General features: G+C 36.4%; 47 protein-coding genes, 1 tRNA gene and 4 pseudogenes (1 of these 52 only partly in view). 24 read left to right on the forward strand and 28 right to left on the reverse strand.

The genetic code is table 11. The features are described from left to right. The 5 genes from ACFILD_RS02685 to ACFILD_RS02705 all read left to right on the forward strand — a co-directional run. Nucleotides 1-188 carry the final stretch of a hypothetical protein gene (locus ACFILD_RS02685; RefSeq protein ID WP_375654554.1) on the forward strand. 661 nt of this gene lie to the left of the window's left edge, so the window shows 188 of its 849 coding nt (coding positions 662-849); its start codon lies off the left edge, out of view; it ends in the stop codon at nucleotides 186-188. Continuing rightward, nucleotides 185-727, forward strand: a complete 543-nt coding sequence (locus ACFILD_RS02690; protein WP_375631399.1) for a hypothetical protein — start codon at nucleotides 185-187, stop codon at nucleotides 725-727. Before ACFILD_RS02685 ends, ACFILD_RS02690 begins: the two co-directional genes overlap by 4 nt. Next, nucleotides 724-1,179 carry a hypothetical protein gene (locus ACFILD_RS02695; protein ID WP_375631398.1) on the forward strand — a complete coding sequence of 152 codons (456 nt, stop codon included), beginning with the start codon at nucleotides 724-726 and terminating at the stop codon, nucleotides 1,177-1,179. The genes ACFILD_RS02690 and ACFILD_RS02695 overlap by 4 nt, the downstream gene beginning before the upstream one ends. Nucleotides 1,180-1,254: 75 nt before the next feature. Next, nucleotides 1,255-1,503 carry a hypothetical protein gene (locus ACFILD_RS02700; protein ID WP_375631397.1) on the forward strand — a complete coding sequence of 83 codons (249 nt, stop codon included), beginning with the start codon at nucleotides 1,255-1,257 and terminating at the stop codon, nucleotides 1,501-1,503. A 2-nt stretch (nucleotides 1,504-1,505) separates the two neighbouring features. Continuing rightward, a complete protein-coding gene (locus ACFILD_RS02705) occupies nucleotides 1,506-2,546 on the forward strand; it encodes a tyrosine-type recombinase/integrase (RefSeq protein WP_375664725.1) in 1,041 nt (346 codons plus the stop codon). Nucleotides 2,547-2,628: 82 nt separating this feature from the next. Here the strand turns inward: ACFILD_RS02705 and ACFILD_RS02710 are convergent. Then, nucleotides 2,629-2,703 (reverse strand) — tRNA-Gln (locus ACFILD_RS02710). Nucleotides 2,704-3,578: 875 nt separating this feature from the next. Here ACFILD_RS02710 and ACFILD_RS02715 point away from each other — a divergent pair. After that, a complete protein-coding gene (locus ACFILD_RS02715) occupies nucleotides 3,579-4,181 on the forward strand; it encodes a superoxide dismutase (protein ID WP_273791618.1) in 603 nt (200 codons plus the stop codon). An 82-nt stretch (nucleotides 4,182-4,263) separates the two neighbouring features. On the opposite strand, the gene ACFILD_RS02720 is transcribed toward ACFILD_RS02715, so the two are convergent. Beyond that, on the reverse strand, nucleotides 4,264-6,357 hold the full coding sequence (locus ACFILD_RS02720; protein ID WP_375664726.1) for a S9 family peptidase: 2,094 nt from the start codon (nucleotides 6,355-6,357) through the stop codon (nucleotides 4,264-4,266). Nucleotides 6,358-7,210: 853 nt separating this feature from the next. Between ACFILD_RS02720 and ACFILD_RS02725 the strand changes: the two genes are divergently transcribed. After that, on the forward strand, nucleotides 7,211-7,648 hold the full coding sequence (locus ACFILD_RS02725; protein WP_375664166.1) for a MucR family transcriptional regulator: 438 nt from the start codon (nucleotides 7,211-7,213) through the stop codon (nucleotides 7,646-7,648). Nucleotides 7,649-7,746: 98 nt separating this feature from the next. Here ACFILD_RS02725 and ACFILD_RS02730 read toward each other — a convergent pair whose 3' ends face one another. Together ACFILD_RS02730 and ACFILD_RS02735 are read right to left on the reverse strand one after the other, a co-directional pair. Next, entirely contained in the window at nucleotides 7,747-8,157 is a 411-nt protein-coding gene (locus tag ACFILD_RS02730) for a SufE family protein (protein WP_375637421.1), read from the reverse strand. 108 nt (nucleotides 8,158-8,265) lie between these two features. Continuing rightward, nucleotides 8,266-8,641: pseudogene (locus ACFILD_RS02735) on the reverse strand (DUF5330 domain-containing protein). Nucleotides 8,642-9,680: 1,039 nt separating this feature from the next. Here ACFILD_RS02735 and ACFILD_RS02740 point away from each other — a divergent pair. After that, nucleotides 9,681-10,514, forward strand: coding sequence for a peptidoglycan-binding domain-containing protein (locus ACFILD_RS02740; protein ID WP_375631393.1), 834 nt, complete (start codon nucleotides 9,681-9,683; stop codon nucleotides 10,512-10,514). A 1,740-nt stretch (nucleotides 10,515-12,254) separates the two neighbouring features. Here ACFILD_RS02740 and ppdK read toward each other — a convergent pair. The 3 genes from ppdK to ACFILD_RS02755 all read right to left on the reverse strand — a co-directional run bounded on the left by ppdK (nucleotide 12,255) and on the right by ACFILD_RS02755 (nucleotide 16,341). Then, complete coding sequence (gene ppdK, locus ACFILD_RS02745; protein ID WP_375631392.1) at nucleotides 12,255-14,921, reverse strand: pyruvate, phosphate dikinase; 2,667 nt, start codon at nucleotides 14,919-14,921, stop codon at nucleotides 12,255-12,257. A gap of 177 nt (nucleotides 14,922-15,098) precedes the next feature. Next, nucleotides 15,099-15,758, reverse strand: coding sequence for a DsbA family protein (locus tag ACFILD_RS02750; protein WP_273791562.1), 660 nt, complete (start codon nucleotides 15,756-15,758; stop codon nucleotides 15,099-15,101). An 82-nt stretch (nucleotides 15,759-15,840) separates the two neighbouring features. Continuing rightward, entirely contained in the window at nucleotides 15,841-16,341 is a 501-nt protein-coding gene (locus tag ACFILD_RS02755; protein ID WP_273791561.1) for a DUF721 domain-containing protein, read from the reverse strand. A gap of 202 nt (nucleotides 16,342-16,543) precedes the next feature. On the opposite strand from ACFILD_RS02755, the gene mutY reads away from it, so the two are divergent. Continuing rightward, nucleotides 16,544-17,602 (forward strand): A/G-specific adenine glycosylase, encoded by a 1,059-nt coding sequence (mutY, locus tag ACFILD_RS02760; protein WP_273791560.1) that lies wholly within the window; start codon nucleotides 16,544-16,546, stop codon nucleotides 17,600-17,602. A gap of 756 nt (nucleotides 17,603-18,358) precedes the next feature. Here mutY and ACFILD_RS02765 read toward each other — a convergent pair. Continuing rightward, nucleotides 18,359-19,447, reverse strand: a complete 1,089-nt coding sequence (locus tag ACFILD_RS02765) for a site-specific DNA-methyltransferase (RefSeq protein ID WP_375613050.1) — start codon at nucleotides 19,445-19,447, stop codon at nucleotides 18,359-18,361. Between the two features lie 371 nt (nucleotides 19,448-19,818). On the opposite strand from ACFILD_RS02765, the gene ACFILD_RS02770 reads away from it, so the two are divergent. From ACFILD_RS02770 to ACFILD_RS02805, 8 genes are all read left to right on the forward strand, one after another. After that, on the forward strand, nucleotides 19,819-20,514 hold the full coding sequence (locus tag ACFILD_RS02770; RefSeq protein WP_375654551.1) for an HAD family hydrolase: 696 nt from the start codon (nucleotides 19,819-19,821) through the stop codon (nucleotides 20,512-20,514). A gap of 877 nt (nucleotides 20,515-21,391) precedes the next feature. Next, the gene (locus tag ACFILD_RS02775; RefSeq protein WP_273791557.1) at nucleotides 21,392-21,625 is read left to right on the forward strand and encodes a hypothetical protein; all 234 of its coding nucleotides are present in this window, start codon (nucleotides 21,392-21,394) and stop codon (nucleotides 21,623-21,625) included. Between the two features lie 896 nt (nucleotides 21,626-22,521). Further along, complete coding sequence (locus tag ACFILD_RS02780) at nucleotides 22,522-22,878, forward strand: hypothetical protein (RefSeq protein ID WP_273791363.1); 357 nt, start codon at nucleotides 22,522-22,524, stop codon at nucleotides 22,876-22,878. Between the two features lie 174 nt (nucleotides 22,879-23,052). Further along, a complete protein-coding gene (locus ACFILD_RS02785; protein ID WP_273791362.1) occupies nucleotides 23,053-23,415 on the forward strand; it encodes a hypothetical protein in 363 nt (120 codons plus the stop codon). A 216-nt stretch (nucleotides 23,416-23,631) separates the two neighbouring features. Continuing rightward, on the forward strand, nucleotides 23,632-23,994 hold the full coding sequence (locus tag ACFILD_RS02790) for a hypothetical protein (protein WP_273791361.1): 363 nt from the start codon (nucleotides 23,632-23,634) through the stop codon (nucleotides 23,992-23,994). Nucleotides 23,995-24,631: 637 nt separating this feature from the next. Continuing rightward, nucleotides 24,632-26,029: a threonine synthase gene (thrC, locus tag ACFILD_RS02795; RefSeq protein ID WP_375643150.1), complete on the forward strand. Its 1,398-nt coding sequence runs from the start codon at nucleotides 24,632-24,634 to the stop codon at nucleotides 26,027-26,029. 82 nt (nucleotides 26,030-26,111) lie between these two features. Next, the gene (locus ACFILD_RS02800) at nucleotides 26,112-27,386 is read left to right on the forward strand and encodes a M16 family metallopeptidase (RefSeq protein WP_375631389.1); all 1,275 of its coding nucleotides are present in this window, start codon (nucleotides 26,112-26,114) and stop codon (nucleotides 27,384-27,386) included. A gap of 398 nt (nucleotides 27,387-27,784) precedes the next feature. Beyond that, the gene (locus tag ACFILD_RS02805; protein ID WP_375631388.1) at nucleotides 27,785-30,670 is read left to right on the forward strand and encodes an EAL domain-containing protein; all 2,886 of its coding nucleotides are present in this window, start codon (nucleotides 27,785-27,787) and stop codon (nucleotides 30,668-30,670) included. Nucleotides 30,671-30,712: 42 nt separating this feature from the next. On the opposite strand, the gene ACFILD_RS02810 is transcribed toward ACFILD_RS02805, so the two are convergent. Next, nucleotides 30,713-31,297: a YqgE/AlgH family protein gene (locus ACFILD_RS02810; protein ID WP_375631387.1), complete on the reverse strand. Its 585-nt coding sequence runs from the start codon at nucleotides 31,295-31,297 to the stop codon at nucleotides 30,713-30,715. A 71-nt stretch (nucleotides 31,298-31,368) separates the two neighbouring features. Here ACFILD_RS02810 and ACFILD_RS02815 point away from each other — a divergent pair, with 71 nt between their 5' ends. Next, nucleotides 31,369-32,247 carry a protein-disulfide reductase DsbD domain-containing protein gene (locus ACFILD_RS02815; RefSeq protein ID WP_375664727.1) on the forward strand — a complete coding sequence of 293 codons (879 nt, stop codon included), beginning with the start codon at nucleotides 31,369-31,371 and terminating at the stop codon, nucleotides 32,245-32,247. 26 nt (nucleotides 32,248-32,273) lie between these two features. Here ACFILD_RS02815 and rnhA read toward each other — a convergent pair whose 3' ends face one another. The 4 genes from rnhA to cyoE form a co-directional block, all read right to left on the reverse strand. Further along, nucleotides 32,274-32,741: a ribonuclease HI gene (gene rnhA / locus ACFILD_RS02820; protein WP_375637427.1), complete on the reverse strand. Its 468-nt coding sequence runs from the start codon at nucleotides 32,739-32,741 to the stop codon at nucleotides 32,274-32,276. A gap of 5 nt (nucleotides 32,742-32,746) precedes the next feature. Continuing rightward, the gene (locus tag ACFILD_RS02825) at nucleotides 32,747-33,706 is read right to left on the reverse strand and encodes a homoserine kinase (RefSeq protein WP_375664728.1); all 960 of its coding nucleotides are present in this window, start codon (nucleotides 33,704-33,706) and stop codon (nucleotides 32,747-32,749) included. Continuing rightward, complete coding sequence (gene ispH / locus ACFILD_RS02830; protein WP_375631385.1) at nucleotides 33,706-34,761, reverse strand: 4-hydroxy-3-methylbut-2-enyl diphosphate reductase; 1,056 nt, start codon at nucleotides 34,759-34,761, stop codon at nucleotides 33,706-33,708. Before ispH ends, ACFILD_RS02825 begins: the two co-directional genes overlap by 1 nt. A gap of 182 nt (nucleotides 34,762-34,943) precedes the next feature. After that, nucleotides 34,944-35,879: a heme o synthase gene (gene cyoE, locus ACFILD_RS02835; protein WP_273791365.1), complete on the reverse strand. Its 936-nt coding sequence runs from the start codon at nucleotides 35,877-35,879 to the stop codon at nucleotides 34,944-34,946. 344 nt (nucleotides 35,880-36,223) lie between these two features. On the opposite strand from cyoE, the gene ACFILD_RS02840 reads away from it, so the two are divergent. After that, nucleotides 36,224-36,763 (forward strand): invasion associated locus B family protein, encoded by a 540-nt coding sequence (locus tag ACFILD_RS02840; RefSeq protein WP_273791352.1) that lies wholly within the window; start codon nucleotides 36,224-36,226, stop codon nucleotides 36,761-36,763. Between the two features lie 110 nt (nucleotides 36,764-36,873). Next, nucleotides 36,874-38,298: a metalloprotease TldD gene (tldD, locus tag ACFILD_RS02845; RefSeq protein WP_273791351.1), complete on the forward strand. Its 1,425-nt coding sequence runs from the start codon at nucleotides 36,874-36,876 to the stop codon at nucleotides 38,296-38,298. 518 nt (nucleotides 38,299-38,816) lie between these two features. On the opposite strand, the gene ACFILD_RS02850 is transcribed toward tldD, so the two are convergent. The 8 genes from ACFILD_RS02850 to ACFILD_RS02885 form a co-directional block, all read right to left on the reverse strand. Then, on the reverse strand, nucleotides 38,817-40,070 hold the full coding sequence (locus tag ACFILD_RS02850) for a class I SAM-dependent RNA methyltransferase (RefSeq protein WP_375664729.1): 1,254 nt from the start codon (nucleotides 40,068-40,070) through the stop codon (nucleotides 38,817-38,819). Next, nucleotides 40,067-40,810 (reverse strand): TlyA family RNA methyltransferase, encoded by a 744-nt coding sequence (locus tag ACFILD_RS02855; protein WP_375637430.1) that lies wholly within the window; start codon nucleotides 40,808-40,810, stop codon nucleotides 40,067-40,069. Before ACFILD_RS02855 ends, ACFILD_RS02850 begins: the two co-directional genes overlap by 4 nt. A 16-nt stretch (nucleotides 40,811-40,826) precedes the next feature. Continuing rightward, nucleotides 40,827-42,734 (reverse strand): 1-deoxy-D-xylulose-5-phosphate synthase, encoded by a 1,908-nt coding sequence (dxs, locus tag ACFILD_RS02860; RefSeq protein ID WP_375664730.1) that lies wholly within the window; start codon nucleotides 42,732-42,734, stop codon nucleotides 40,827-40,829. Between the two features lie 236 nt (nucleotides 42,735-42,970). Beyond that, nucleotides 42,971-43,225, reverse strand: a complete 255-nt coding sequence (locus tag ACFILD_RS02865; protein ID WP_273791347.1) for an exodeoxyribonuclease VII small subunit — start codon at nucleotides 43,223-43,225, stop codon at nucleotides 42,971-42,973. Between the two features lie 7 nt (nucleotides 43,226-43,232). Next, nucleotides 43,233-44,336 carry a 3,4-dihydroxy-2-butanone-4-phosphate synthase gene (gene ribB / locus ACFILD_RS02870; protein ID WP_375654549.1) on the reverse strand — a complete coding sequence of 368 codons (1,104 nt, stop codon included), beginning with the start codon at nucleotides 44,334-44,336 and terminating at the stop codon, nucleotides 43,233-43,235. A gap of 15 nt (nucleotides 44,337-44,351) precedes the next feature. Further along, a complete protein-coding gene (gene aroC / locus ACFILD_RS02875) occupies nucleotides 44,352-45,440 on the reverse strand; it encodes a chorismate synthase (protein ID WP_375663231.1) in 1,089 nt (362 codons plus the stop codon). A gap of 146 nt (nucleotides 45,441-45,586) precedes the next feature. Continuing rightward, on the reverse strand, nucleotides 45,587-46,405 hold the full coding sequence (fabI, locus tag ACFILD_RS02880; protein WP_273791344.1) for an enoyl-ACP reductase FabI: 819 nt from the start codon (nucleotides 46,403-46,405) through the stop codon (nucleotides 45,587-45,589). 127 nt (nucleotides 46,406-46,532) lie between these two features. Next, nucleotides 46,533-47,435: a J domain-containing protein gene (locus ACFILD_RS02885; protein WP_273791343.1), complete on the reverse strand. Its 903-nt coding sequence runs from the start codon at nucleotides 47,433-47,435 to the stop codon at nucleotides 46,533-46,535. A gap of 323 nt (nucleotides 47,436-47,758) precedes the next feature. On the opposite strand from ACFILD_RS02885, the gene pdxH reads away from it, so the two are divergent. Then, nucleotides 47,759-48,382 (forward strand): pyridoxamine 5'-phosphate oxidase, encoded by a 624-nt coding sequence (pdxH, locus tag ACFILD_RS02890; protein WP_375628318.1) that lies wholly within the window; start codon nucleotides 47,759-47,761, stop codon nucleotides 48,380-48,382. Nucleotides 48,383-48,619: 237 nt separating this feature from the next. On the opposite strand, the gene ubiA is transcribed toward pdxH, so the two are convergent. Beyond that, on the reverse strand, nucleotides 48,620-49,624 hold the full coding sequence (gene ubiA, locus ACFILD_RS02895) for a 4-hydroxybenzoate octaprenyltransferase (RefSeq protein ID WP_375631380.1): 1,005 nt from the start codon (nucleotides 49,622-49,624) through the stop codon (nucleotides 48,620-48,622). 90 nt (nucleotides 49,625-49,714) lie between these two features. Between ubiA and purD the strand changes: the two genes are divergently transcribed. Next, nucleotides 49,715-50,998 carry a phosphoribosylamine--glycine ligase gene (purD, locus tag ACFILD_RS02900; RefSeq protein ID WP_375631379.1) on the forward strand — a complete coding sequence of 428 codons (1,284 nt, stop codon included), beginning with the start codon at nucleotides 49,715-49,717 and terminating at the stop codon, nucleotides 50,996-50,998. A gap of 1,067 nt (nucleotides 50,999-52,065) precedes the next feature. Here purD and ACFILD_RS02905 read toward each other — a convergent pair. From ACFILD_RS02905 to ACFILD_RS02915, 3 genes are all read right to left on the reverse strand, one after another. Next, a complete protein-coding gene (locus ACFILD_RS02905; RefSeq protein ID WP_012754813.1) occupies nucleotides 52,066-52,593 on the reverse strand; it encodes a DUF6101 family protein in 528 nt (175 codons plus the stop codon). Between the two features lie 144 nt (nucleotides 52,594-52,737). Continuing rightward, nucleotides 52,738-54,147, reverse strand: a complete 1,410-nt coding sequence (locus tag ACFILD_RS02910) for an FAD-binding oxidoreductase (protein WP_375664170.1) — start codon at nucleotides 54,145-54,147, stop codon at nucleotides 52,738-52,740. Between the two features lie 2 nt (nucleotides 54,148-54,149). Beyond that, nucleotides 54,150-55,112: an L-threonylcarbamoyladenylate synthase gene (locus ACFILD_RS02915; protein WP_375664732.1), complete on the reverse strand. Its 963-nt coding sequence runs from the start codon at nucleotides 55,110-55,112 to the stop codon at nucleotides 54,150-54,152. A 282-nt stretch (nucleotides 55,113-55,394) separates the two neighbouring features. Between ACFILD_RS02915 and ACFILD_RS02920 the strand changes: the two genes are divergently transcribed. Further along, entirely contained in the window at nucleotides 55,395-55,676 is a 282-nt protein-coding gene (locus tag ACFILD_RS02920) for a type II toxin-antitoxin system RelB/DinJ family antitoxin (RefSeq protein ID WP_273791337.1), read from the forward strand. A 7-nt stretch (nucleotides 55,677-55,683) separates the two neighbouring features. Further along, on the forward strand, nucleotides 55,684-55,965 hold the full coding sequence (locus tag ACFILD_RS02925) for a type II toxin-antitoxin system YafQ family toxin (RefSeq protein ID WP_273791336.1): 282 nt from the start codon (nucleotides 55,684-55,686) through the stop codon (nucleotides 55,963-55,965). 60 nt (nucleotides 55,966-56,025) lie between these two features. Here the strand turns inward: ACFILD_RS02925 and ACFILD_RS02930 are convergent. The 3 pseudogenes from ACFILD_RS02930 to ACFILD_RS02940 form a co-directional block, all read right to left on the reverse strand. Continuing rightward, a pseudogene (locus tag ACFILD_RS02930) lies at nucleotides 56,026-56,243 on the reverse strand (hypothetical protein). A gap of 146 nt (nucleotides 56,244-56,389) precedes the next feature. Next, nucleotides 56,390-56,591 (reverse strand): annotated as a pseudogene (locus ACFILD_RS02935) (hypothetical protein). Between the two features lie 66 nt (nucleotides 56,592-56,657). Beyond that, nucleotides 56,658-56,945: pseudogene (locus ACFILD_RS02940) on the reverse strand (glycoside hydrolase family protein); the annotation flags it as partial. Between the last annotated feature and the right edge of the window lie 75 nt (nucleotides 56,946-57,020).

Consider the following 57,020-nt stretch of genomic DNA (forward strand, 5'->3'; position numbering starts at 1 on the left):
TTTTTGGCAATGCACATGTTCATGGGCGTGCAAAAGTTTACGATGATGCACGCATTTACGATGAAGCACGTGTTTACGATAAGGCAGAAATTTACGGAGAAGCAAAAGTTTACGGTGATGCAGAAGTTTACCGTAGCGCACACGTTGATGACTATAACGCCATATCAACTGGAGAAAAGACCAGATGAAAAAATATGAACTGACTGATGAAACAATCGAAGTTGGGCGCAAAACGCTCCGCCGCATTCGTGCATTGAGAGATTTTGGGGACGTCAAGCAAGGTGATCTTGGCGGCTATATCGAGAAAGAAGACAATCTAAGTCATGATGGCAATTGCTGGATTGGGGGTTATGCTTGTGTTTATGATGATGCTAAGGTTTACGAAAATGCACATGTTTACGGTTATGCACATGTTCACGACAATTCTCGTATTTATGGTAAAGCAGAAGTTTTCGATGAACCATGCATTTACGGTCATGCAGAAGTTTACGGTGATGCATATATTTGCGGTGAATCTAGCGTTTTTGATAATGCAGAAGTTTATGGCAATGCACAAGTTTACGAAGAGCCACACATTTACGATAGGGCGCGTGTTTACGGCAATGCGCAAGTTTACGGTGATGCGCATATTTATGGTCATGCAAAAATTTACGGTGAAGCATGTGTATGTTGGGACGACTGGATTGATGACGATAGAAGAATCTCAACTAGAGAAAAAACCAGATGAGAAAATACGAACTTACTGATGAAACAATTGAGTTTGAGGGATACATTACGCTTTACCGCATCCGTGCATTGAAAGACTTTGGAGATGTAAAGGCAGGTGATCTTGGCGGCTTTATAGAGCATGAAGACAATTTAAGTCATGAAAACGATTGTTGGATTTATAATGATGCCAAGGCGTATTTGTTTGCCAATATTTACGATAGCGCTAAGGTTTTTGATAACGCACAAGTTGCTTATAGTGCAGAGATTTTTGGAAATGCAAAAATTTATAATAACGTCAAAATATATAGAGGTCATATTTTTGGAAGCGTAGAAATTTATGGAAATGTGGTTATCGATAGTGATTCAAGAATTTATGGCGATACAAAAATTTATGATAATTCAGAAGCTTGTAAACGAACTATGACCGCCCAGAACGGCGACTCTTCAGCAAAAGACGACATTCCTTTCTAGCAACACAAACAAAATTTTAACACCAGCGTGATTCACGCCACGAGTGAATTACATCTAAAATGAAGGGGAATAAACATGCCACACCGCCCACCTACTATCACGCAACCAGCTATTGCTCGTGCTTTAAGAGAAGCTAAAAAACAAGGATGTGAACTCATAGAAATCAAACCTACAGGGGAATTATTAATTCATATCAATAAAACCATAACACCAACAACGACAGATAATACTTATAGCATTGACGATTTTCCACCACTTGAAAATGAACAAGAAGACTACGAGACCAGCAAAACTTGTCGTTCTGTCGACGGTATAAAGTTTTAGCCATGCCAAAACGCCGTCCGCCGCATCTTGTTCGTGAACGTACACGCCATGGTAAAGTTATATGGTATGTACGTATTGGTCATGGACCACGGTTTCGGATTGAAGGAACCTATGGAACGCAAGAGTTTGTTGACAATTATACGCTGGCTATTAAACAAGCGCAAAATGGCTCCTCCAAGAAAATAAAACAAACCAGACTCACAGAAGGGTCTTTCGATTGGTTGTTGCATCAGTATTTACAAAGCATGCAATGGCATAATCAATCAGAATCTACTAAAAAAGTTAAATATCGAATTCTGAATAATGTTTCTAAACATATCGGTGATCGTGCATATAAAAGCATAAACAAACAACACATTCTTGACGCAGTAGAAAGAAGACGAGAGACTCCCGCAGCGGCAAGACATTTTTTAACGGCTTTAAATGGTCTTTTTAATTGGGCGGTTGATAATGATCTTTTGAATAGAAATCCTGCTTTTAATATAAAGCCGCCAAAATCCTTTAACGCAGAAGGGTTCATACCATGGTTAGAAGAAGATATTGACAAATATTATCACCGTTGGTCACATGGTACACATGAACGCATCTGGATTGATGTTCTTCTTTATACAGGCTTGCGTCGTGGTGATGCCGTTCGTATCGGCTGGAAAGATATCACAACAGATAATATTATTCATTTAAAAACAGAAAAGAGCCAATTTAAAACAGATGTTTTTCTCCCGATTTTGCCAGAACTCGCAGAAACACTTAAAATTGGACCTATTGGAGATGAAACATTTATTTGCGGTAAAGAAGGTAAAAAACTGACCAAAGAAAGTTTTGGTAATCTGTTTCGTAAAGCTTGTAATGCAGCAGGTATTAAAAAATCAGCGCATGGATTGCGAAAATTAGCAGCAACACGTGCAGCCAATGCTGGTGCGACAGTTTCGCAAATGAAAGCGCTTTTTGGCTGGACAGAAGATAACATGGCATCCCTTTATACCAAAACAGCCGATAGAAAACGACTTGCAATAGAAGCAATCAAAAAACTTCAAAAAAGTTAGGGATAGGTAGAAAATAAGTTAAAAGAATCAACGGAATCAAAATTCCCGAACTTTTATATAACCTATTGATTTAATTAAATATTGGCTGGGGTACCTGGATTCGAACCAGGGAATGCCGGTACCAAAAACCGGTGCCTTACCGCTTGGCTATACCCCAAAAAAACACGCTTTATAGCGACTCCTGCACCTTATAGCGATTCCTGTGATTGGACGCAATATCTGAAAATCAAAGACTTTACTTTTTTATCATAAAATTTCTGAGTCTTGTATGGCATTGCCATCGATACAAATTCGTAGCAGAAACTGATATACAGTTGTGATTTTAACATAAGAAGGAACCATTTATCCATCAATTATTTTGCTCTTTGTATTGATTTTCTAGGAACAGAAAATGAAAATCTTGCAGTTTACTCATGTATCTAATAAATTTGCATATGATTTACTTTTCTTGATATATTAAAATCCCATCTTGCTCAATTTAAGAAAAAAGCTGTCACCACATTGGCAACCGGTAAGTGTATGATAGTGCTGCAGTGCTCTTGCATTAAGCATAAAGATGGTAATGTCCACTAATTTTTACATTATATTATTCATGGGTAGCACCATAAAATAAAATCAAGCACATTGAAAAATATTTCCTAAAAAATAACACTTAATATTCTGTTGAAAACATTATGATACACCCATAAACTGGAAGAGTTTTGCAAAAATTAAAAACATTTTATATGGTATTTGAAAAAATAGAGATACAAAAACAAGGAATAATAGCTATTTCCATTTACTTTTTATTCAAAAGATAATGATATTTATTACCCACTCATAGATGTAAAAAATCTTCAGAAGCAATCTTTATGTAGACCAATACCCTTTTTGATTGATGAATATACATTTCCTAAAAGCTTCTTTTACAAAAAGAGAGACATTAAAACTATTTCATACAAACTAGGTATTCAACATTTGCTTTTAAATGCGGTAAATGGCAAATTAGGCTTATGAAATAAGCTTAACAATTAGAATCGAGGAGATTTTTAAATGGCTTTTGAATTGCCCCCATTGCCTTATGATTACGATGCCCTTTCGCCTTATATGTCACGCGAAACGCTTGAATATCATCATGATAAGCATCACCTCGCTTATCTTACCAACACCAATAATTTTGTGAAAGAGTTAGGCTTAGAAAATGAAAGCCTTGAAGATATTGTTAAAAAAAGTTTTGGAAAAAATATTGGTTTGTTTAATAATGCAGCGCAGTATTACAATCATAACCACTTTTGGCTTTGGATGAAAAAAAATGGTGGTGGCCAAAAACTTCCTGAAAAGTTAGCAAAAGCTATTGACGCTGATCTAGGTGGTTACGACAAATTCCGCGCTGATTTTATTGCTGCTGCTAGTGCCCAATTTGGTTCTGGATGGGCGTGGGTTGCTGTTAAAAATGGCAAGCTTGAAATTATGAAAACGCCTAATGGTGAAAATCCCTTAGTGCACAATGCTCGACCTATTTTGGGTGTCGATGTGTGGGAACATTCCTATTACATTGATTATCGCAATACTCGACCGAAGTACCTCGAAGCCTTTGTAGACCATTTAATTAATTGGGACTATGTTTTGAAACTTTATGAAGAATGTGAATTTTAAACTGTCTCAATAATTTTTTAGTGTATGAAAGTCCCTATAATCCAATAAATTATCGGAGACTTTCATACAGAGGTATTATGGATTAGCAAAAGTCTTTTCCTGCTATCTTTAGAATATATGCATAGATATAGGCAACTTCTTCTAGCTTTGAAAAACGTCCAGCTGCACCAGCGTGCCCTGAATCCATATTAATACGTAATAAAATTGCATTATCGTCTGTTTTTAGGTCTCGTAATTTTGCCACCCATTTTGCAGGCTCCCAGTAAGTTACACGAGGATCTGTTAATCCTGCCATCACAAGTATAGGGGGATAGTTTTGAGCTTTGACATTATCGTAAGGAGAATAGGAAGCAATAAGCTTATAATCTTCTTCTGATTCAAGAGGATTCCCCCATTCGGCCCATTCTGGAGGAGTGAGTGGCAATGAAGCATCTAACATTGTCGCTAAGACATCAACAAAAGGCACATTTGCTACGATCCCAGCAAAATCCTGTGGAGCTATATTGGCAATGGCTCCCATCAACATCCCCCCTGCTGAACCACCATGAGCAATCAGCCGGTCGTGAGAAGTGAATTTATTGTTTACAAGGTAACGCCCACAAGCAATAAAATCTGTAAATGTATTGTACTTAAAGAGATGTTTTCCTTTCTCATACCATTCTACTCCCTTTTCTTTTCCTCCGCGAATATGAGCAATAGCGTAAATAAAACCTCTGTTTACTAGAGAAAGTACATTACTATTGAAACTGGCAGGTATAGAGATCCCATAAGCACCATAACCGTAAAGCAGACAAGGCGCACCACCATCAAGGGGAGTATTTTTGTGATAAAAAAGTGAAATAGGAATCTTCTCACCATCGTCTGCTATTGCTGTAATACGTCGTGTTACATATGCATCTTTATTATGCCCAGAGGGAATTATTTGCGTTTTTAAAAGCATTCGTTTACAATTTTTCATCTCATAATCAAACACTTGATCAGGTGTTGTCATAGACGAATAGGAAAAACGAATAGTTGGACTGTTATATTCTGCAACTCCTTGCAGACCTAAAGAATAAGCCTCTTCAGTAAAAGCAATGGAATTAACTTGTTTAGTGGTACGTTCCATTACTTTTATACGTGGAAGCCCCTCAAAACGTTCGATCCAGACAAGAAAATCTTGATAAGCATCATGGGATAATATTAGGCACCCAAGCTGATGTGGGACAAACTCAGACCAATTTTCTGATTGTGGAGATGTATATGGCGCTACCATAATTTTGAAATCTTTTGCATTATCTAAATTGGTCAGAATATAAAAGACATCACCACCTTCTGTAAGTGAATATTCAATACCTTTTTGTCGTTTCCGTACACATTGGGGAATAGTAAAAGGCGCCTCAGCAGGAATTAACCAGATCTCGGATGTTTCATGATCATGAATATTAATATAAATAACATCATTAAGCTTAGAACCGCTTACATCTAAGAAAAAACCTGGATTGTCTTCACGAAAAATAAGCTTATCTTGTGATTGATCTGTGTTTAATTGGTGATAATAGAGCTCTGAAGGTCGGTGGTTTTTATCCATCTTAGTATAGAAAAAACCTTCAGATCTAGCATCCCATACAATTTGACCAGATGTATCAGTAATTGTGTCCATACAGTCAGACAATGTCTCAAAATTACGAATTTTAGCTGTATAGAATTCTGATCCTTTGTCATCATAGGTCCATACCACATGTGTATGGTCAGGAGATTCTTGAACTGAACCAAATTTGAAATATTCTTTGCCTTCTGCCAAGACGTCACCATTAAGGTACACGTTTTTTTCTCCGCCATTCCTTGGTGTCCGAAAATAATGTGGTTGTTGGCCTCCGGTAACATAAGAGAATCCGTAAGCAAAAGGACCATGTTTTATAGGAACAGAACTATCATTCTCTTGGATCCTGTTTTTCATTTCGGTAAAAAGCAAATCTCGTAGTGGTTTTGTATCAGCCATTTGAGCTGATTGATAAGCATTTTCTTTTTCAAGATAATGTCGAATATTGAGATCAAGACAGTTAGGATTTTTAAAAACATCTTGCCAGTTAGACGCACGTAGCCAATGATAGGGATCATCACGAAAAATACCATGATATATTTCCTTATGAGTGATTCTAGATGCTTTGGGAGGAATTGCAAAAGTGCGAGTCATACACAATCCTATATTAAAATATGTTAACAGCTTCATTTATATGTTAGAATCACAATTATTGATGCAAGTGTACAAATCTATAAGTTCTATTCACTTGCAAAAATAGTGCCATGATAATTTTTAAACTAATACCTTTCTGTTCATTACATATCACAGCTATTGTTTTCTAGGGATATAATACCACTTTTATAATGAAAGTGACTGGTAAAACAATTAAACTATGAGAAAAAGAATTGATTTTTTTTGAAACAGTATAATCGCATAATTTTATAGAAATGAATAAATATATCATAAATATTATTATTACTTTATAAAAAATAAAAATATTCTATGTCGTTTTAATGAATAGTTTTATATTATAAACAATGCTATTGTGTCATGTTTGTAATATATATTGTTTTTTATTATTAAATTTAATAAATATAAATAATAAAAATAAATTTGAAATTTATTAAAAATAAACTTACTAAATTATAAGTATTCAAAACATAAAATAATAATTTATATATTATATTTTTATAATTAGTAATTTTATTTTTACGTTCTCAAAAAAATAAATAAATTTCATCCTATATCTTTTTATATTTGTGATGTATTATATATTATGTATGATATGTTATAGGCTAAAAATATATTTTAGCATGTAATAATTTCGTTTTTCTTATTGTATATTATGACAAAAAATGGGTATTTATTTGATTTTTTTGTGTTTTGGCAATTTTATAGAATAATTGAATTGACAAAAAAGATTTTTGTACAATATGAAACTCATGTGCATGAGATCTTTATATCATGAGTATATGCACTATATCTCGATTTTGAATTACTCAATTTTAAATTAAAGGAAACAAGAATGGAACATCGTGCAGTCTTAGAGACTGAAAGCAATTTAGTTATTACATTGGTTGCTGATATTGTTGCTGCCTACGTGAGTAATAATTCTATTCGACCGACTGAAGTGCCAAGTTTAATTGCTGATGTCCATGCTGCTTTTCGTAAAGCAGGGAATCTAGAGTTAACAGAAGTCGAAGTTGAAAAACAAAGGCCTGCCGTTAATCCAAAACGTTCAGTATTTCCTGATTATCTCATTTGCCTTGAAGATGGAAAGAAGTTTAAATCTCTAAAGCGTCATCTCATGACACATTATGGAATGTTGCCAGAGGAATATCGTGAAAAATGGCAGTTAGATAGTTCTTATCCTATGGTGGCGCCTAATTATGCAAAAACACGATCGGCTTTGGCCAAAGAAATGGGTCTTGGACGCAAAAGCAAACGGAAAAAAATTAAATAATCTTATTTTGCGAAAAAATGGTTTCGTGTATAAAGTTGATTTTAGTATACATGTTTTGTGTGAAGCTTTTGTATATATAGCAATTTCTATCAAGGGGATTACATATAGCTTTCGTTACGAATCCGTTTAATCATTGATTTCAAACCATTTGATCGTTGTGGTGTAAGATTTTCATTTAAACCAAGTTTTTCAAAGAGCTCTTGAGCATCAGAATTGCGAATTTCAGAAGCTTTTTTGCCTGAATAAAAAGCAAGAAGTATATAAATGAGTCCACGCACAATATGAGCATCGGAATCACCTTGAAACGTCAATATTGGATCTTCTGAGTTATTACGTGAAGATAAAAGCCACACTTGGCTAACACAACCAGGAACTTTGTGAGCATCATTTCGAGCGCTTTCCGGAAAAGGTGGCAATTCATAGCCAAGCTCGATGACATAACGATAACGATCTTCCCAATTATCCAAAAGCGAAAAGTTCTCTATAATAGTACCGATTTTTTCCGCCATTATTTTAGTCCTGTTTCGTTTGAATAATCATTCTTAAATACACTTATAAAAAATAAATATTTATTCTTCCTAATATAAATAACACGAAGAACGTTAAAAATCCTTATTTCAAGATAACATTTCATGGTTTTGTAAGAACTCTTGTATTTCTATTTTGTAAGAAACATTAGGGGAAGTCTCTGATATTATTTTTGTTCCCTAATATGTTCCCTAAATATTCATAAGCAGCTCTTGCACCGTAATATGCGCGTTCGCCAAGTGAACTTAAAAAAGATTTTCCTACTTTACAGGTTTTTATATTACGGTCACAAAATGCGCCTAAATCATTTAAGGCTTCCTTAAAAGCAATAATCACATCGCTCGTTGTTGTCTCATTATTTTTGGGGCTAGAAGAATGATTACTGCTTGGATCTGCTACAAAAAATGAAATAATGACAAAAATAAAAAATAATAATAATAATAATTTGATTAAAAAACGTATCATGGATAATCAATGTAGCGCAGTGGTAAATACAATAAAAGAAGCATTTTATATACTGTTGCTTTATAAACAATTTATAAAATGTGCTTTTTATAAAATTGAGTATTCATGTATTGGGTCTATATCATTGGCTTTTTTATAAATATGGCACAATTCCGCCGTATAAAATAGGATACATTGTCTATTCAGTAAAAAATTAACATCAAAATTATACACTTACAGGCTGATCATGTTAATGAACATACTATGGTAAAAAAATGAGAGATATAATTATGTCGTGTACATACTTATTTTAGATAATAGCTCACCATCTTAGCTTAGTTGAAAAAGCTAAAAAGAGTAAAATTCTGTTATTCTGACTCTAGTGTCGATAAAACATTTATATTATCTATAAAATTTTTACTAGCACATCATAAACATGATCAACATGTCGATCAAAATATTAAACAATAGATGCATCTCTTACAACTCCATCTAAAGATCTCAAGACCAGTTTTTCTATAACATTGTAAATCAATTTAATTGATACGAAGTTATTTACACTAAAATATAATTATATTAAGAGATAATTATATTTTACCAAACCGTTTATGGATAAGTAACCATCTATATGTAAATTATAAAGAATAGATAATGATTGTCATCTGTTTAGTGTTATATGCAAATATTTTCAATTTTATTTTAAATAATAGGCAAACATATGCCCCAAAATGAAGAATAACGTGGCATTATTGTTTAGATAATTATATGTGATAATGCAGTTTGCAAACACCAAAATGATCTTGAATGCTAATCATTTGGTGCTCTCTTTATACACATTAAAGACTTGTCAAAATGAAATGAATAAAAGTTGCCAAGAACTCTTGTTGATTTATCAACTTATAAATTGATATAATGAAGCTGCTCATTTTAGGAGTTTGAAAGGAAAAATCAATAATGTCAATGCACTTCTCTCTGGCTGGAAGTAAGAACTGATTCATATTCGTTTCCTAATTTATATTTGTTTCTTTGTAAAAAATAAACGCAACTGAAAATAAAAGTAATGGCAACAAAACGAAAGACATACCGAAAAAAAACTGTAAAACACCGTAAATACTATAGTAGTATTGTTATAACACTTCTTCTTATAATTTTTCATTTTATTTTTTGGAGTGCAAAAACTCTTTATTTCTATACGCGAAAAAATACTTTATTTTTTGTTGGATCTCTTCTTTTTAGCATTAGTTTTTTATTTATTTCATTTAATGCTTTATTTTCGCAAATGACAACGCATCAAAATATTTTAACTCAAATGAAATTTTCCTCTGTTCAAAGTATAGGTAAGAGCTCTACTTTATCGGAAAAAGAAGAAAAATCACAAGAACTCTCCCGTGTAACTTCTGTACATTCTCAAAATCATAACCACACAAATTTATCTTTATCCTCTCAATCAGCAAGCATGCTGGAAAAGCAAAAAGAACTAGCAAAATTAGGCCTTTATGATGGACCCTTAGATGGATTGGAAGGACCTAAAACACGCCGAGCCATCACTTTATGGAAACAGCAAACTGCTCAGAGAATGCAGAAGAATGTTCTATCTAATCCCGCAACAGATGAAATCGCGATATTAATTAAGCAAAGCGAAATAGAAACAAACAATACAAAAAATATGACACACTTAAAAGAAGCTATTTTAGAGCCTTCTGTTGAAGATATTATACAAGTGCAAAAAGCTTTACATATTTTTGGGAATGAAGAGGTTATTGTCACAGGAATAGAAGATCAAAAGACGATAGAAGCTTTAAAACAGTTTCAAAAAATATTTGATCTTCCTGTAACAGGTAAAATTAATCACACAATTTTAATGAAAATGCGTGAAATTGGTTTATTTAATTGAAGCTAATCATCTACATTATAAAAATAATCTCTTAATTTATAATGATAATTCATCTTTCGTTTGTTTAATGCTCCCCTCAAACATTCCTTCATCTCAAGCCCTCTTATATTCAATCAATCAGAATGGTTTTCTTACACATTACATATTGAGCCGTATAATTTGCTGCAAGAAAACCACAACCGATTGCAGAAAAAAGAAATATTGCAAAATAGAAAACGCGCTTGTTCTAGCATTTTTATTGCTTCTGATGATAAAAGGACACAAAATTTTTGTAGTATCACGTAAACCTTTCATATTATCGAACCACGAATTGTCCATATATTATCGTCAATTTGATCTTTATAAATATGATGCAAAGAATTTATGCAAACACCTGTAAGGATAAGTAGACGTAAAGCTAGTTGTGTTATGGTTGTTGTTTTGCAAAGTATCTGAAAAAAACAGCACTTCTCTCCAATCTATTGCTGGAAAATTATGTGTTTTATGACATTGTTTTCCTAAGATAGCGTGTGTGTTTAATATTGCCTATAAATCAACATCTAAATTTAACGCAGCAGTATATTTGAAACAAATGTTAAGACAGTTTAGTACTTTTCTCAGCTGTTATAGCTTTTGTATGCCAAATGGAGGCAAGAATATTGCGCATCTCTGTTTGTATAATCTCTTAAAACAGGGAGACAGCCTAATTTGGGAAGAATATGAAATTTTAAGGTAAAAACCAGTTTTCATCTTTGCCATTTCCTTTTAATTCAGCTTTACGCCTTTCAAAGACATCTAAAGCAATATCTTTAAAATAATGGAGATTACCTATTGCCTCATGCTTTTATTTATCACATGTCTTTTTGAACTCACTCCCCCCTCACGCAAAACAAAATGTCCCAAACGAAATACACTTGGATTGCCATTCACGGGCTTTCTTAAAAAAACATCTCTTAAAGCACCCAAGACCATTTCACAACAACGCCCGTGAATAATAGCAGCCCCTACTGCGCGCGCGCTATTATTTTTACACTTGTGAAAAAGCAAGCCAGCACCATTACACACTGTACCTACCTTCAATTTGTGACAACTCTTGACACTTGAGACGATTCATAAGAGGCATATCCTTGCTTTATTTTTTTATCCACAGACGCTCATCCCGCCTATAACATGCAAAAAACATGGTTTTGATTGATTCATTATAAAAGAAGTTGAAATGAGAAGATCTTATGATATTTACAGCTTTTGTTCAATATAAGAAATAAAAAAATATCATTATAAATCAACATATTGTATAACTTTGATATTCCTTCATAAAGGTAAAGATGGTAGCGTATAGTGGAGTTTATAAACTTACGGGGAGTTTACATAATCCCCATTCCACGAATGTCAATGTGAAATGGACATCCACTGAGAGATGTCTATCTCAAACAGCATGATGTGCAAAAAAATACATTTGTTTGGAGCATTCTATTTTGCGTGAGGAGCTCATTCCCCCATAAAAAAGCAAACGCGTAAATTGACTGCACAATAACACGTTTCTCTCTATCAAGAGGTTCTTCAATAGAAAGTGTATTAATAATACATCTTTGTCTATCCTGCTTTATATTTTTTCTTATAAACTTCTAAAAAAAGCACTTTCTCGCGTAACATAACTTATCGTGCATTTTAGAAGCATTTTTATTCCCTTTATTAAAGAAAATAAAAGAATATATAAAAATTTATTTCAGTAATAACGATACAACAAAAAATATTAACCCATTACATCCTTTTTGCTATTGCGGCCTGAGCTGCTGCTAAACGAGCAATTGGTACTCGAAAAGGAGAACACGAAACATAATCTAGGTTATTTTCTTCGCATAAAGTAATAGAAGCAGGATCGCCTCCATGTTCACCGCAAATTCCCAATTTTATTTTTGCACGCTTTGAACGTCCACGCTGTGCAGCAATGGTAATAAGTTCCCCTACTCCATCACGGTCAATAGACACGAAAGGATCTTGCTCTAAAAGACCTTTTTGAAAATAGGTTGCTAAAAAAGGAGCAGCATCATCACGGGAAATCCCAAAAGTAGTTTGTGTCAAATCGTTTGTTCCAAATGAAAAAAATTCAGCAGTTTCAGCAATTTCATCTGCTCGAAGCGCCGCCCTTGGAAGTTCAATCATCGTCCCAACCATATATTGAATAGTGCTTCCCTTTTCTTTCATCACTTCTTCAGCAACCTGATCAATACGCGCTTTTACAAAATCGAGTTCAGATTTAAGCGCAACCAGTGGCACCATAATTTCAAGCATAACAGGAGATCCAGATTTTTGGGCAGCTTCTGCTGCTGCTTCAAAAATCGCCCGCGCTTGCATTTCTGCAATTTCAGGATAAGTAATAGCTAAACGGCATCCTCGTAATCCAAGCATAGGATTAAATTCGTGCAACTGCTGAGCGCGTTCAGCAAGAACTTCAGCAGAAACCCCCATAGCTGTTGCAACATCAAGAATTTCTGCTTTCGTTTTAGGCAAAAATTCATGTAATGGTGGATCTAGCAAGCGGATAGTAACAGGTAAACCACACATAATTTCAAATAATTCACTAAAATCTGAACGCTGCATTGGCAAAAGCTTATCTAGTGCTTTACGACGACCACTTTCATCATGACTTAAAATCATTTCACGCATAGCAACGATACGTTCATCAGAAAAAAACATGTGCTCCGTACGGCAAAGACCTATACCTTCAGCCCCAAAAGATCGCCCCATACGGGCATCAGATGGTGTATCAGCATTAGCGCGAACTCTTATACGTCGCATCCCATCAGCCCATTCCATTAATTTTGCAAAGTCTCCGCAAAGCTGAGGCTGCAACATTGCAACTTTCCCTTTGAAAATTTCTCCACTTCCACCATCAATTGTGATAACATCACCCTTTTTTAAGCTTTCTCCTGAGGCAAACAACGTATTTGTGTTATAATCAATCCGCACACTGCCAGCACCAGAAATACATGGTTTTCCCATCCCCCGCGCAACAACAGCAGCGTGACTTGTCATACCGCCACGCGTTGTTAAAATTCCTTCTGCAGCATGCATACCATGAATATCTTCTGGGCTTGTTTCTACACGGACCAAAATAACTTTGCGACCTTCCGCCGACACAGTTTCTGCCTCTTCTGAAGTAAAAACAATTTCACCAGTTGCGGCTCCAGGAGAAGCAGGTAAACCACGTCCTATAACAAAACGTTCTGCTTTAGGATCAAGTGTTGGATGCAAAAGTTGGTCCAGCGACTTTGCATCAATACGCATCACAGCCTCTTCACGGTTTATTAACCCCTCCTCAACCATTTCAATTGCCATCTTGAGAGCCGCACGAGCCGTGCGTTTTCCTGAACGAGTCTGAAGCATCCATAATTTACCTTTTTCAATGGTAAATTCGAGATCTTGCATATCCCGATAATGCTGCTCAAGCTTCTGCGCAATCTGACATAATTTCAAAAAAGCCTCAGGCATAATTTTTTCTAACGACGGTCTATTTGAACCAGCAACAATACGCGCACTTTCTGTAATATTTTGAGGCGTTCGAATGCCCGCCACAACATCTTCCCCTTGCGCATTAACTAAAAATTCACCATAAAGTTCTTTTTTCCCTGTCGATGGATTGCGTGTAAAAGCAACACCTGTTGCCGAATCTTCTCCCATGTTACCAAAAACCATAGCTTGCACATTAACTGCCGTTCCCCAACTTTCAGGAATGCTATGTAAACGGCGATAAGTAACTGCGCGTGCCGTCATCCAACTTGAAAAAACGGCTCCAATTGCCCCCCATAACTGTTGTTCAGGATCTTGTGGAAAAGGAGTTCCTAATTTTTCTTCAACATAGGCTTTATAAGAAATAATAACATTCTTCCAATCATCTGCTGTCATTTCTGTATCAATAGTGTAACCATTGCATGCCTTTGCTTCATCAAGAATCTCTTCAAAATACGAATGGTCTAGCCCCAAAACAACGTTAGAATACATTTGGATAAAACGCCGATAACTATCATAAGCAAAACGTTCATTATTGGCTTGTAAAGCAATGGCTTTTACAGTCTCATCATTCATGCCAAGGTTAAGCACTGTATCCATCATCCCTGGCATAGAAGCCCTAGCCCCTGAACGAACAGACAGCAAAAGTGGCTTTTGCTCACTCCCAAATTCACGTCCTGTTTGTTCACCAACACGTCTTAGTGCTTGCTTAACAGATTCCTGTAGCTCTTCTGGATATGATTTGTCATGGGCGTAATAAAAATTACAAACTTCTGTTGTCAGCGTAAATCCTGGCGGTACGGGCAAACCAAGATTACTCATTTCTGCCAAATTAGCCCCTTTACCTCCGAGAAGGTTACGCTCACTTGCACTTCCTTCTGCCTTTCCATCTCCAAAACTATAAACCCATTTTTTCACTGTACAAATCCTCCCATATCAGCATCAAAACATCATTCAACCGAGGCTCATTTAAAAGCAATAATTTGATTCAAAATTGGCTCAAAAACAATATCGCTTCATAAATGCATAATATTAATCCTTCCAAAGGAGATAATGGCCAAAAGTATCACTATCCATCTTCTGGAAGATTAAGATTCAGTTTTTAAGAAAACTATCAATCACCGAAAAAAATTCTTCTACTTTCATGGCACCTTCATATTTACTACCATTAATAAAGAAAGTAGGTGTTGCTGTGACACCAAGCTCTTTACCGCGTTCAAAAGATGCATTTACTTCATCTAAAATGGACTGATTTTTCAAACAAGCAGTAAAACTTTCATCTGTAAAACCAGCCATTAAGCCAATTTTTTTCAATGGTGTTAGAGCATTTTTTCCGAAAGCCCATTCATTTTGTTTTTGAAATAAAACTTCTATCAAAGGAAAATAGCGATCTTCTGGTGCACACCGTGCCAACATAAAACCTGCTGTTGCCCGAGGATCAAAAGCATATTCTCGGAAAATAAGTTTTACTTTTCCTGTTTTGATATATTTTTTACGAATTTGGGGAAGTATATCATTATAAAAATGCGCACAATGGGTACATGTCAACGAAGCATACTCAACAATGACGACTGGTGCATCCGCCTCTCCCTCAAAGCGATCCTTTACTTTACCCGATTGGAGAAGCTCTGCCATATCAACAGTTGTTGCCACTGGTTTGGGATCACGCGCTAAAGCAACTGTTACACTGTTTTGTACAATCGTTATGAAGAGAAAAATTATCCCGAAAGATAAAAAAGAACGATATTTTACCATAAATAATACTTTTCTGTTGTTATTAACAAATAGGAATCCAATGCTTTCTCATATATTAAAGAAAAATATATAAAATATCTTTCTATTTATTATTTTTTTCCAAGAAAATGCAACAGCCAAGTTTATAAAGTGCTTGGTGCAAGCTTTTATCTTCAATTCCTTCAAGCATTTTTTCCACGCATTTTTTGTCTTGTTCACTCAAAGGCGGTTTTAGAGGCAAGTGATTCATAAAAACCGACATACTCCTTTGCTCAATCTTGATGCGATCAATAGCAATGTAGCCAAAAAATCCGTTAATTCTATGAAGTAATTCCTCTGTTTCATGCATCAATTTTAACGCAGCAAATCCTTCACATGCGACAACAAGTGTTGCTGGCTGAAAAACTTCATCTTGATCTGCACGACGTTTCCAAATAATTTTAAGCGGCATTGTATGTTCACTGATATCATAGCCCGCAATCTGTGGCCAATGTTCTATAAGCGCTACATTAAGCCCTGTCCGTTTGCGTAAAACTGGATCAAGTATTTTGTATACCGTCTCAGAAAGAGAATAAAAGATACGTTTTTTAAGTTGTTTTCTCATTTTTAGATCATTGTTCAACCGCTTACTAAATTAAAATCATTTGTTTCATCTAAAAATTGTTGCCTCCTCAATTTATGAAATATCAACAAAATAAAAAGCCTTTTCTCACCAGAGCCTTGACAATAAAGAGCAAAAAACATGAATTACAAAATAAATAATTTTTTCTTTTGCATTTTATATCTCCCTATGCTTGAAAGCAATCATGTATGAAATTTCTTCGCACCTCCTTGCTTGGTACGATCAAAATCACAGACATCTTCCATGGCGGATTACCCCTGAAAAGCAAAAACAAGGTATCCGTCCTGATCCTTATCAAGTTTGGCTTTCTGAAATCATGCTTCAACAAACAACCGTTGAAACAGTTAAGCCTTATTTTAAAAAATTTCTAAAACTATGGCCTGATCTTTTCTCTTTAGCAAAAGCCTCACAAGATGATATCATGAAAGCATGGGCTGGACTTGGTTATTATTCACGCGCACGTAATCTTAAAAAATGTGCGCGACAGCTTGTTGAAAACTACGCGGGACAATTTCCACAATCTGTAAAAGAATTGCGAACTCTAGCCGGTATTGGAGATTATACTGCCGCAGCCATTGCTGCGATTGCTTTTAACCACCCTGTAGCAGTGGTTGATGGTAATGTCGAACGTGTGGTAGCGCGACTTTTTGCTATCACTTCAATATTGCAAAAAGCAAAAGTTGAAATTAAAGAAAAAACACAAAAAATTACTGCTTTAAATCGTCCTGGTGACTTTGCTCAAGCAATGATGGATTTGGGAGCAACAATTTGTACTCCACGCAAACCATCTTGTTATACCTGCCCTCTTCAATGTTTATGCAAAGCAGAAAAGATGCAACAACCGGAGTCTTTTCCAGTTAAAGCCCCTAAAAAAGAACGCCCTTCAAAAACAGGTATTGCTTTTGTGGTCCTTAATAAAAAGAGACAAATTTATTTGGAAAAACGACAGACGCAAAAGCTCCTTGGTGGAATGACCCAAATTCCTAACAATATTGGCATAAACAACGAAAATGGGCTCCAAAACGCACCCTTTACTGCCAATTGGCAATTCAAGGGACAAATTACACATGTTTTTACTCACTTTTCTCTAAAACTCGATGTTTACTATACCGAAGATGTTCATGAAATGAATTGTGAAAATGGTTGGTGGTGTAACATTCAACATCTTACCGAAGAAGCATTACCTACTGTTATGAAAAAAGCCATTTCCGTAGCACTTCCCAATTCTTTCAGATTTAAATAACCTTCCCTATTCATAAAAATGTTTTCTAACAGAGACTTTTGTATCTCTAGCGATTATTTATTAATCTGCAAAAGAAAAATTAAAAAAATGAAATAACCAATTTTTTCTACAGATAAGAATTAAGGAGGAATAGAAAAGCTTAGAAATCTTAAATTTAAATTTCAGGTTCTATCCTTTTTTCGCTTATGAAGGAGTAAGTCGGCTCCATCGTTATATTTACCAGCCCCCTCAACATCCCTTGGTACGTGAAACGGTTCATAAGAGGTACTTTTAGTTCTTTCGTTAACAATTTTTATTCACACGCCAACCCCGTTTATGACATGCAAGCAAGTAATTTTCATCGATTCAATATGGAACAAGTTTGAAATGAAAAAACTTGACGATATTCCGAGGGCAATTCAATATGAGTTGCGTTAAATTATCTTTATAAATAAATACATTTTACGCACTTTACAGATGTACGTATTCAAAAAAGCACTTAATTTGGAACTTCTGAATGAACCTTTTAATTCTGATATTTCATTTTTATAAGCTTATATTGAAATTTTACTGTCTTGGAACTAAAACTAGAACATAGAGTGAAAATTTCTCATTTTAATTTCTTCTACAAGAAGCATAAAAATACTCGCTTGCCGCTTACAAGCGAGATTAGTGTGTCAATAAAAAACATCTAAGAAAGGCATAAAACGCCCTCACGTCCATCTTAATCAAGATCAGGTACATTGGTGGTCAATAGAATGAAGCGATCAGCTTAGTTCATAAAACACCCGTTTTTAACATTTGTGAACGTATGATCATTCTTAAATGATCTATGGACTTCAACCGTCCATTTTCCTCATAATACCAAAAGGTCCAACCATTACAACTCTGCGAATCTTGAGCCTTTCTTCCCATTGCGTGAATTGAACCCGCTTCACCACCATGCATAATCGTACCATCAGCTCTTACAATAGCAGATACTTGCTTCTTACGATCATAAAGAACTTCTCCAGGATAGAGTAAACCTGCTTCAAGCAAACTGTTGAATGCTACGCGCGGTTCTGCTTTTTTTCTATCCAAAATCGCTAGTTCTGGTTGCGCTAAAGGTTGAACCGCCGCAATTCTCTCACATGCTGCATCGATGTAATCTTGCTCGCGTTCAATCCCAACAAAATCACGCCCTAAAAGCTTGGCAACAGCACCTGTTGTTCCCGAACCAAAAAACGGATCGAGAATAACATCACCAGGTTTACTAGAAGCCATAATAATACGCGCTAATAACGCTTGCGGTTTTTGTGTTGGATGCAATTTACGCCCTGAATCATCCTTTAAACGTTCAGCTCCAGTGCAGAGAGGGAAAAGCCAATCTGAACGCATTTGTAGATCTTCATTTGCCGCTTTTAAGGCATCATAATTAAATGTGTACTTTTTATCTTTTTGATCTCGCACGGCCCAAATAAGCGTCTCATGAGCATTTTGAAAACGGCGCCCTCGAAAATTAGGCATCGGATTATTCTTGCGCCAAATAATATCATTAAGCATCCAAAAACCTAAATCTTGTAATGCCGTCCCAACCCGAAAAATATTATGGTAAGATCCGATAACCCAAAGTGTTCCGTTGGGTTTTAATACACGACGACAAGCAAGCAACCATGCACGGGTAAAAGCATCATAAGCAGCAAAACTCTCAAACTGATCCCATGCATCATCAACCGCATCAACAAGCGAATGATCTGGACGGTATAAAGCTCCATCCAATTGCAAATTATAGGGTGGATCTGCAAAAATCATATCAACAGAATGTTTTGGAAGTTTTTCTAGAACGGAAACACAATCTCCTTTAAAAATTTTATTGCGCCATGGCATTTGTGAGGGGATACGAAGGAAATCTTTTTGAAGCTGAATAACTGTCATGAAAAACCCAACAAAATTAACTAAATTTGCCCTATAATCAACTAAAATAGTTTATAGGCCCGCATTACCAATCCATATTTACAAAATAGCGTAAACGTATCGTTAAAATTCTACAAAATTGATAATTGTTTTTGTTTTTTTAGTAAAAAAAACTTTCACATGAATGAAACCTTAATTTTCTTTTTTTCAATGTACTGTTCCCATATCTTTTATTTCGTAAAAGAATTAAGAATCATTTTCAAAACTTATTTTTATGAAATAAGATCCTCTCAATATCGTTTTCATGAAAATTGTCCATCTCGTAACATGTAAAGGAATATCTTATGCCTCAGATAGATCTTATTATTTTTGATTGTGACGGAGTTCTCGTTGACTCTGAATATCTTGCAGCAAAAATTGGATCACAATTGCTCAAACAAGCAGGATATGAAATATCACCCGAAGAATTGAGTGAGCGTTTTGCAGGGCTTATCTTTCGCGATATTCTTAAACACGTTGAACAGGAAACAGAAAAACCAATTTCTGCTCATCTCATAGACCAAATGACTAATATTTTTCGTACACAAATAAAAACTAAATTACGGGCTATTGATGATGTAAGAGAAGCTGTAGAAATTATTCAAACACGCTATCCCTACTGTATCTGCTCTAATGCAAAAAGCGTAGATATAAAAGAGATGCTCACCACGGTTGATCTCTATGACCTTTTTGAAGGTAAAATATTTTCAGCACCTGAAGTTGGAACAAAAAGAACGAAACCGGCCCCTGATGTTTTCCTTTTTGCCGCACAACAATTACAGGCAGAGCCCCAAAACACTATCGTTATAGAAGATTCACTTCATGGTGTACACGCAGCCATAGCAGCAGGCATGCGTGTCATCGGCTTTACGGGAGGATCACATAGCTATTTTGGCCATTCTAATGCACTTGCAGAAGCTGGTGCAGAAACAGTTATTGCAAAACATGCTCATTTAGGAGAAGTCTTAGAAGCAATGGCAGTATGGCGAGATCTATTATAAAAAATCTCTTGAATATATCAATTTGTAAACTCTTGTAAGAAGCATTTTTATTCAAATGTCCTTCTCTTCTCGCTGCTCCTTTTATAATAACTTCAATAAATGCGTAATTCACGACACGGGTGAATTGCATCTCAATGTGAAGGAAAAATATAGCGCCTCATTGAAATCATAAGTCTGTTAACCATTGCACGTGCTTTTAAAAAAGCAAAAAACAGGGGTGCCAACTCATAAAAATTAAACCCTGCTTATCTATCTCAACTCCGATATCCCACTCCCAACCTCAGCAGCTCATCCTGATAAATTATTATATTTGTCAAAAAAGGAATATTACGATGCCTTGCTCGATAAGATGTGAGAATTGCTAGCCTCTTTCATCTGATCAAAAAAATCACATACTATGGTAAAATTGTAAGGGATGTGCCTATTGATCATGGAAAAAAATATTAAAATTCGCGGAATCTATGGAACACAAGAGTTTATTGAAAATGACAAAAGCGTCCTTGTTGAGTTACACGGGCTTATATTTACTCAATCCAAATCTCGTAAACTTGTTGAAGGCTTATTTACTTTGCTGCTCAAACAGTATTTTAACAGCATCAATTAGTACAACCTCCCTAAGATTACAAAAAACAAAAAGAATACATTTTTATGAAAAATGTGCCTTTTATAAAAAACATTTCATACCAAGTAATTTACAGACAACATGTTGATTTATAATCAATAATTAATCATTATTCAAATTAAGCAAAAAAACCGAATATTGTAAGATCCTCTCATTTAAAATCTGGATATGCTGAATTAAAGAAATAAAAATGCCTTTTAATGAATTATCTCAAAAGGCAAAAATTAGTAGCAACATTAGGAGCGAGCAAAGTGTATGGCACTGCCATCTTTCTTCTTTATAAACGTCAAAAATTCTGATGTCCTAAGAATTTTATATTATGGGACTTTATCATCATATATAGCGTTGCAAAATAGGCTTGAGTACCTTGAGAACGGTTTCTTTAAAAAAGCACTTAAATATGAAACATACAATCATGTTAAACAACGTACAGAGATACCAGTAGTTGCTCAAAATTTTCCAAAAGCACTTAATAGACTTTTTAAATAAGCAATGAAATCAGATCTTTTCAAAAGTAATCCAACTTTAGGAAAAACACCCTTTCTAAAAATAAAAGCGGCTTTTCAGTTTGGAAAGAAGAACATGTCGAAAAATATTATCCAATGCTGATCTTTCGGCACTCATAAATATGTCTGAATTGACATTCTTCTATACACTTTACATCATAGTAATACACCGCTCACATTGGCGAGAAAAAGATAATATCATTTATCTCTATCCAATTCGAGCTCTACTTTCCACTATGAGAGAGCTGTATATTTTTTAGTATCTATAACATATTATTGTCTATAAGATAAATGTATATAATTAATAGTTAAGTAAGCAGTAGTATTATGCTATCATGATGCAATTAATAATCATTGAATAATAACTTAATAATATCTATATAACACATATTATTACAATAATGACTATCTATAATAACTCATATAAATAATAATATTTTAGCATGTCCATTAATATTTTAATTTTTAAGAATATTTTTATAAATACATCATAATTTTTATGTTTTTATTATAATATCTATAATAAATAAATTTATATATATTTATTATGTAAAAAGTTTGATCAACTTTATTATTTATAATTGTATTAAAAAAAATAATATTAATATCATTTTATAAAAATCATACGATAACCACGTGTTGTTTTATATATAACACATAATAAGATATTTTATAAAATTTTTTAAAAAATATTTTTGTAATTATTACTGTTACTTTTTTACAATAATGTTTATAAAAAATTACAGTTATATTTTTATATGTATTTTTATTATTGACTAAAAATACATATTGAAATATATAAATTATATATAGTGTGAGATACATAAACATTATGTATATTTCTTACATATATAACTTAAAAATATTTGAGGTAAAGTTATGATAAAAATATTTAAAAATTATATCTTAAGCATTTTTATAGCGAGCACTTTTTTTATTTCACAAACTGTAAATGTTAATGCAAACTATTTGAAAAATGATACTCCAAAAGAGGAACTTTCTGTTTTCCCAATGGAACAAGTAAAATATGCGACATCCGATGTAGTTTCTACGACTGCTTTCTATGTTCCATCTGTAAATTATCAAACAGAAAATGGAACAACTGGTGAAGGAAAATTAGAAAAGGTCGTTGAGCCTATAACTATAGGAATGGGACTATTGTTTACTGGATATGCAATGAGCTTTATAGGATCGATAATAAGTTGGATAAAGGACATAGTATTGATGTTCAAATAATTCAACCTCATCTAGAACTCTAGAATATTAGCTTCATTGTGTGTCTATAATTTATTGTAAATAATTACATAATGAAGCTCATCTTTCTACAAAATATAAATGTTGTAGATTATATCCAAATATCCAAAGTATAAATTTACGCATATATATAGTATAAAATATTTGAGGTAAATTATGATTAAATTATTTAAAAATCATATATTAAGTATTTTCATTATGTCTGCCTTTTCTCTTTCTCAGGTTGTAAATGTACATGCAAACTCTTTGCAAAATAGTACTCATCGTGAGAATACTTTTGTTTCTGCAATAAAGCAGAAAAGAAAGGATGCAGTCCATACCGTTTCTCTCTATAGACCCAGTCTAAATCGTGGAGTGAGTAATGAAACTACTATTGAAGGAAAATTTGAAAAGGTCGTTGAACCTCTTACAATCGGGGCTTTTGGTATGGGGATGGCACTTGGATATGCATCAAGTACGATAGGCATGTTTTTAGGATGGATAATAAGTAAAATAATATCGTGTTTTAAATCTCGTTAGAATTGAAATTTCATCAGAATAAAACCTTCTCATATGAAATATAAACTATGGATATATTCTGTGTTGATCGATTGTTGATGACAAAAAACTAATGAATTATCACACTAAGAATGAAAAAAGCTTTAAATGCTTCTGTTTCTCTCAATGTGCACTAATTCTGCCGACGAATCTATTCAATTCAGATTAAAATAAAAGTAAAAGTATTGGTGAAAAATTATGATTAAAGTATTGAAAACTTACGTATTAAATATTTTAATAGCAGTTTCTTTTTTGCTTTCACAAGTTATAAATGTTCATGCCAATCATTTGAACAATGATACTCAATGGGAAACTGTCTCTTTAATAGAACAAGGAAAGAAAAAAGCTATCGATATAGCGGCTCTTTATGTCCCAAGTTTCACTCATAAAGCAAAAAGTGAATCTGCCTTTGAAGGAAAATTTGAGAAAGTGTTTGAACCAATTACGCTAGGAATTTTTTCTACAGTAGGAGCTTTAGGTTTTGGATTCTTGACTGGATTTGTTATGTCCATATTTAGCGGGATAATCGGATGTGCAATAGGAAAAATTAAAGGAAAATAATTCAAAGATACTCAGTATTTTTTCTATTAAAAATGAGAATACTTTACAGCCTGCTTCACATCATTTAGCAGGCTGTTGTATGTTTTCTATGGATAAACTTTAAGTTACCATACTGTATAGCATAAATATAATATCTATTATTATACAAAATGATAAATTATGCTAAAAAAAGATTATGCAAAGTATAGATTTGCGCACGAAATGCCATAAAATTACCTTATAAATCTTCCAGTGTGAATTCTGAGATGTATCATTTTAACATTCGGTTTAGCAGATGTAATTGTTACAAAGTATTAAGAGCATAAAATAACTATGAATGATTGAGTTTTATACAAAAGTTCTTCAGTAACTACCATTCTATCTATTTAATTTTATTATTTTAGAAGGTGCACAAGTGAAGATACGTTGTAAAATTTAAGTGAGTGAATAATAGAGAGGAAATTTTCGTCTGCAACAGATTTTCTGTGAACATTTGACGTTTATATCTTAAAAATAAAAATGCTTAAGACTATTTCCTTTCATTATTGAGTTAAAAAGAAGAAAAGAAGCTCTATCCATTTAATAATTTAAATATTATGAAAAACGTGAAATAAATAACTTCACCAATTTGCCAGAAATAAAAAAAAGGATAAGACTTATGGAATATATCAGCACGAGAGGTGAAGCTCCTGCTTTAAGCTTTACGGAAACAATCATGACAGGGTTGGCAAATGATGGGGGACTTTATTTGCCAGATAAATTTCCTCAGCTATCATTTGATGCGTTACGAGCACTTCGTGGTCAGTCCTATACAACAATTGCTAAAACTATTCTGTGGCCCTTTGTGAATAACGAAATCGAATATACAGCTTTTGAAAATATGATCGCTGAATCTTATGCAACCTTTCACCATCCAGCAATCTGTCCGTTACGACAAACTGGAGCAGATGAATTTATCCTTGAACTCTTTCATGGTCCTACTTTAGCTTTTAAAGATGTAGCAATGCAGTTTCTTTCTCGACTGATGGATTATGTTTTGACTGAAAAAAATAGATGTGCAACGATTATTGCTGCAACATCAGGTGATACAGGTGGAGCTGCGATACAAGCTTTTGCTGGAAAAGAACACTCAGATATTTTTATTTTATTTCCTAAAGGACGTGTATCACCTGTTCAACAACGGCAAATGACAACCAATCAATGTTCAAATGTTCATGCCATTGCCATTGAAGGAAATTTTGATGATTGCCAAGCCCTTGTCAAAGCAATGTTTAATGACCACAATTTTCGTACAAAAAGAGCACTTTCAGGTGTGAATTCTATAAATTGGGCGCGTATCATGGCGCAAATTGTTTACTATTTTTCATCTGCACTTTCTTTAGGAGCTCCTGATAGAGCTGTTTCATTTACTGTTCCTACTGGAAATTTTGGTGATATTTTTGCAGGTTATGTCGCAGCCCGTATGGGATTACCCATTGCTCAACTGGTCATCGCAACGAATGATAACGACATCCTTGTACGTACATTGACCAGTGGTACTTATGAAACACAACCAATAGTCCATACAACATCACCTTCTATGGATATTCAGGTCTCTTCTAATTTTGAACGTTTGCTCTTTGAAAGTGGCAATCGTGATCCAATCTGGATTCGCAATGCAATGGAAAACTTGAAAAAAACGGGGCTCTTTACTCTTGATGAAAAGCAACTCAAAAATATTCGTTCCCTATTTTCCGCCGGGAAAAGCAACATGGCTACAACAGCTCAAACAATTGATAGTGTCTATAAGGAAAGTGGCTATCTTGTTGATCCACATACAGCGGTTGCTCTTCAAGTAGCGCGTGAAAACAAAAAACCGCATATTCCAATGATCGTTCTTGCCACGGCTCATCCAGCTAAATTTCCTGATACGATTAAAAGCGCTTGTGGCCTTCATGCTCCATGGCCATCTCATCTCAATGATGTAATGAAACACGAAGAACATTTTATAAGTCTTGCTAATGATGAAAAAATAGTAAAAGATTATATTTCTTTAAAATCGCGTGCATCTTATTAAAGTTAGCTGCATTAATTTAAATCAAGAATATTCTAATACCTTTACAATGAGGTATTTAGCTTATTAATGGAGTTGTAAATACATGGATGTAGATATATGTCGCCTTAGTAATGGTTTGACTATCGCCACACATACAATGCAACAAATTGATAGTGTTGCCCTCGGGATATGGGTTAAAGTGGGCTCACGCAATGAAACCTCCACACAGCATGGTATTGCTCATCTTCTTGAGCATATGGCTTTTAAAGGAACCGAAAACCGCACTGCTTTTCAAATTGCAACCGATATTGAAGATGTTGGCGGTGAAATAAATGCTACAACCAGTATTGAAACAACAGCTTACTTTGCACGTGTACTTAAAAGCGATATCCCTCTTGCTATAGATATTTTAGCCGATATTTTAATGCATTCAAAATTTGACGACAATGAACTAGAACGAGAAAAACAAGTAATCTTTCAGGAAATTGGTGCTGCCCATGACACTCCTGATGATATTGTTTTTGATCATTTTACAGAAACAGCCTTTCGTCATCAATCCCTTGGGCGCTCTATTTTAGGAACAGCTAAAACTATTCAATCATTTACATCTACTGATCTCCATGATTTCATCAATAAACAATATAGTGCAGATCGTATGATTGTCGTTGCAGCAGGAGCTGTAAAGCACGAAAGTTTCGTGCGAGAAGTTGAAAGTCGTCTTGGTACTTTTCGCTCCCATTCAACCGCACCTCTTACTAATCTTGCAAATTATGTCGGTGGCGACTTTCGTGAATATCGCGATTTAATGGATACACAAGTTGTTCTAGGGTTTGAAGGACGCGCTTATCACGCGCGTGATTTTTATGCGGCCCAAATTCTTTCAATCATTCTTGGTGGTGGTATGTCTTCACGTCTTTTTCAAGAGGTAAGAGAGAAACGTGGATTATGCTATTCTATTTATGCTTTTCATTGGGGATTTTCAGATACTGGACTTTTTGGTGTTCACGCAGCTACCGGACAAGAAGGGCTCAAAGAACTTATTCCTGTGATTCTTGATGAACTTTCCAAGGTCAGCAAAAATATTCACGCTAATGAACTACAACGAGCACAAACGCAATATCGTGCGAACCTGACAATGTCACAGGAAAATCCTTCTAGTCAAGCACATCTCATTGCTCGCCAAATACTCCTTTATGGTCGACCAATTCCAATATCGGAAACAATTGAACGCCTCAATCTCATTACTCCTAAAAGATTAACTGATTTAGCACATCGTCTTTTTACAAACTCCACACCAACACTAACTGCTGTCGGACCTGTAGGACCCCTCATAAATTTTGATGATTTAACGTCAACTCTTTCATACAAGCTAAAGTAAAAACTTCTTTTCAAAGCAGCATCACAATAACATCACATATTTTATCATAAAATTTACCACAAAAGCTCTTCTAATTAAATAAGTTTTGGAAATATTGGGCAAAGAGGCGTACAAAACTACCCAATTCATACTTCATGTGATAAAGATTCTAATGAGTGAAGGTATATCCGTGAAATCTGGAAATTTATGGTTTAACTTTGCCCTTTTAAAATATAAAACTTCATTCGCTTCAAGTTCTATTGGAGCAAATGGGTATGTGGTTTATTTGTATATAAAATCACACAACTTAAGAAAAAGTGATAACAATTTATTATGTAAATAAATTATAAAAGGTGGACGTTTTTTCTCAAAAATCGAAATGAAAATTAAACATCCTAAAATATTGAGAGTGGGACATTGTGAAGAGTTTGCGTAAAATAATTGACATCATTTTCATTGTAGTCGTTAGTTCTTTTGTCCATCTTACATCAGCACAAGCAATTGAGCCAGTTAAAATTTCTTCTCAAGATGCTGCTCTTGATCTCTCAAAAGCAATTGAAATTCACCATACAAACAACTCTATTTTTCAAACAAGTACAGCGCCAGGACCAGATGGTATTGTATGGCGTATTGAAGTGCAGGCAAAAAATGAAAAATTTTCCGGAAATTGGGCAGTTTTTTCTCTTGCAAATCCAACAGATGAACAAGTTGATCGTCTCATTGTTGCCCCCCATTACCGCATGGCACGTTCTGGATTTTTTTGGCCAGACCTTGGATCAGCAAGGATTCAATCCATAACGCCAAGCGAAGGTTTTTCCCTCGATCGTCAACTTAGTGCAAACTCTGATATCTTTCGTATTACTCTTAACCCTGGTGCTGTTGTTACATTTGTGGCCGAACTTAACTCTGCAAATCTACCGCAAATCTATTTATGGCAACCTGAAGCTTATAAAGATGCAATTAATTCTTATACGCTTTATCATGGTATTCTTCTCGGGATATCAGGTCTCTTAGCGCTTTTGTTAACTGTTCTCTTCGTCGTCCGTGGAACAGGGCTGTTTCCTGCAACAGCTGCTGTTGCTTGGGCAGTGCTTTTTTATATTGGTATTGACTTCAACTTTTTAAATAAATTCTTTGCAGTTACACTCACAACACAACCAATCTGGCGTGCTGGTACAGAAGTAGCTCTTACTGCTACACTCTTCATTTTTCTTTTTACCTATCTCAGCCTTAACCGCTGGCATTATCATTTTAGTTACGGTGCTATCGCTTGGACCATTGCCTTTTGCAGTCTAGGAGCCTTTGCTATTTATGATCCCATCAGAGCAGCTGGAATTGCGCGTTTGTCTTTTGGCCTTACCGCTGTGCTTGGTATAATATTAATCATCTATTTCTCAATCAGAAGCTATGACCGCGCTATTATGCTTATTCCAACATGGTTGCTCATTAGCTTTTGGTGTGTTGGAGCCTATGCTTGCATAGCTGGACATTTAAACAATGATATTATCCAGCCAGCATTAGCGGGGGGATTAGTGCTCATTGTTCTTCTCATAAGCTTTACTGTCCTGCAACAAACTTTTTCTAATGACGCTTTCCATGAAGGAATATTTTCCGACCTGGAACAACAAGTACTCGCAGCAAAGGGTGCTGGAAATATTATTTGGGATTGGAATATCGAGCGTGACCGTATTGTTGTACATCCAAACATGGCAACCCTTTTTGGTACTGAAATTCATAACCTCAATGGACCTATGCGCAACTGGATTTCAGCCTTGCACCATGATGATCGTGAACGCTTTCAAGCTGTATTGGATATCATTCTTAAAAATAAAAAAGGGCGCATTGATCAAATTTTTCGTCTTTCTTCCGGTGGTGGTTATTATCATTGGTTTTCTCTTCGTGCACGTCCGGCTATGCAAAAAGATGGAAAAATCACACGTGTCATTGGAACCATTGTCAATATTACTAACCATAAAAAATCCGAAGAACGCTTATTGCATGATGCAATCCACGACAGCTTAACCGGACTTCCTAACCAACAAATTTTCTTTGATAGACTACAAAATTATACCTCTTTAGCGAAAGCAAATATCAAAATTAGACCGACTGTCTTTATGATTGATTTTGACAATTTTCGCCAAATTAATCGCAAATTAGGCATAGCAGTTGGGGATACTGTACTGCTTATAATCGCACGTCGTTTAAATCGTCTCATTAACTTTCAAGACACCTTATCGCGTCTTTCAGCAGACCGCTTTGCAATTATTTTACTTAGTGAAACCGAACCACAAAAAATTGCAGCATTTGCAGATCATTTGCACAAAACAATTTCAGCACCTATTTCACTTTCAGAAAACAAAATAATCCTTTCAACCTCTATCGGATTGGTTACATGGAGTGAAAGCCGATCGACGGCTAAAGATATTTTTAATGATAGTGAATTAGCGATGATTCGCGCAAAACAAATGGGTGGAAACCATATTGAACCTTTTCGTCCTAATTTTCGCACTTTGGGTCTCGAACATAATACTCTGGAGAAAGATGTTCATTATGCCATAAAACGTAATGAGATGAAAATCCTCTACCATCCTATTCTTAATTTATCAGACGGACATATTATTGGTTTTGAAACAATTGTAGAATGGCATCATCCCACTTATGGAAATTTAAATGTCTCTGATTTCATAAAAATCGTAGAAAATGAACAAATTGTTATGGATTTGTCACAATTTATCATCGATAATGCCATTATTGATCTTATAAATGTACAAGAAAAATTTTCCCAACAATCTTTCTTTATTTCAATTAATTTACCAAGCGCAGAAATGATTCATCCCCGTTTTATCAGTCAATTGCGTGCCGCTTTGCTTCGCCATCCGCTCCACAAAGGGCGTCTGATGATTGAAATATCTGAATTTGTCTTAAGAAATAATCCTGAACAATCAGCGCACTTTCTTGAACAAATTAAAACACTTGGAATGAATCTCGCACTCGATAATTTTGGAACAGGTTATTCGTCTCTAACCTATCTCGTACGTTATCCATTTGATATGGTTAAACTTGATCGTTCACTTATCTCAATCGACTCTCTTAAGAAGAAAATTGTTCTAAAGTCTATCATTAATATGGCAACAGATCTTAATTTGCAAATTATCGCAGAAGGTGTTGAAAATGAAAAAGAAGCAATCTTTCTTCGTCAAGAAGGCTGTAAATATGTTCAAAGTACACTTGTGACGAAACCGATTGCCATAGAAGAATTAATTACACTCGTTCAGAGCCATTTCCCTTATAAAATAAAAACATAATGGATAAAATAACGTGTAAATTTAAAAAGCTTAGAAAAAACTCTACGCGTGTCCCATTTCAGAAGCAAGATAAGTTGGATCGATACCCATGCGTGTTAAACTTTTATCATATTTGCAGCTTAAATCGCTTTCAAAAAGAAAACTAGGTGATGTAGAACTGATTAGCCAACCATTTGTAGAAATTTCTGCCTCAAGTTGCCCCGCTTTCCATCCAGCATAGCCTAATGCGACCAGTGCATGTTGCGGACCTTGTTCGCAACTGATCGCTTTTAATATATCAATTGTCGCAGTAAAACAGATCTTATCTGCAATAAAAACAGTTTCTTCACAAGCATAATCATCTGAATGAAGGACAAAACCACGCAAAGGATCAACAGGACCACCATAGCGAACTGGAAACTGTTTTATTGGTTCAGAAAGACTTTTTTTTTGGCCACTGTCTATGACTCCCAAATGAAGCAAAAGCTCTGGAAAATCAATATGATGCAATTGATTAAGAATGATGCCCATCGCACCGGCATTAGAATGCGCACAAATATAAATAACAGAACGAATAAAGCGTTTGTCATTCATCCCAGGCATTGCTATGAGTAATTGTCCACCTAAAAAGCCATTACACCGCTTCATTAATCTGTTATTCTCCATAATTTACATGATAAAAGTTTGTTCATTTAGCACACTAGGAAAATAAAACTCCAATGAAAAAAAGTCGTATATTTACAAATTTACAAAATATCGCAACTTTCTTTTATAAAAAGCTTTTAGTTACTTTAAGCTTAACATTCATAGTTTTAGAATTACTTAACATTCCTGTAAATGCTCAAACAGAACAAAAACTCCAGCTTTTCGCAACATCTTGGTATGAATCAGATGGTGGTCGTATCCGATTAGCGATCACTGAACCTTCTCTTTCTGGAATAAGAGAAGGCATTATTGAAATTGAGCTTAAACCAGGATGGAAAACTTACTGGCGTAATCCAGGTAATTCTGGCATGGCACCATTTTTTAATTTCAACCAACAGATTTCTTATGAAATCTTTTATCCTACTCCACAGCTTTTTGAAACAGAAAATGATTGGTCATTAGGTTATAAAGATAAAGTAATATTGCCCTTCAATCTTTCTGGTTCAAGCAAAAATTTAAGTGGTGCTTTCACTCTTGGATTATGTAATAAAATCTGTCTTCCATTTACTATTAACTTTGATTTTTCGCCATCTGCTCTTAAAAATAAACATCTTCCTGCTTCCTTCTTAAAAAAGGCGCAAGATTCTTTGCCCCGCATGATGCAGAATGCACTAAAAATAAGTGCCGAAAAAAATAACAGTACCCTTCTTATAAAAATACAAAATAACAACAAAACTACACCTTCCTCTCTCTTTTTAGATGGAGGAGAAATGCAAATTGGAGCAGCAAGAAAAGTCAGTGATAACGCAGAATATACACTCTTCAGTGCTCCACTCTATTTCGCACCAGAAGAAATAAACCAAAAAATTTTTTATACAATTTCTTTTAAAGATCACGCCTTAAGTGGAACATTCATATTCCATACGCAGCCAACCCCGCTTGCGACTCCGTGATAAAAGAAAAAGCTCCCAAACAGCAATTATGCTGGAAAACGTCCATTTTCACGATATTGAGTAATTGCTTTGCGAGCAAGGGCATCTGCGCGTTCATTTTCTGGATGTCCCGCATGCCCTTTTACCCAGTGCCATCTGACTGTATGACAAGAACTAGCATCCTCAAGAGCTTGCCATAGCTCCATATTTTTAACAGGACTTTTTGATGCGGTGCGCCAATTATTCTTTTTCCAATCTTCAATCCACTTAGATATACCGTTACGCACATAAACTGAGTCTGTATAAAGATCGACCAAACAGGGCTCTTTAAGCGCCTTTAATGCACAAATAGCCGCCATGAGTTCCATTTGATTGTTTGTCGTATGAATCTTACCGCCATAAAGCTCCCGTTCATGACCATTCCAGCGTAAAATTGCCCCCCATCCTCCAATTCCAGGGTTCCCTGAGCAAGCACCATCTGTATAAATTTCAACGACTTTTTGTTGAGTTGCCATAAAATTTAAAAACCTAATTCACTTAGCGAATTTACATTACTGAAAAAACAAAGCTTGTGCCAATACTCCCATGGATCTTTCTTAATAACAAAGCTATTAGGCGGTGTATTAAACCAATCATATAGACGTGTGAGTAAGAAACGTAGAGACGCACCACGAGCTAATAAAACCATCTTGTCCAATTCTAAAGGGATCAATGGTCTTATTTTTTGATAACTTTCCAATAACTTACGTGCTTTGGTAAGATTATAGGAATGATCAGGCTCAAAGCACCAAGCATTTAAACAGATCGCTAAATCATAAGCAAAAAAGTCATTACAAGCAAAATAGAAATCTATCATCCCAGAAAGACGATGATTCACAAAAAAGACGTTATCATTAAATAGATCTGCATGAATAATGCCTATTGGTAAATTGAACGGCCAATTTTTCTGTAAAAAAGCCAATTCCAACTCAATTTTTTGTCCAAATTTTTTTAACAATGCATCTTCTTTGGTTTGACAACGTTGCCACAAGACCTTCCAATCCATAACAGAAAGAGTATTTTTACGACTAAGTGTAAAATCCTGTCCTGCTAAATGTAATTGTGCGAGCCCCATCCCCACTTCGCCACAATGATCTATATTGGGCTGGCGGATCCACTCTCCTTCCAGAAAAGTAATAATAGCGGCAGGACGTCCTGCTAATTCACAGATCATCATTCCATCATTTTGAATAACAGGTTGAGGACAAGGAATTCCACGCTGTCCTAAATGCTGCATCAAGCGACAAAAAAAAGGTAAATCATCTTTTGAAATACGCTTTTCATAAAGTGTTAAAATAAATCGCCCTTGTGTTGTCTCTAACATAAAATTAGAATTTTCAATCCCCTCCTCTATACCTTGATAAGACAAAAGTGATCCTATTGCATAACGTGTTAAAAACACTTTTAAATCATTTGGGTGAATATCTGTATAAACGGCCATTATTCTGCTTTCGTTGTAGATATGTTTGTATTCTGATTTTCATTTTTTGCATTATTTGCTTGACCATTGACGAAAGCCATATCTTGAGACGTTAAAATGACGTCACGTAATTCGCGACTCACTAAAAATTTTTCCGTTTCTACCGCTGTTTCAGCTAATTCTATTGTGACATCATAACGCTCACGAAATGCTGAAATAATTTCATCAATAATAATTTCAGGAGCCGAAGCCCCTGCTGAAAGACTGACAATAGAAAGAGATTTTAGGTTTTCAAAATTAATTTCATCAGCGCGCTGAACTAAAATAGCTTGCCGCGCACCAGACTTTTCGGCAACCTCTACTAAACGTCGTGAATTAGAAGAATTTGGTGCTCCAACAATCAAAAACAAATCGCTCCCCTTTGCCGCTGCTTTAACCGCATCTTGTCGATTCGTTGTAGCATAGCAAATTGACTCAGCCGCTGGGGCTGCTAATGTAGGAAAACGTTGTTGTAATATATCGATAATTCCTGCAGTATCTTCAACAGAAAGCGTTGTTTGTGTCACAAATCCTAATTTATCTGGATCATTGGGTTGATAATGCAAAGCATCTTCTATCGTTTCAATAAGCGTCACAGCCCCTTCTTCAAGCTGTCCCATTGTCCCTATCACCTCAGGATGACCAGCATGACCAATCAATATAACATGACGACCATGACGTTGATGTCGTATCGCTTGTTTATGCACTTTCGAGACCAACGGACATGTTGCATCGAGATAAAACAAATTATAGCATCGCGCTTCTTCTGAAACAGATTTTGGTACACCATGAGCAGAAAAAACAACCGGTTGATTGCGATGTTCTTCTGGAATCTCATCAAGTTCTTCGACAAAAACAGCTCCCCGTTGCTGTAATCCCTCAACCACGTAGCGGTTGTGTACAATTTCATGACGAACATATACTGGAGCACTATATTTTTTTAATGCAAGCAGAACAATCTGGATAGCACGATCAACCCCTGCACAAAATCCACGTGGACCACAAAGACGTATCGTTAAAGGGGGAAGTCCAGACATAAATCATCCTTAATCTCTATAGTTTTAGCTATATATTCAAACAACCTATTATTATACATGAATAAGCAATGTAAAAAAACGCGCAATATCATCTTTTGCATAAGAACAGACTCTATCGTGTTTTCTTACAGAATTTTCTTGAAGAAAAGCTCTTTTTAAATTTGCTTTTTCATTTTATTTGCCTAAAGAGCGATAAAATACCAAACAAGAGATTCAATCAAAAGAACTCCAAAGATAGCTGCCAAATAGAGTAACGAAAAGAAAAACGTTTTTTTGGCCATCAAAATAGTTTCATTATGTGTATCAGCTTTCCATAAACGATAGGCAAAATAAATAAAGATAATGCTTAAAATTGTTGAAAAAATAGCATAAAAAATTCCGCCAAGACCAATAAAGCAAGGAGCAGCAGCACATAATGCCATCAAAATAGTATAAAATAAAATCTGTTTTTTTGTTGAATGTTCACCTCGTACATTAGGCATCATAGGGATGCCTGCAGCCTCATAATCAAGAGATGAAAATAAAGAAAGAGACCAAAAATGGGGGGGGGTCCACATAAAAATGATCAAAAATAATAAAAAGCTATCAATACTCACTGTCCCTGTTGCCGCGGCCCATCCAATCATTGGTGGAAAAGCCCCAGAAGCACCACCAATAACAATATTTTGTGGTGTGATACGCTTTAACCAAATTGTATAGATAACGACATAAAAGAAAATCGTAAAAGCAAGAAAAAATGCCGCAAACCAATTAATGAAGCTCCCCATAACCAATACCGAGAGCATAGAAAGAACCATGCCAAAAATAAATGCCTTTTGAGAGCTGATTTTACCCATGGGAATGGGACGCTTTTTAGTCCGTTCCATCACAGCATCAATGTCAGCATCATACCACATGTTCAGTGCTCCCGCACCACCGCCACCAGCAGCAATACATAAAATTGCTAAAAAACCATACCACGGATTGATAGGAACAGGAGACACCATCAAACCAACTAAAGCCGTAAAGATCACAAGAGACATAACACGTGGCTTTAATAATGTGATATAATCACTAATAGTGGATTTTGGTGGCGTTGATTTACCATTCACAACCGATAACTTTTCTGAAACTGACATTCCACTCAAAGCCCTTTTCCATTTCTGTCATTCACAAACCCAATATTATCTGACAAATATTATCTAGCGTATGGAAATGACCAATTAAGACCAATCGTATTTTTGAGAAAATATGAAATATCTCTTTCGCACGTATACCCTAAAAGTAGATGAAAATACTGGCAATAAAAACACATTTTTTCAATCAACGTTCTTTCCCATATTACAAGTGTATCATAAAAATATATCCTATGAATTAATATATTTGGGTAAATACTGATTTTGTGTTATAGTTTTTTATAGGGAATTCATTTTTTATGTAAATCTATGCATGGTTGTGAGTGTTGAGTCGGATAGGATTTTCTGTGATACTTTATAAATTACTCAAAAAAACTTTTTTTATTGGCACTGTTTTTTACACACTTTATAGTAGTTTTATCAGTCATGCATTTGCACAAACACCCTATGCGCAAAGTGTCCCTGCTCCACAAACCTATGGTGCATGGACAAAAGTTTGTTCTCTACCACCAGGTACACCTAACATGCAGTGTGAAGTTGTACAAAACGTTCACACACAAGGGCGTCAAGATATTACCTTGCGCGTTACATTTTATAAACTTCCTCAAAAGCAAGGTGCCTTGATGCGTGTTTTTGTTCCGATTCGCGTTGAATTACGTCCTGGCGTTGGAATTAAAATTGACGATAAAAATATGGGCAGAATGGAATATCGTCGTTGTCTTGGTGATAATTGTGTTGCTGAAGCCTTTCTTAAAGAAGACATATTGCAGCTCTTTTTAAAAGGAAAAATGGCAACCTATTTTATCTTTACAACTCCGGAACAAGGGATTGGAGGTTTTGTTGACCTTCATGGTCTTGGCGACGCCTATGCAACCTTACCAACATGAGTGAAATCAATACACTTTAAACGATTGAAATTTCATCGTATATTTTGAAAGATTCTTAAAATTAGATTGATAAAAATCTTCTAAGCCCTCATAAAAATAGGATAATTCTTATGAAATCGCTGATTGATCATTTTGATATTGCTTCCTCTAAAGTGCAATCACTTGTACAGGAAACACTTCATCATGCTGATGATGGTGAGCTTTACCTTGAGTACACAGAAAGCGAAGCTCTTTTATTTGATAATGGGCAGCTTAAAAACGGCTCATTTCATCAAGATATGGGATTTGGACTACGCGTTGTTGCTGGAGAGGCTACTGGATATGCTCACTCTAGTGAGTTATCAGCTGCTGCACTCAAACGTGCCAGTGAAGCTGCTAAAGCTGTTACCTATAATAATCATGCAGGGCCTTATAGTATAGCACCTCAACAAACAAACAAAAGACTTTATCAACCGCATAATCCCCTTGATGCTCCATCATTTGAAGAAAAAAGTGCTCTTTTGCAAAAAATTGATGCCTATTTACGTGCTAAAAATGATAAATTGCATCAAGTGACTGTTTCTCTTTCCGGCTCACTACAACATGTTGAAATTTTACGTGCAGATGGTTATTTGGTTCGTGATATTCGTCCCCTTGTGCGACTTTCTATATCTGTGGTCGTAGCTGAAGGCAATCGACGTGAAAATGGTTTTTATGGGTGTGGAGGGAGACAAGCATTTAACCAATTTATTCATGAAGACAATTGGAAGAAAGCTGCAGATGAAGCCTTACGTATGGCTTTAACAAATTTAGAAGCAGAAGCAGCACCTGCTGGATCTTTTGATGTTGTCTTAGCCAACGGATGGCCTGGTGTTATGCTCCATGAAGCCGTAGGTCATGGTTTAGAAGGTGACTTTAACCGTAAAAAAACATCCGCTTTTGCTGGACTTTTAGGACAACAAGTTGCAGCAAAAGGTGTTACAGTTGTTGATGACGGAACAATTCCACAATGCCGTGGCTCTCTCACTGTTGATGATGAGGGGACCCCTTCAGGATATAACGTTCTCATTGAAGATGGAAAGCTCGTTGGTTTTATGCAAGACAGGCTTAATGCACGGCTTATGGGAGGTAAATCAACTGGAAATGGACGGCGTGAATCTTATGCTTATGCACCAATGCCACGAATGACCAATACAATCATGCTAGGAGGAGATAAAACACCTGAAGAAATCCTTTCTTCACTTAAAAGTGGTATCTATGCTGTTTCATTTGGTGGAGGACAAGTTGATATTACTTCTGGAAAATTCGTCTTTGAATGTACTGAAGCATACCGAGTAGAAAATGGTAAAATTTGTGCACCAATCAAAGGGGCAACTCTTATTGGAAATGGACCGGATGCTATGAAACGTATCACAATGATTGGTAATGATAGTAAACTAGATAATGGTATTGGTATGTGTGGAAAAGCTGGCCAAAATGTCCCTGTTGGTGTTGGCCAACCTCACCTTCGAATCAATAATATGACAATCGGTGGAACTGCGCTTATAGAGGAATAAGCTTGCTCATTCCTTCCCCGTATTGCCTCCTTCTCGTCTATTACGACCATTTTGTGAGGGGGTACAATGCATTGATTTATAAAGATAATCTAGCGTTATTCATATTGTATTAGAACCTTGAATACCGTAAGATTCTCTCATTTTAAATCTGTGTCTGTTGAACCAATCAAAATCATTCGTTTATACATTACAGGCAGGGAGAGTTATATGGATAAAAACTGTACAAGAAAGAACTAAAGATTCTTCTTATGGACCGTCTCAAGTACCAAGAATTTTAGAAACATTGGGAGATGGTAAATATAACGATGGAACAGGCTTATTCAGACACATATTCTTCGTAATCCATTCGTCTTTTTTGTGGTTTTTTTGTGTGGGGTAACTTGTCTTTTATATTTCATAATAAAAAAGCACTTTCTACATTCAGTGCTCTTAGATCAACGAGAAAAAGGTTATTATTATAGATAAATTTTGGAGAGATTTTATAATAATACTCAGGTAAACTTTTAAAAAAAATTAGGCTAAAGTTTCCAACCTTTCTTTTTTTTCTTTTTGCTCAAAACAGCAACAATTTCGACATGTGGTGACCATAAAAATTGATCGATCGGTATGATTTTTTCTACTGTATACCCCCCTGCAACAAGAAGAGATAAATCACGAGCAAATGTAGTAGGATTACAAGAAATTGCCACAACACGTGATACTGTTGTCTTCGCTAATTCACGTACTTGTTGCTCTGCACCAGCACGGGGAGGATCCAAAACAACACTCTCAAAACATTCAAGTTCCTTTACAGAAAGGGGATGTCGGAAAAGATCACGTTTTTCACAAGTGACCGTTTTTAAACCAGTCGCAAAACGTGCTGCTGTATTTAGATTTCTTAATGCATCTTCATTATTTTCTACTGCATGAACATTCATCTTTTTTGCCATACGCAAGGTAAATGTTCCTACCCCTGAAAACAAATCAACAGCATTCTTTGCTTTTTTTAAATGAGTCAAAATAATATTGCCCATTATATTTTCCGCTTCACAAGTTGCTTGCAGAAAACCACCAGAAGGAAATTCAACACGGACATCTCCAAAGTAAATCTCTGGTTTTTCTCGTTCAACCAAAACTTCACCTTCAACAGATAAACGTATAATCCCATATGAAAGAGCAGCACTGATCATTTTCTGACGAAGTGATTCATGGTGTATAATGCAACCGCTTAAAGTAACATCTAAACCATTTTCAACACATGTTATCGTAACATGAAACCGTTTGGCAGAGTTCTTTAGAAAAGCACAGAGCTCTTTGATATTATGCAACTGAGAAATAAGCTCTGGACGGCTTACTGGGCATTCCTCAAGAGCTACAATCTCATGAGAGAGATAACGGTTAAAACCAACTTTTTGCCCCTGTGGGGTCATGGATGCTGTTAGAGTAATCCGCCGTCGGCTATAAGGTTTACATTCTATTAAAGGCGCAACAACATTATTAAGTCCATACTTTTTAAGCGCCTCAACAACCAATTGTTGTTTCCATACGCGATAAGCATCCATATGCCAATGCTGAAGAGTACACCCTCCACATTCTCCAAAATGCTGACAAAGAGTATCAATGCGTTCTGATGATTTTTCTTTTAATGCTATATATGTTGCATATTTTCCATGAACAGTAATTTCAGCACACTCTCCTGGTAAAGTAAAAGGAACAGAAACGAAGCCGTGAGACGTCTTAGCAATACCATAACCATTTGCTCCGATATGATCGATTATGACATTGTCATTCACTCTTGTTTTTCTCCGAATAGTAAATATTCCACGTTGCCATCACCACCTGTAATAGGGGAAGAAATTAAACCTTTTGCACTCCACCCTGTTTGTGTATTTAACCAAACAAAAAGTGCCTCAGCAGTTTCTTTAGCACTTGATGGACTTAATATTCCTCCCTTACTAAAATGTTTACGACCAACCTCAAACTGAGGCTTTACCAGTAAAACAGCTTGGGCACCCTTCTTGGCTAAAGACAACACGGGAGGCAATGCAAGTTTGAGCGAAATAAAGCTAACATCTGAAACGATAAGATCAATTTCTCGCCCACCTAAATGTTCCTGTTTAAAATCTCTGACATTCAAGCATTCTAATAACGTTATAGCACTGTTGCCCAATAAACGTTTATCAAATTGATGATGCCCAACATCAACGGCAATAACATGATCTGCTCCACGCTCTAAGAGAACTTGCGTAAAACCACCTGTTGATGCACCAACATCAATGGCTGTCACTTTATCTGTTATAATTGGAAATGCATCAAGTGCAGCAATCAATTTTAACGCTGCCCGAGAAACATAATTCTGCGCTGGATCACAAACGGTAATCTCTGCATCATCAAAAACGATTTGCCCAGCTTTAAAAACGATTTCTCCGTTAACTTTAACAGTTTGGCGCATAACAGCATCACGTGCGCGTGAACGTGTCTTAAAAAAGTTTTTTTCAACTAAAAGAATATCGAGTCTTTTTCTGGCAGCCATCTCATACTCGAATTTTTTATCCTGTTCGAATCTCGCGGTCCAAAGCTGTAAAAACCGTGTTGACAATGCCCATAGCATCAAGCCCGATACGTGAAAGAACTTTTTCTGGTGAGCCTTGATTCAAATATTCATCTGGAAGTTGTAGTGTACGAACTTTCAAACCATGCTCTAAGAGCCCTTCTTGCGCTAAAAATTGTAATATGTGCGCTCCAAATCCACCGATTGCCCCTTCTTCAATTGTCACCAATACCTCATGCTCACGTGCCAAACGACGCATCAAATCCTTATCTAAAGGTTTTGCAAACCGTGCATCTGCAACCGTTGTAGATAACCCTTCAACCTCCAACGCATCAGCAGCTTGCAACACTTCTGACATCCGCGTTCCAAAACAAACCAAAGCGATCTTATTCCCTTCACGCAGAACGCGCCCTTTTCCAATTTCTAATAACTCACCACGTTGCGGTAAATCTATACCAATCCCCTCACCACGCGGATAACGAAAAGAAATTGGTCCCTGATCATAAGCTGCAGCTGTACGCACCATATGCATCAATTCAAGCTCATCAGAAGGTGCCATAACAACAAACTCAGGAAGAGTGGACAAAAAAACAATATCAAAACTTCCAGCATGTGTTGCGCCATCTGCCCCCACAAAACCTGCTCGGTCAATAGCAAAACGTACCGGTAATTTTTGAATTGATACATCATGAATAATTTGATCATAAGCACGCTGTAAAAAAGTAGAATAAATTGCAACAAAAGGCTTATACCCTTCACAAGCAAGTCCTGCCGCAAAAGTTACGGCATGTTGCTCAGCGATACCAACATCAAACATTTTTTCAGGAAATTTTTTCGCAAAAGAATCAAGGCCTGTCCCTGTTGGCATCGCTGCTGTTATGCCAACAATCTTATCATCATGGCGAGCTTCTTCTATTAAAGCTTTAGAAAATACCTTGGTATAGGGTAGAATATTACTTGATGCTTTTACCTGTTTTCCTGTCGTGACATCAAAACGATTAACACCATGATATTTATCAGACGAGGCCTCTGCAGGTGGATATCCCTTTCCCTTATGGGTTACAACATGCACCAAAACAGGACCGTTAGGATATTCACGAACATTTTTAAAAACAGGCAATAAATGCCCCAAATTGTGCCCATCTATGGGTCCAACATAATAAAAGCCAAGCTCATCAAATAAAGTTCCCCCAACCAAAAGGCCACGCGCAAATTCCTCTGAACGACGGGCCTTATCCAAAAAAAACTTTGGCAATTTTTCGCTCAACATCTTTACGCGTTCACGCAAATGACGATAAGAAGGACGAGACACTAATCGTGCAAGATGTGCACTCATAGCACCTGTAGGTGGTGCTATAGACATATCGTTATCATTAAGAACAACAATCAAGCGCGCATTCAAAACACCAGCGTTGTTCATTGCTTCATATGCCATACCCGCAGACATTGCACCATCACCAATGACAGTTATGATATTGCGTCTTGTCTCTGCTTTCAAAGCACTTGCCACCGCCATGCCAAGCCCCGCTGAAATAGAAGTAGATGAATGCCCCGCTCCAAATGGATCATACACACTTTCTGAACGTTTTGTAAAACCAGATAATCCGCCCTCTTGACGTAATGTGCGAATTTTTTCTCTACGCCCCGTTAAAATCTTGTGTGGATAGGTTTGATGACCAACATCCCAAATAATCCTATCCTCTGGTGTATTAAAAATATAATGTAATGCAACAGTGAGCTCAACAACACCAAGTCCCGCCCCAAGATGACCACCTGTTACAGAAACCGCATCAATTGTTGCTGTCCGCAACTCATCAACCAACTGTACCAAATCAGACTCATGCAATGCCCGCAAATCTTGCGGAAAACAAACACGGTCAAGCAATGGTGTTAGGACCTGAGACAAAAAAAATCCTTTCTATTATCTTAACTCAAGAAAACGCAACGAAATACATCTTCTCTACTCTTATTTACAGTTTTGCATCTTTTTTTACTGAAAAATGCTCTTTTCTATTGAGATGAACTATAATTTCCTCATTTTTAAATTATTATATAAAAAAGAAATCAATAAATTTTTCTGTTTATAAACTAAGGTTATTGCATCTCTTAAGTCCCACAATAAATATCCAAAAAGATTTAATATTATTTAGCATCAAGTGGTTCTACTCCTTCTGGAGAACCTTCTTCTGAAAACTGGATTTTTTCAACTTTAGCTTCAGCAACTCTTAAGAGTTTTTCACAATGCTTTTTAAGCGCTTCACCGCGTTCATAAATATCAATGGATTGTTCCAAAGGCACATCGCCACGTTCCAAATTTTCGACAATAACTTCAAGTTGCTTAAGCGCTTGCTCGAAACTTAAGGTCGTAATATCCCCCTCTTGTATCTCTTTTTTCATATGAACCTCAAAAAATATCTGTTCTGGATATACGAATTCCAAAACCTTCCAAACCTACATAATGGCGCTCTTTAGAAGCATAAACAATAACAGAGCCTATTCCTAAATATTTTAAAATTTGTGATCCTAAACCAATTTTGCGCCATTCTTCTTCGCGTTCAATCGCCTGCACATGGTTTTCTGAACTGTCTCTTGCCATGTTTTGAATATCAATAGCTGATTGTATAACAGATCCTTCACGCAAATAAATAAATACGCCACGTTTTTCTTTTTCCATCATACGCCGCATCATCACCATAATATCTGAAGTTTGACAAAAAACGTCATTTATAATGTTTTCATGATGTAAATACACAGGAATATCCTCCCCCTCACGGACATCACCAAAAACAATTGCAATATGCTGAACGGCTTCCCAAGGGAGTTGATAACTTTGAATAATAGCGGGACCTACAAATGTTTCAATAGGCATTTCTCCAACATTTTTGATCAATATTTCCTTACGTTGGCGGTAAGCAATTAAATCTGCAACCGTTATAATATGCAACCGATGTTCTTGCGCAAATTTCATAATCTGATCGCCATGTTTAACGCTTCCATCATCATTAACTAACTCACCGATAACACCAACCGGCGGCAAATTAGCTAATTTACATAAATCAACAGCCGCCTCTGTGTGACCTGAACGCATGAGCACCCCCCCTTCATGCGCAATCAAAGGAAAAACATGCCCTGGACGAACAAAATCATCCGCACTTGCATTTGAATTCGCAAGATTACGTACAGCTAATGTACGGTCATGTGCTGAGATCCCTGTTGTTATGCCGTGTTTAAAATCAACAGTAACCGTAAATTGTGTCCCATGTGCAGAATTATTATCTGGTACCATAGGAGAAAGATTAAACCGTTTTGCTTCTTTTTTTGGCATAGGTGTGCACACAATACCTGTTGTGTGACGAAGAATAAACGCCATCTTTTCTTCTGTACAATGCGCTGCAGCAACAGTTAAATCACCTTCATTTTCACGGTCATCATCATCTGTTACCACAACAATTTCACCGCGTTCAAAAGCTTTAAGTGCAGAAACAATTTTTTTTTCATCATACGCCATTGTTCACCTTCTCAATCACCCAACTTGACCGCGATGTCTTAGATAATGGTCAGCAATAGCACAAGCAACCATCGCTTCACCAACAGGAACGGCACGGATCCCAACACATGGATCATGACGCCCCTTTGTTATAACGTCTATATCATGACCATCAACATCAATAGAGCGACGAGGTGTTAAAATTGATGAAGTAGGCTTTACAGCAAAACGTGCAACAATTGGCTGTCCACTCGATATTCCCCCTAAAATACCTCCCGCATGATTTGATAAAAAAAGCGGTTTTCCATCATTTCCCATTCGCATTTCATCGGCATTTTCTTCTCCCCTCAAGCGGGCTGCCGCAAAACCATCACCAATTTCCACACCTTTTACCGCATTAATCGACATAAGTAACGAGGCAATATCTTGATCAAGCTTTGCGTAAATAGGGGCTCCTAAACCTGCCGGAACATTTTCTGCAACGATCTCAACAACCGCTCCAACAGATGTTCCCTCTTTACGGAGTTCACTGATATAATCACTAAAAATGTGAACCATCTCTGCATCAGCTGTAAAAAAAGGATTATTATTAACCTCTGACCAATCCCAACGATCACGATTAATATTATGAGGACCAATTGCTATCACTGCTCCTCGTACAATCAAACCAGGAACGATTTTACGAGCAAATGCACCAGCTGCAACACGTGCTGCCGTCTCCCGTGCCGAAGCACGTCCCCCGCCTCGAAAATCACGAATGCCATATTTAATATCATAAGTATAATCCGCATGTCCTGGACGATACTGATGGGCAATCGAGCTATAATCCTTCGAACGCTGATCTGTGTTTCGAATCAACAGAGAAATTGGTGTACCTGTTGTCACCAATGTCGTCCCATCGTCTTGAACAACAACTCCTGAAAGGACCTCTACTTTATCTGATTCTCGGCGCTGCGTTGTATATTTTGATTGTCCTGGTTTGCGTTTATCAAGATAAGCTTGAACTTCTGCAAGAGTAAAAATAATTCCAGGTGGACAACCATCAATGACACAACCAAGAGCAGCACCATGACTTTCACCCCATGTTGTTACACGAAACAAATGACCAAATGTATTATGCGACATGAAAAAGATCCGTTTCTCTGTCAAATATTACAACGACAACGCATGTTGTATGCTATACACAAGGTAGCTCTTTGCGCTCAAATACTCTTAGCCACTTTAAATTTGGTCAAATTACTGCTGTCCAATAAAATCCTATAAACCAAACTTTATTCTTTAACGACAGAAATGTCTGGTGCATCAACGGCTTTCATACCTATGATATTATAACCCGAATCGACATGATGGACTTCACCAGTAACAGAACGAGACAAATCTGAAAGAAAATAAAGCGCAGAATCACCAACCTCTTCAATTGTTACCGTACGACGTAATGGAGCATTATATTCATTCCATTTTAAAATATAACGAAAATCACCAATACCAGAAGCTGCTAACGTTTTAATGGGTCCAGCAGATATAGCATTAACACGAATATTTTGAGGACCTAAATCTACCGCTAAATATTTCACGCTCGCTTCAAGAGCCGCTTTAGCAACCCCCATTACATTATAATTTGGAACAACCTTTTCTGCTCCATAATAGGTCAGTGTCAAGATTGAACCACCATCTGGCATCAATTTTTCTGCACGCTTCGTTAGAGCCGTTAGGGAATAAACGGAAATATTCATGGTCATCATAAAATTTGATTCGCTGATATCAATATAACGACCACTTAATTCATCTTTATCAGAAAAACCAATAGCATGAACTAAAAAATCGAGTTTTCCCCATTTCTTCTCTATTTCTTTAAAGACCGTATCAATAGAGACACTGTCAGAAACATCACAATGTCCACAAACAAACCCCTTTAATTCTTCAGCCAAAGGCTCAACACGCTTTTTCATTGCTTCACCCTGATAGGTAAAAGCAAGCTCTGCCCCTGCGCTACTTGCCGCTTTAGCGATTCCCCAAGCGATGGAGCGATTATTGGCCAACCCCAAAATTAAACCACGCTTACCGTACAATAAACCATTACCCTTAGCCATCAGCACTGCCCCATTGTTACTTAAAATTAATATTATTCATCTGCCTATGACACAGGTCAACTTTTTCTTCAAGCAATTGGTTTAAAATCAAACAAAAACTACGCTTTTATATATAAAAATTTTAAAATTAATCTTGTTGCATTTGCAAAAACTGTTCTAGCGCGGCATTTTCACCTTCCGGCAACATAATGCGAACATGCACATAAAGATCATCTCTTGTACCATTTTTTAAACGAAGCCCTTTCCCTTTCAACCGTAAAACGCGATCAGAACTTGACCACGCAGGAATCGTTAAAACCACACGTCCCTCCAACGTCTCAACTTCTTCTTTTGCTCCCAAAACAGCATGTTTAAGAGAAACTGGTAAATCAAGATGAAGTGCTCTTCCTTCAACCCGAAAACGAGGATGTTTTTGAATCTGAATGGTTATCAACGCATCTCCTGCTTGCCCAAGAGCTACCTCTTCTCCCTGACCTTTTAAACGAATAACCTGTCCGTCTTCAATATAATATGGAAGTTTAATTTTTAACTTTTTTCCATTTGGAAAAACAGCTTCCACCTTTTCTGCGCCAACCATCTGCTCTAGTGTTATGGCAAGATTAGCACGAACATGTGCTCCTTGTTGGGGACGGTTATAGTGTGTGGAATTCGAAAAGCTACCTCCTCCTCCAAACAGATCCCGAAAAATATCACTCGCATCAAAACCTGCACCACCTGAAGAGGAAAAATCAAATCCCTTTGCTCTTCCTGAAAAGGGATTTTGTTTATTGCTAAAATTTTCACCAGTACCATAGGCTTGATAAAGCGGTTTTCCTTCCATATCAATTTCACCGCGGTCAAATTGTGCCTTTTTATCTTTATCACCTATAATTTCATAAGCTTGATTAATTTCAGCAAATTTTTCTTTAGCCTTTGCATCATCTCTATTATGATCTGGATGATACTTCTTTGCTAATCTTCTAAATGCCGATTTAATCTCTTGCGATTTTGCGGTACGTGCCACACCCAGAATCGTGTAGGGATCACGCATATTGCCCTCTTTTCAATTTCTTCGTTTTCAAAATATCAACTGATACGTTGTTAATACCCTTATAACTTCATCAATCTATTCTAGAGAATAATTTCTTCTTTTCTCTTTATATGTCTATCAATAAACTAAAATACCAGATAAAATGAGATATTTATTTAATATAGCTCCTTGTAGTCTATGCTAAAGTAAAAATAATTAAACTACCATAGAAATACACGATAGCATTGGCTTTTTGAAAATAAGGAAAAATGGTACTGTGACTTCTTGATGATAAAGTAAATGAGAAAATGCCTCACCCATGCTCACTGATATTTGGAGAAACTATGAGCAAAAAAATACCAACAGATGATCATTTTATGCAAATGCAAAAACCTTTTGAACTTTTCGCAAAGTGGCTTGAAGAGGCAACGATAAGTGAAATAAATGATCCGAATGCTATGGCATTAGCAACAGTTGACGAAACAGGACTCCCTAATGTTCGTATGGTTCTCCTCAAAGACTACAGTCCCCAAGGCTTTGTCTTCTATACCAATTATGAAAGCTGTAAAGGACAAGAAATTTTAAAATCAATGAAAGCATCCTTAGGTTTTCATTGGAAATCGCTCCGTCGTCAGGTAAGAATTAGAGGAATTGTTGAAAAAGTAAGTCAACAGGAAGCCGATGCCTATTTCCAATCACGACCACGTGGTAGTCGAATTGGTGCATGGGCATCTAAACAATCTCAACCTTTAGACAATCGTTTTGTGCTCGAAAAAGCAATTGCTCAATATACTGCGCGTTATGCTCTAGGTAATATTCCACGACCACCTTATTGGTCTGGGTTTCGTGTTAAACCCCTTTCTATAGAGTTCTGGTGTGATCGCCCATTTCGTTTACATGATCGTCTGCTTTTTACACGAGATTGTGTTGAACACAGCGATTGGAAAAGACAAAAACTTTATCCCTAATCCTTCAAATTTCATCGTTATGAAGATTTTTTCTTCCCAACAGTTAAACAAATATTTTTTATTTGAAAAATTCTAAAAGAAGATGATTTATTTTATTTAAATAGAAGAATTTCATTTCCACTGTAACAGTTGATTAGTAATATTTTCTACTGTATCGCTTAAAAATAGATTAGCAACAAGCTTATTTAAAAAAACATACTGTATTCAGTAGAAACTATGATTTTAGCTAACTTATTTTTAGACCGCAGGATAAAATATCGTCCATATACCCCCACATACTAAACCAGCAAAAATCACAAAACCAATAAGCGAATTAGATTTGAAAAGCCTGAGGCATTGTGAACTGTCATCTATATCAATGACTTTAATTTGAATAAACATATGGATGCTTGCCACAAAAATCCCCAAAAAACTAAGAACAGGGACTCCAGCTAAATAAAATGCTAGACTAATGAACATCACAAAACCACCATACAAAAATACTAAAGCACGCTTGGTTGCTTTACCAAAGAGAAGAGCCGTAGAACGGACACCAACAGTAACGTCATCTTCTTTATCTTGATGTGCGTAGATTGTATCATATCCTATGGTCCACAAAATTGATCCCACATAAAGCAAGATTGGTGCCCAGCTTAAACTTCCAAAGACAACAGCCCACCCCATTAATGCCCCCCAATTAAACGCAACGCCTAAAAAAAACTGCGGCCAATATGTTACGCGTTTCATAAAAGGATAAAATGCAACAGCTATCAATGACGAAATACCTAGAAAAAAACTAAACCTATTAAATTGTGATAAAACAACTAAACCAACCAAACATTGCACAAGTATAAAAACTCTTGCTTGAAACCGACTCACATGACCTGTCGGCAATGGGCGAGAACGTGTCCTTTCTACCTGAGCATCAATTTTATGGTCAATAAGATCATTCCAAGTACATCCTGCCCCTCGCATAGCAATAGATCCCAGAAAAAAAAGAAAAAGATACCAAACCCAATGAAGAAACATTGATAAAAGAGTATCGTAATGCATTTTATAAGAGAAAAAAGCCATTGTTGTTGACCAAAAACAAGGCCACATCAACAATTGCCATCCAATAGGCCGATCCCAACGCGCCAATTGCGCATAAAACCATAAAGAACAGGGAAGGAAATTGTAGACCCATTGTTTGGAAGATGCATCCATAACCCGTCCTTGGCTATCATAGGACTGAACATGCGCGATATTTTTATTTTTTTTCATCAAATGATTTACCTTTGGTCTTGCGATAGAGACATTTCATTCTTATGAGAAGGGGATGAGATTAATCATCTTTTATGAGAGGAGCAAGCAATGAATATTCTTCTTATTGGCTCAGGTGGACGAGAACACGCTTTAGCATGGAAAATAGCAGCATCACCACTGCTAACAAAGTTATACTGTGCTCCTGGAAATCCTGCAACAACAGAATTTGGTGAAAATATTAATTTAAACATTGATGACCATTCCCTTGTTATTGATTTTTGTAAAGCACGTTCTATTGATCTTGTAATTGTAGGACCAGAAGCACCATTGGTTGCGGGTATAACAGACTCTCTTAATAGCGCTAACATCTGTGTATTTGGTCCTACTCAAAAAGCTGCTCAACTAGAAGGTTCAAAAGCTTTTACAAAAGATTTATGTCGTAAGAATAACATTCCTACAGGAAGTTACCAATGCTTTAATGATGCCTCTAAAGCTAAAGCTTACATTCAGCAACAAGATGTTCCCATTGTTATTAAAGCTGATGGCTTAGCAGCTGGTAAAGGTGTTGTGGTTGCAACAACTATGGAAGAAGCATTTAACGCAGTTGATGCCTGCTTCAAAAGTACATTTGGAGATGCAGGAAACAAAATTGTTGTAGAATCTTTTCTTGAAGGTGAAGAAGCAAGCTTCTTCTGCCTTTGTGATGGTAAAGTTGCTCTTCCTTTTGGATCTGCTCAAGATCATAAACGTGTAGGTGATGGGGATATTGGAGCAAACACCGGTGGTATGGGTGCTTATTCACCAGCGCCCATCATGACCAAAGAAATAGTGAATCGTACTCTCAAAGAAATTGTTGAACCAGCTTTAAAAAGCATGAAAGAAATGGGCGCTCCCTTTAAAGGTATTCTCTTCGTCGGATTAATGATAACGCAAAAAGGACCCGAATTAATTGAATTTAACGTACGATTCGGTGATCCTGAATGTCAAGTTTTAATGATGCGCCTCAAAGATGACATTTTGCCAATTTTTCTTGCTGCTGCTCAAGGAAAACTTGAAAATAAGCCTCTTCGGTGGTCTGAAAAAGCTGCTCTCACCGTTGTTATGGCTGCTAATGGTTATCCAGACTCTCCCCAAAAAGGTACTGTTATCCGTAACGTTGATCAAGTAAACTCTCTTCCCGATGTGAAAGTTTTTCAAGCTGGTACAGTGTTGCGTGATGGAGAACTCATTGCAAATGGTGGACGTGTTCTCAATATAACTGCAACAGGAAAAACGATTACGCATGCACAAAAACGTGCCTATGAAGCTGTTGATTGTATTGATTGGCCAGAAGGTTTTGTTCGTCGTGATATCGGATGGAGAGCCGTTGCGCGAGAAAATAAAATCCTTTGAATATTCTTTTTTACGATTTTATTATTTTATATAAGAGCATGACACACAAATTTTCTCACTGTTTTACGTTGACCATAATTTTGAAAAAATGAGTGTGCTTTCCTTTGAACAATCAAATATTATAAATAGAATATCTACTCATGATAAAATAGGAAAATTTTTTGAATCTGAAAATGTAATATAAAATGATCATTTTACTGTTACTTTAAACGTATTTTCTCATCATTTTTATAAACACTTTCTTTCTTATAAAGTCCTGAAGAAAAACATATATACTATCATTTCTTTTATCTATCGCGTTTTTAATGAAATTCCGCTTTTACAAAAAATAAAATGCCCAAAAAAGATAGTTATATTATTCACATACAAATTCTTAAACAATACCTCTCATGCTCATCACTCCCATTTTACGACACTACCTGCAAATAGTATAAATCCATTCTGCCATCTTTCTGGAATAAAAACCGATACCATCTTTGTATTTTCCAACTCTCAATATTACGATCACCCTTTCTATCTAAATGATTTTGATTATAAGAGAGAGAGATGAAATAAGAATATTCTGCAATATTCAAAGCTCTCATTCAACATGGAGAAATTATTTATAAAAAAATTCAAAAACACTTCCAGCAATCTGCTGGTGTTTTTATGATGTGGCAAAAACCCAAAATTATACCGCCAAAAAAAACAGTTTCTATTGTTATGAAAACCGTTTTTACCTCTCCGAAAAAAGCGTTTTACATAATCGATTCCTGCTGCCAATGTATGGTGTCAAAAAACTCTCATTTACAATCATTGACTTCCTCTTTTTGTTTTCAAGAACCAAAAGTCACACCAAATCCCGTCTGTAAAGGTCTGGATTCTCATTGAGCGGGTTCCTCTTGCTTCCCACTCCTATGCTGCACTTACACAAATACCTACAAGCAAACTTAAGAATATTTGCCATATCTTCTAAAACACTTCATGTGTGAAGTTTACATGCCTTATATTACCGCTCCAAACAACGATGTTTTACAGCACAACAAGATAAATGCTGACGGTAGTACAAAAATGAATGCATGTTAATATTACTGGAGTGCAATTCGATTCGCAATCACCAAACGCAAGCCTAACGGATTGCTATAACGAAGTAAAAAACGCTTTTGTTTAGAATGTGCTGTTGTACCAAAAAATCGATGTAAATCAGAACGATCTTTTACAACCAGAATGCGATTATCTTCATTGATCATAAGCATGGGAAGGCCATAAGTATCCGCCCATAACCGCCAATCCAGAAGAACATTATTCAAATCTCTGGAAACCAAAAGTGGTATACAAGCTTCCTCATCGGCATGAAGTAATTCTAATGCAACAGCTCTTTCTCCTGAACGCGTTTTTACGGTACGTGCTGCAATTCCTTGGAAATGATAAGGGGGTATTAAATGCGATAAACTTGAAGGCATATCCGTTTTAAAAGAAACACCACGCTCATTTAACGAACAAATAACCTGATTACCCGTTTTGGATGAAAAATATGTCGTCGTTTGTGGCAAATGGCACGGATCTAACCGAAATTCAAGCACCGCTTTTGCCTGATTAAAGCATTGATTAGCCATATACATTATCCCAATTTATCTTAAATAACATACACCCTTTAGCAGCTTTTTCTCATTGGATTATTAAAAGTTTGAATAAAAAACAACTGGTTTCTTTTTTGGTTATTAAAATCTAAACAAAAATACATGATCACCATTCTTGAATTATAATACTTTTCCAGGATTCATTATCCCTAAAGGATCGAGCGTTTTTTTAATCCCTTGCATAATATCCAATGCGACAGGCGATTTAAAAGAACGAAGTTCTTCGCGCTTAAGCTGACCAATTCCATGCTCAGCAGAAAATGCACCTCTATAGTCCACCACTAAACTATGAATGCGATGATTCATTGTTGACCATAACTGCAAGAACACTGTCGTATCAGCTCCTACAGGTTGTGTAATATTATAATGTAAATTTCCATCGCCCATGTGTCCAAAACAAATCACCCGTGCTCCTGGAGCAATATCTTCTACAATAAGCGCTGCCTCAGCAATAAAATCAGGAATAGAAGCAAGTGGGATTGCAATATCATGCTTAATGGACCCTCCTGCTAACTTTTGTGCTGATGATATACTTTCTCGTAATTGCCAAAAAAAATCTTGCTGTTTTAAAGATTGCGCAACAACTGCATCTTCTATCACCGCATTCTTTAAAGCTTCTTCTAAAATAGTACTCAATACCGATAATGCCTCATCATTGCCTTGCAACGATGAAATGTTCATTAATACATACCATTCATGTTTCCGCTGAAGAGGAGGCTTCTCACACATCTTATAATCTAAAGCCATTTGCAAACTGAGATTTCCCATGAGCTCAAAACCTGTCAACATCCCTCCTCCATATTCTTGAGCCAGAGATAAAAACTCTAAAGCCTTCGCCGGACTATATAATCCCACCAAAGCAACAGCTTTTCCTTTTATTTTTGGAAACATCTTCAAAACGGCTGCGGTTATAACTCCCAATGTGCCTTCTGCACCAATAAAAAGATCTTTTAAATCGTAACCGCTATTGTCTTTTTTAACAAAACGCAAATCATCTAAAATACGCCCATCCGGTAAAACAACTTCTAAACCAAGACAAAGATCACGCATATTGCCATAAGCTAAAACAGCTGTCCCTCCAGCATTCGACGAAAGATTGCCTCCTACTTGGCAAGAACCTTCAGATGCCAAAGAAAGAGGGAAAAAACGACCTGATTCATCCACTTTTTTCTGTAAATCCTGTAAAATAACACCAGCCTCTACAACAACAAAATTTCCCTCAAGATTTATAGCTCTAATCTTATTTAATCGCTCCATGGATAAAAGAACGCTCCCTCCTCTTTCATCTGGTTGTTGTCCCCCCACAAGCCCTGTATTTCCACCCTGTGGCACAATCGGTGTGCGCGTTTTGCTCGCTAACTGCATAATCGATGAGATCTCTGCGCAAGAAGATGGACGTAAAAGTAAAGGTGTTTTTCCATGAAAAAGCCCACGCTCTTCAAGCAAATACGGCGCAATCAACGCTTGATCTGTTATAGCATGCTTAGCACCAACAATTTTCCTAAACCCCTCAATTAATTCCTGCTCCATGTTCATTTCTCCTTTGGAGCTGCAGCCCGTATAAGACGATCATTGATAGCCTCCCCTAATCCGTATGATGGAATAGGTTCTACTGCGATACATCTCACTTTAAATGAATCTAATTCCTTCATATATTGAAATAAATGAGAGGCTGCCTCTTCCAACTTTCCATCTTCGCTAAGGTTTAAAATAGAAACGGCATTTTCAGCCCCCATAACACGCTTTGAACCAAATGCTAAAAGCGCTTCACCATTTTCCACCTTTTCTACATTCAAACGAACCGTGGCATTGGGGGCATAATGCGATTTTAACATCCCAGGAGCTTCAATCGCCGCCCTTTGATCTATCCGTTTTAAAGACTTCCCCACAACTTCTTCAATTTTATCAGCCGTAAGCCCCCCTGGACGCAAAAGATAAATATTTTCACCACAAATTTTAATAATCGTTGATTCTAGCCCTATTTTAGCAGGTCCTCCGTCCAATATTAAAGGAACAGATTCCCCCAAAGATGCAAAAACAGCCTCAGCTGAAGTAGGGCTAAGACGCCCCGATTGATTCGCACTAGGAGCAGCAAGTGGACGGCCAAAATGTTGTACCACTTCCGCAAAACGACTGTCTGGAAAACGAACAGCCAAGGTATTCAAACCAGAGGTTGTTAAAGGATGGATATTATGCTGTTCCTTTAAAGGCAAAACCAATGTCAAAGGCCCTGGCCAAAATTCCTCCATTAATTGGCGTGAAAGAAAGTCAATTTTAACATAACGTTGTGCCATTTCGATGCCGCTAACATGCGCAATAAGAGGATTAATTTGCGGACGACCCTTTGTAGAATAAATAGAAGAAATTGCCCTCCCATTGGTTGCATCGCCCGCTAATCCATAAACAGTTTCCGTTGGTAACGCTACTAACTTCCCTTTTTCAAGAAGCGCTATTGCTTCTCTTATCGAAGCACTATCGAGTGGTAGAATCGTCATGATACATCATTTCTATAACACTCTTTTAGTGATATTATGCTCTTTTTTATTCATATATCACATTGATTTTATATAGTTTTTTTTAAAAGTGCGAGGTTCATAAATAAAGGTTAGGGAATAGGATTTTCCAATATTCTTCTACAAAACATATCTTATTCTGCCAACTTTCTCTAATCATTTTTTGAATTTTGCTAAGTTCTCTTGTGAAAAGCTATTGTTGAAACTCTTGACATAAACTTAACGTGTAGTACATTGTACTACAATTGAATAGGAGGTTTAGCAATGGGAAAAATTCAAGCCCGCATACCTGATGAAGTTCAAGAAATTGCAAGTGCAGTTATTAAGTCTACGGGTTTAACTGTATCGGATGCAGTACGCATGTTTATGACCCGTATTGCTAGAGATCGAGCATTACCGCTTGATCTATTCCAACCAAATCCGGAAACATTACGAGCTATCGAGGATGCTGAAATGAGACGCATCGAACATACATCATTAGACGGCTTAAGGACCATGATACGGGAAGATAGAACCGAAATGCGTAAATCTGAAAAGCAAACCTAAGCTTGCTATGCGGGAAATTGTCTATACGCGTTCATTCCGGTGTGATCTTAAACATGAAAGCAAAGGTAGGTATGCTAATGCACTAGAGGAGAATTTACTGCTTGTGGTCAAAGCGTTAGCGGAGAATGAACCGCTAACGGCGCATTGGAGAGATCATGCACTAACATGTCAATGGCGCAATTGTCGTGATTGTCATATCAAGCCAGATTTAGTTGTGATCTATCGAAAGCCAGATACCAAAACACTAGAGCTCTTACGACTTGGTTTGCATTCTGAACTACGCTTATGATTGGATCTCCAATTCATAGTAAAAAGGATTTTTCGAAGTTTTGCTTGTATGACAGTTTTTCTAATTCTTTAAGAACCATTGTTTTAAATGTGCGAAGATGTTGTCTATTGCATCCATGAGGCGTGCAAAATCAAGGATAAGCAAAAAAAGAAAAAATGCTATCCACTTCATCAAGCGAGACATCATTTTCACGCTTTGATAGGTGATGATCATTTCTTGAAGCATTTCTTTTCTACTTCTGTAAGCTCTGTGTGTTTTTTGGATTTTTTTCTAACCATGTTTCCACCCACACAAGCGTTGACCCTGCTTGTTATGCTTTAAGAGCTCTCTTCCTAAGTTTGAGCTAATGGTGTTCAGATCTTGCCGGCTTAAATAAACAGGTAACCAACCAACACAAGAAGAAGCATATTTATTTGTCGCGCAATCAATCAAAGAGAGCAGCACGCACATCAGCAGCACTTTTTTGATTAACTTCACTTTCCACCTCCAGACGTATTGTGGCTGCTTTTAAAGCTTTTTCTGTTTGCTTTTGTTGTTCTGCTTTTTTTCCAAGAGTAAAGGCTCTTGCTAAAATCATAAAAAAAAGCGTCTAAAGCCGCACCTGTTAGCATCAGATTTCTTTTCATCCATAAGATTCATAGGCAGTGCTCCTGAAAACGTTTAGCAACAAAGAAAATGCCAGCATATGCGGCTCAAACCATAATGGCGGCTAAAGCCCATTGAACTAGACCATTGCCCGCTAAAAAACCGCCAAGACCTGAGAAAGAACCAATAATGGGTGCCAATGCTTCTGCTTTACCCCCCCGTTTCTACTGTTTGATAATTAGCAGAAGCACAAGCCCCTTTCGTCCATAGCCCTGCCTCTGATACACGCCGGAGTACAAGACCTTGTAAACGTTTGCCACTTGGCTTTGGTCCATTTTCTGCAATTCGGTTGGTACAGCTTCATAATCACCCCGATTAAGCCTTTTAAGCAATGTTCTATAGCCTTCTTGAGGGCTTAACGTGTTGCCTATGATTTTCATGGCAAGATCTGGATATTGTGTGAGTGCTTG

It is taken from the genome of Bartonella sp. CL162QHHD (genome assembly GCF_042195435.1).
In the GTDB taxonomy this organism is placed as follows: Bacteria; Pseudomonadota; Alphaproteobacteria; order Rhizobiales; family Rhizobiaceae; genus Bartonella.

Excerpts from the sequence above, each read along its gene's own strand:
- ACFILD_RS02690 (WP_375631399.1), top strand. The coding sequence starts at position 185 with ATGAAAAAATATGAACTGACTGATGAAACAATCGAAGTTGGGCGCAAA.
- ACFILD_RS02695 (WP_375631398.1), top strand. The coding sequence starts at position 724 with ATGAGAAAATACGAACTTACTGATGAAACAATTGAGTTTGAGGGATAC.
- ACFILD_RS02700 (WP_375631397.1), top strand. The coding sequence starts at position 1,255 with ATGCCACACCGCCCACCTACTATCACGCAACCAGCTATTGCTCGTGCT.
- ACFILD_RS02705 (WP_375664725.1), top strand. The coding sequence starts at position 1,506 with ATGCCAAAACGCCGTCCGCCGCATCTTGTTCGTGAACGTACACGCCAT.
- ACFILD_RS02715 (WP_273791618.1), top strand. The coding sequence starts at position 3,579 with ATGGCTTTTGAATTGCCCCCATTGCCTTATGATTACGATGCCCTTTCG.
- ACFILD_RS02720 (WP_375664726.1), bottom strand. The coding sequence starts at position 6,357 with ATGACTCGCACTTTTGCAATTCCTCCCAAAGCATCTAGAATCACTCAT.
- ACFILD_RS02725 (WP_375664166.1), top strand. The coding sequence starts at position 7,211 with ATGGAACATCGTGCAGTCTTAGAGACTGAAAGCAATTTAGTTATTACA.
- ACFILD_RS02730 (WP_375637421.1), bottom strand. The coding sequence starts at position 8,157 with ATGGCGGAAAAAATCGGTACTATTATAGAGAACTTTTCGCTTTTGGAT.
- ACFILD_RS02740 (WP_375631393.1), top strand. The coding sequence starts at position 9,681 with ATGGCAACAAAACGAAAGACATACCGAAAAAAAACTGTAAAACACCGT.
- ACFILD_RS02750 (WP_273791562.1), bottom strand. The coding sequence starts at position 15,758 with ATGGTAAAATATCGTTCTTTTTTATCTTTCGGGATAATTTTTCTCTTC.
- ACFILD_RS02755 (WP_273791561.1), bottom strand. The coding sequence starts at position 16,341 with ATGAGAAAACAACTTAAAAAACGTATCTTTTATTCTCTTTCTGAGACG.
- mutY (WP_273791560.1), top strand. The coding sequence starts at position 16,544 with ATGTATGAAATTTCTTCGCACCTCCTTGCTTGGTACGATCAAAATCAC.
- ACFILD_RS02765 (WP_375613050.1), bottom strand. The coding sequence starts at position 19,447 with ATGCCATGGCGCAATAAAATTTTTAAAGGAGATTGTGTTTCCGTTCTA.
- ACFILD_RS02770 (WP_375654551.1), top strand. The coding sequence starts at position 19,819 with ATGCCTCAGATAGATCTTATTATTTTTGATTGTGACGGAGTTCTCGTT.
- ACFILD_RS02775 (WP_273791557.1), top strand. The coding sequence starts at position 21,392 with ATGGCACTGCCATCTTTCTTCTTTATAAACGTCAAAAATTCTGATGTC.
- ACFILD_RS02780 (WP_273791363.1), top strand. The coding sequence starts at position 22,522 with ATGATAAAAATATTTAAAAATTATATCTTAAGCATTTTTATAGCGAGC.
- ACFILD_RS02785 (WP_273791362.1), top strand. The coding sequence starts at position 23,053 with ATGATTAAATTATTTAAAAATCATATATTAAGTATTTTCATTATGTCT.
- ACFILD_RS02790 (WP_273791361.1), top strand. The coding sequence starts at position 23,632 with ATGATTAAAGTATTGAAAACTTACGTATTAAATATTTTAATAGCAGTT.
- thrC (WP_375643150.1), top strand. The coding sequence starts at position 24,632 with ATGGAATATATCAGCACGAGAGGTGAAGCTCCTGCTTTAAGCTTTACG.
- ACFILD_RS02800 (WP_375631389.1), top strand. The coding sequence starts at position 26,112 with ATGGATGTAGATATATGTCGCCTTAGTAATGGTTTGACTATCGCCACA.
- ACFILD_RS02810 (WP_375631387.1), bottom strand. The coding sequence starts at position 31,297 with ATGAAGCGGTGTAATGGCTTTTTAGGTGGACAATTACTCATAGCAATG.
- ACFILD_RS02815 (WP_375664727.1), top strand. The coding sequence starts at position 31,369 with ATGAAAAAAAGTCGTATATTTACAAATTTACAAAATATCGCAACTTTC.
- rnhA (WP_375637427.1), bottom strand. The coding sequence starts at position 32,741 with ATGGCAACTCAACAAAAAGTCGTTGAAATTTATACAGATGGTGCTTGC.
- ACFILD_RS02825 (WP_375664728.1), bottom strand. The coding sequence starts at position 33,706 with ATGGCCGTTTATACAGATATTCACCCAAATGATTTAAAAGTGTTTTTA.
- ispH (WP_375631385.1), bottom strand. The coding sequence starts at position 34,761 with ATGTCTGGACTTCCCCCTTTAACGATACGTCTTTGTGGTCCACGTGGA.
- cyoE (WP_273791365.1), bottom strand. The coding sequence starts at position 35,879 with ATGTCAGTTTCAGAAAAGTTATCGGTTGTGAATGGTAAATCAACGCCA.
- tldD (WP_273791351.1), top strand. The coding sequence starts at position 36,874 with ATGAAATCGCTGATTGATCATTTTGATATTGCTTCCTCTAAAGTGCAA.
- ACFILD_RS02855 (WP_375637430.1), bottom strand. The coding sequence starts at position 40,810 with ATGGCTGCCAGAAAAAGACTCGATATTCTTTTAGTTGAAAAAAACTTT.
- ACFILD_RS02865 (WP_273791347.1), bottom strand. The coding sequence starts at position 43,225 with ATGAAAAAAGAGATACAAGAGGGGGATATTACGACCTTAAGTTTCGAG.
- ribB (WP_375654549.1), bottom strand. The coding sequence starts at position 44,336 with ATGGCGTATGATGAAAAAAAAATTGTTTCTGCACTTAAAGCTTTTGAA.
- aroC (WP_375663231.1), bottom strand. The coding sequence starts at position 45,440 with ATGTCGCATAATACATTTGGTCATTTGTTTCGTGTAACAACATGGGGT.
- fabI (WP_273791344.1), bottom strand. The coding sequence starts at position 46,405 with ATGGCTAAGGGTAATGGTTTATTGTACGGTAAGCGTGGTTTAATTTTG.
- ACFILD_RS02885 (WP_273791343.1), bottom strand. The coding sequence starts at position 47,435 with ATGCGTGATCCCTACACGATTCTGGGTGTGGCACGTACCGCAAAATCG.
- pdxH (WP_375628318.1), top strand. The coding sequence starts at position 47,759 with ATGAGCAAAAAAATACCAACAGATGATCATTTTATGCAAATGCAAAAA.
- ubiA (WP_375631380.1), bottom strand. The coding sequence starts at position 49,624 with ATGAAAAAAAATAAAAATATCGCGCATGTTCAGTCCTATGATAGCCAA.
- purD (WP_375631379.1), top strand. The coding sequence starts at position 49,715 with ATGAATATTCTTCTTATTGGCTCAGGTGGACGAGAACACGCTTTAGCA.
- ACFILD_RS02905 (WP_012754813.1), bottom strand. The coding sequence starts at position 52,593 with ATGGCTAATCAATGCTTTAATCAGGCAAAAGCGGTGCTTGAATTTCGG.
- ACFILD_RS02910 (WP_375664170.1), bottom strand. The coding sequence starts at position 54,147 with ATGGAGCAGGAATTAATTGAGGGGTTTAGGAAAATTGTTGGTGCTAAG.
- ACFILD_RS02915 (WP_375664732.1), bottom strand. The coding sequence starts at position 55,112 with ATGACGATTCTACCACTCGATAGTGCTTCGATAAGAGAAGCAATAGCG.
- ACFILD_RS02920 (WP_273791337.1), top strand. The coding sequence starts at position 55,395 with ATGGGAAAAATTCAAGCCCGCATACCTGATGAAGTTCAAGAAATTGCA.
- ACFILD_RS02925 (WP_273791336.1), top strand. The coding sequence starts at position 55,684 with ATGCGGGAAATTGTCTATACGCGTTCATTCCGGTGTGATCTTAAACAT.